A 49,376-nucleotide genomic window follows, 5' to 3' on the forward strand; every position below is an offset into this window, starting at 1 on the left:
GCCGCTCGGGTCGCCGGCACGGCCGCGGCCCGGCGCGGTCCGCCGCAGGCCGGGGGTGAGCACGACGGTGGCGGTCAGGGACACGGCGGCGAGCAACGCGACGGCGCGCGCCGGCGTGACCAGGTCGGCGAGCGCCCCGGCGAGCGCGGCGCACGCCGCCTGCCCGGCCAGCATGCCGTTGTGGTGCAGGCCGAGCACCTGGCCCCGCGCCTCGGGCGGCGAGTGGGCGATGAGCCGCTCCTGCATCGGCAGGCTGGAGGCGTAGCCGACGGACGCGACGAGCGCGACGGCCATGACCAGCGGCAGCGGTGGTGACAGCAGGAGGAGCAGGTACGGCAGAGGGAGCAGCACCCGCAGCGGATGGATCCACCGTTCGCGGTGGGCCGGGGACAGGAACCGTCCGACCACGACGTCCCCGGCCAGCATGCCGAGTGCGGCGGCGGCGAGCAGGAAACCGGCGCGGTGGGCCGCGTACGGGACGAACAGCGCCTCGCAGCCGACGACGAGGCCGCCCGGTACCCAGAGGTTGAGCAGGAGCGACCGGCGGCCGGGGTCGGCCCAGAGCGTCCGGTTGACGCGCAGCGTGCGCGCGACCGTCACCCGTTCGGCGGCCCGGGCCGGGTGGTCGGCCAGCCCGAACCATCCCACCGCGGCCGACACCGCGCGCAGGGCCAGCGCCAGCAGGAACACCTGGTACGGGCTCAGCCACACCAGCAGGATGCCGGCCAGCCCGAACCCGGCGATCTGCATGACGCCGACACTCGTGTTCATGGTGGCCCGGGCCAGCACGAAGGCGTTCACCGGCACGATGTCGGTGAGCAGCGCCCACTTGGCGCCGGCAGCGACCGACCCCACGTACGCGGTGACGAAGATGATCGCGAAGCGGGCCCAGAGCGGCAGCCCGGGCACCGCCTGGAGCGCCGCTCCGGCGGCGGCCAACAGGGCGGCGAGCGTCATCGCCCGGCGCGGCGGAACGCTGTCGGCGGCGGACAGCAGCGTCAGGCTGCCGAGGACTCCGGCCAGCGGCGCACCGAACATGCTCAGCGCGGTGAGCAGGGCCGAGCCGGTCGACGCGTAGGTCAGGGCGCCCAGGGCCAGCGCCGACGTGGTGTGCGCCGCGATTCCGGCGCAATTGGCCAGGAACAGGTTGCGGAACTCCCGGACCGCGAACAGTTCTGCGTACGTTCTCACCCGGGCATGATCGGCAGGCCGTCGGCGTCTCTTCTAGAGTTACGTCTGGAGGCGAAACGTGGGCGTCTGGCAGGTGCCGTCCGATCTGGTCGCGCGGAGTCGCTTCACGGTGTCGCCGATGGCCGAGACCGTCGGCGCGCTGAAGGCGCTGCGTCATCCGCACGTCCCCTGGGAGCAGGCCTGGCGGCGACCGCACGTGGACGGGTTCCAGGGGTTGCTGGCCGCCCGGCCGGTGGTCCGGGCGCTGGTGGCGGCGTCGTTCAACCTCCGGTGGGTCGCGGACTTCCTCACCATCGCGCCCGCCTCGGCGGACCCGACGTTCGCCGCGGAGCTGGCGGCCGTCGAGGGGTTGTCCGACGAGCGGATCCGGGCCGACCTGCGTGCCACCCGGCCGGGCCTGCTCGCGGCCGAGCTGCTGGCGGACGGGCTCACCGGGCAGGTCGTGGAACTGCTCGACTGGATCTGGACGCACACCGTCGCGCCGGAGTGGCCGGAGCGGGAACGCCGGCTGCGGGCGGACATCGTGGCCCGCACCGCCGCCCTGAGCACGCGCGGCTGGGCCGGGGCGATCGCCGACATCAACCGCAACGTGCGGTGGCTGGGCGACGGCCGCCTCCAGGTCAACGACTACCCGGAGCCGCCGCTGTCGCTGCACGCGGCCGAGCAGTTGGTGTTCGTGCCGGCGCACTGCCGTCGCGGCTGGGTGGTCTGGGACGCGCCGGTCCGGTTCGGGATGGTCTATCCGGCGCGCGGGATCCTGGTCGACCCCACCTCACCGGCGCCGGACGGCCTGGCCCGGCTGGTCGGCGCGAACCGGGCCGACATCCTGGCCCGGTTGGACGCGCCGATGAGCACCTCGCAGCTCGTGGTGGTGACCGGGCTGTCCCTCGGCACGGTCAGCGACCACCTGCGGGTGCTGCGCGACGCGGGCGCGGTCGGCAAGCGGCGGTCCGGGCGTGAGGTGCTCTACTGGCGTACGCCGCTGGGCGAGGCGCTCGTCGATGGCGGGTGAGCGCCCCGGGTGTTAAGAAGGGGCCCTTCCTCTACCGCAGGCGTTAATAAGGGGCCCTTCCTTACACCTCAGCCGTCGCGCTTGGTGGTCCAGCGGAACGTGGTCAGGCACAGCACCAGGCCGATGACGCACCACGCGCCCAGCACCAGCGCGACGGTGCCCAGTTCGAACGAGCCGCCCGGCTCCCGGGCGCCGAAGCTGTCCGGCAGGAAGACCGACCGCAGCCCCTGGCACATCCACTTGAGCGGGAAGATCGCCGCGACCTGCTGCATCCAGGTGGGCAGGCTGGTGAAGACGAAGAAGACGCCGGAGATGAACTGGAGCACCAGCGCGACCGGGGTGACCACGGCCGAGCCGCTGCGCGCGGTGCGGGCCAGCGACGAGATGGCGATGCCGCACAGCGTGCAGGCGGTGACGCCGAGGACGGCGACCCAGGCGAACGTCAGCCACTTGCCGGTGGTCTGCGGCAGTTGCAGGTCGAACATCGCCACCGAGACGGCGAGCAGCAGCGCGGTCTCGGCGATGCCGATGACCACCACCATGATCACCTTGCCGGCGAACCAGACCCACTTCGGCATCGGCGTACCGCGGTAGCGCTTGAGCACGCCCCGGTCCCGCTCGATCGGGATCCAGATGCCGAGGTTCTGGAAGCTGACTGTCATCAGGCCGGTCGCGATCATGCCGGTGATGAAGTACTGGGTGTAGCTGACCCCGGGGGCGATCTCGTCGCTGAAGATCGCCGCGAAGATCAGGATCATGATGATCGGGAAGCCCATCGTGAACACGACGGACTCCCGGCTGCGCAGGAACTGGGTGATCTCCAGCCGCCCCTGACGCAGCGCCAGCGCGCCTGCTCCGGACCGCCGGGCGGAGGTGGCGGCGACCGGGGCCGCCGGCTTCGTCGTGGTGGTCATGAGTGTCCGATCATCCGCAGGTAGACGTCTTCCAGGGTCGGCCGGGTCACGGTGAGGCCCGGCACCTCGCCGCCGAAGCGCGCGGCCAGGTCGTACACCAGCGCCGTCGGCGTCGCGGTCTCCGCCGAGGCCGGCGTCCCGTCGGGGGTACGCCAGGAGACGGTCGCCAGCGACTCCTGCCGGTTGCCCAGCGCGTTCGGCGGCGCGACCTCGATCACCCGTCCGGCGGCGATCACGCCGACCCGGTCGGCGAGCGCCTCGGCCTCGTCCAGGTAGTGGGTGGTGAGCACGATCGTGGTGCCGGCGGCGGACAGGTCCCGGATCAGCTCCCAGAACTCGCGCCGGGCCTCCGGGTCGAAGCCGGTGGTCGGCTCGTCGAGGAAGAGCAGCTCGGGGCGGCCGATGATGCCCAGCGCCACGTCGAGGCGGCGCTTCTGCCCGCCGGAGAGCGTGTGCGTGCGCGCCTTGGCCTTGGCGCCCAGCCCGACCCGCTCGACCACCTTGTCCGGGTCGTCGGCGCCCGGGTAGAAGCCGGAGAAGTGGCGGACCACCTCGATGACGCTGAGCTCGTCGAACTCGCCGGTGCCCTGGAGCACGATGCCGACCCGGGAGCGCCAGGCGGCGTCGGGGTGGGCGGGGTCGGCGCCGAGGACGCGTACCTCGCCGGCGTCGCGCTGCCGGTAGCCCTCCAGGATCTCGACCGTGGTGGTCTTGCCGGCGCCGTTGGGGCCGAGCAGGGCGAACACCTCGCCCCGGCGGACGTCCAGGTCCACCGACGCGACCGCGACGTTGTCGCCGTACGCCTTGCGCAGCCCTCGCACGGAAATCGCGAGCTCGTTCTCCATGACGTCAAGTGTGCGTCGTGCGGTAGCCCGTTCCACTGCCGGGTCAGCAATATACGCGAGGTATACACTGAGTGTAGTCTCTGGTCATGACGGTTCCCCTGACCCTGCTCGGGCTGCTCGAACGCGAACCGAGCCACGGCTACGACCTCAAGCGCGACTACGACACCTTCTTCGGGCGCGGCAAGCCGCTGCCGTACGGGCAGGTCTACTCGACGCTGAGCCGGCTGGCCCGCGACGGCAAGGTGGTGGTCGGCGACGTCGCTCCCGGCGCCGGGCCGGACCGCAAGCGCTACGTCATCACCGACCGGGGCGCCACCGAGGTCGAGCACTGGCTGACCGAGCCGGTCGAGCCGGAACCGCACCTGCAGACCCTGTTGTTCACCAAGGTCGTGCTCGCGCTGATGCTCGACCGCCCAGCCGAGGAGTACCTGGACACCCAGCGCGCCGCCCACCTGCGCCGGATGCGCGAACTCACCGAGATCAAACGCGGCGGCGAACTCGTCGACGTGATGCTCGCCGACCACGGCCTCTACCACCTGGAGGCGGACCTGCGGTGGATCGAGACGACAGGCGCCCGGTTGGACGCCCTGAGAAAGGCGGTACGGCGATGAGCCCGATGATCGAGGCGCGCGACGTCACGTACGCGTTCGGCGAGACACCCGCCCTGCGCGGCGCGAGCCTCGCCGTGGCGGCCGGCGAGGTCGTCGCCGTGATGGGACCGAGCGGGTCCGGCAAGTCGACGCTGCTGCACTGCCTGGCCGGCATCCTGCGCCCCGACTCCGGCGAGGTCCGGTTCGACGGCACCCGGATCGACACCCTCGGCGAGGCCGACCGCAGCACGCTGCGCCGCGACAGCTTCGGCTTCGTCTTCCAGTTCGGGCAGCTCGTACCGGAACTCACCGCGGCCGAGAACGTGGCGTTGCCGCTGCTGCTGCGCGGTGTCCGCCGTACCCCGGCACTGCGTGCCGCCCAGGGCTGGTTCGAGCGGCTCGGCCTGGCCGGCCTGGAGCACCGCCGCTCCGGTGAACTGTCCGGCGGGCAGGCCCAGCGGGTCGCGCTCGCTCGCGGCCTGGTCGCCGAGCCCCGGGTGCTGTTCGCCGACGAGCCCACCGGCGCACTCGACTCGCTCACCGGCGAGGAGGTGATGACGCTGCTCGTGGACGCCGCCCGCGAGCGCGGCACGACAGTCGTCCTGGTGACGCACGAGGCGCGCATCGCCGCGTACGCCGACCGGGAGGTCATGGTGCGCGACGGCCGGGTCAACGCCCCCGCCGGGGTCGGCTCGTGATCGGGCTCGCGCTCCGGCTCGCCGTCGCGGGCGGCCGGGAGGCGCTGGTCCGGCTGGTCGCCATCGCCGCCGCCGTCGCTGTGGGCACCGGGCTGCTGCTCACCACGCTCGCCGGTGTACACGCCGCCGACGCCCAGCTCACCCGGTACGCGTCGATGTACCCGCAGGAGACGGCCGACGAGTCCGCCGACCCGCTGCTGTGGTCCACCCGGACCGACTACTTCCGCGGCGACCAGATCATCCGGGTCGACGTCGCCGCGACCGGCCCGGACGCGCCCACGCCGGTCGGCGTTCCCCGGGTGCCGGGGCCCGGCGAGTTCTACGCCTCCCCGGCGATGCGGAAGCTGCTGGCGACCACACCCGCCGACCAGCTCGCCGACCGCTACCCGGGCCGGGACCTCGGCGCCGTCGGGCCGGCGGCGCTCACCTCGCCGGACACCCTGCTCGTCCTCGTCGGCGGCACCCCGGAGCAGGTGGGCGGCCTGGACCAGGTCCGGAAGGTCACCCGGCTCGACGGCAACAGCGCGCCGCTGCCCGGGGCGGCTGTGGACCTCATCCTCGGCGTGGTGGCGGGCGGCCTGCTGTTCCCCGTACTCGTCTTCATCGGCACCGCGACCCGGCTCGGCGCCGCCCGCCGGGAGCAGCGGTTCGCCGCCATGCGGCTGGTCGGTGCGACGCCCCGGCAGATCTCGGCGATCGCGGCCGTCGAGGCCGCGCTGGCGGCGGCGGCCGGCGCGGCGGTGGGCTTCGCGCTGTTCTACGCGTTCCGTGGACAGCTCGCCGGTGTCCCGTTCACCGGCATGCCGTTCTTCCCGGAGGACATGGCCGTCGGGATGCCGGAGTCCCTCCTGGTGGTTCTCGGCGTCCCGGCGGGGGCGGCGGCCGCGGCCTGGCTCGCCCTGCGCCGGGTCCGGATCTCCCCGCTCGGCGTCACCCGCCGGGTCACGCCCCGGCCGCCCCGGGTGTACCGGCTGATCCCGCTCGCGCTCGGCCTGGCCGGGCTGGGCTTCGCCCTGGTGTACCGGCCGCCCACCTCGGACGGTCAGACCGCGCTGTTCCTGCCCGCGCTGCTGCTGGTCATGGTCGGGCTGATCGCGGGCGGGCCGTGGCTGACCATGGTCGGCGCCCGGGCGATGGCCGCCCGCGCCAGCCGGCCCGCCGCGCTGATCGCCGCGCGCCGGCTCGCCGACAACCCGGCCGCCGGATTCCGCGCGGTGAGCGGAGTGATGCTCGCGCTGTTCGTCACGACGGTGGCTGTGGGCGTGATGGGGACGATCACGTACGAGCGCGGTCCCGCTCCCCGTGGTTCCCTGGAGGCCGGCCGGTTGTCGATGGTGCTGGCGGACGACCCGCCGGTGCCCGGCACGCTGCTGACCGACCTCGCGGCGGTTCCCGGGGTCCGCAACCCGGTGCTCGTCCGGGAGAACCCGCTACGGGGGAACGGCCGCGACTCCGGGGTGATCGCCTGCGCGGACATCCCGCCCGCGTACGGGCGGTGCGCCCCCGGGGCGAGCGTCGCCGAGGTGGCACCGGAGCTGATCCCCTGGCGGGAGTCCGCCTCGGCCGACCGCGTCTGGCCGTCGTCCCCGGTGGACCCGGCCGCGCTGCCCGGGCTGCCCGCCGGCTCGGTGGCGGTCGAGGCGGCGGACCCGGCCGCTGTCGAGCGGGCCCGGACGATCCTGGAAGCCGCGTTCCCCGCCTTCTTCGTGGCGCCGAACGTGCCCGGCGACTTCGAGGCCGACTTCGCCGACACCATGCGGGGCTGGCAGCGGCTGGCCGACATCGTCGTGGTGGCCGGTCTGGTGCTCGCCGGGTGCAGCCTGGCGGTGGCGGTGGCGGCCGGTCTCAGCGAACGGAAGAGGCCGTTCAGCCTGCTCCGCCTCAGTGGCGCCCCGGTCCGGCTGCTGCGCCGGGTGGTGGCAGTGGAGAGCACGGTGCCGCTGCTGACCGTCGCCGTGGTGGCGGTCGGGATGGGACTGGCCGCCGCGCAGTTGTTCCTGCGCGCGCAGATGGACTACGACCTGCGCCTGCCGGGGATCGGGTTCGCCGCCGTGGTGGCCCTCGGCGTGCTGGGCTGCCTCGCGGTCGTCGCCGCCACCCTGCCGCTGCTGGAACGGATCACCGGCCCGGAGACCGCCCGCAGCGAGTGACCCGTAGGGTGGGCCGGCCGCACGCCGGCCCACCGGTACGGGCATCGGGTTGTGTGGTTTTCCACACTCTCTTTTACTGAACGGTAACTTAAACTCCGGCCATGGACGACGCGATGCCGGGACGGCTGCCCGAGCGGGACCGCCCGTGGGTGATGCGCACGTATGCCGGGCACTCCTCCGCCGCGGCCACCAACGCGCTCTTCCGCCGCAACCTGGCGAAGGGGCAGACCGGCCTGTCGGTCGCCTTCGACCTGCCCACCCAGACCGGGTACGACCCGGACCACGAGCTGGCCTCCGGTGAGGTGGGCCGGGTCGGCGTGCCGGTGGCGCACCTGGGCGACATGCGGGCGCTGTTCGAGGGCATCCCGCTGGCCGAGATGAACACCTCGATGACCATCAACGCCCCGGCGATGTGGCTGCTCGGCCTCTACGGCACCGTCGCCGCCGAACAGGGCGCGGAACTGAGCCGCTGCGCCGGCACCACGCAGAACGACATCATCAAGGAGTACCTGTCCCGGGGGACGTACATCTTCCCGCCGGCGGCGTCGCTGCGGCTGACCGCCGACGTGATCGCGTACACGCTGCGCGAGATGCCCCGGTGGAACCCGGTGAACATCTGCTCGTACCACCTCCAGGAGGCCGGCGCCACGCCGGTGCAGGAGGTCGGCTTCGCGCTGGCCACCGCCGTCGCCGTGCTGGACACCGTGCGCGACTCCGGTCAGGTGCCGCCCGAGCGGATGGGTGACGTGGTCCAGCGGATCTCGTTCTTCGTCAACGCCGGGGTGCGCTTCGTCGAGGAGATCGCCAAGATGCGCGCGTTCGGCGCGCTCTGGGACGAGATCACCCGCGACCGCTACGGCGTGGAGAACCCGAAGCAGCGCCGGTTCCGCTACGGCGTCCAGGTGAACTCGCTGGGCCTGACCGAGGCGCAGCCGGAGAACAACATCCAGCGGATCGTGCTGGAGATGCTCGGCGTCACGCTGTCCCGCGACGCCCGCGCCCGCGCCGTGCAGCTGCCCGCCTGGAACGAGGCGCTGGGCCTGCCCCGCCCGTGGGACCAGCAGTGGTCGCTGCGCATGCAGCAGGTGCTGGCGTACGAGTCGGACCTGCTGGAGTACCCGGACCTGTTCGCCGGTTCGCACGTGATGACCGCGCTCGTCGACGACATCGTCTCCGGCGCCCGGGTCGAGCTGGAGAAGGTGCTGGAGATGGGCGGCGTGGTCACCGCCGTCGAGACCGGCTACCTCAAGAGCGCGCTGGTGGCCTCGCTCGCCGACCGGCGCCGCCGGATGGAGACCGGCTCGGACGTGGTGGTCGGCGTCAACCGGTTCACCGAGACCGAGCCGTCGCCGCTCACCGCGGCCGGTGCCGAGGCGATCGAGCAGGTGGACCCGGCCGTCGAGGAGGCGGCCACCGACGGCGTACGCCGGTGGCGGGCCGACCGGGACGCGGCGGCCGTCGAGGCGGCGCTGGACCGGCTGCGCGCCGACGCCGCCACCACGGCGAACCTGATGCCCGCGACGCTCGACTGCGTGCGGGCCGGCGTGACCACCGGCGAGTGGGCGGGCGCGCTGCGCCAGGTGTACGGCGAGTACCGCGCGCCGACCGGCCTGGCCGGGGCGGTCGGGACAGCCGGTGACGCCACCCTCGCCGGGGTTCGGGAGCGGGTCGCCGCGACCGCCCGGGAGCTGGGCAGCGGCCGGCTGCGGCTGCTGGTCGGCAAGCCGGGGCTGGACGGGCACTCCAACGGCGCGGAGCAGATCGCGGTACGCGCCCGCGACGCCGGCTTCGAGGTGGTCTACCAGGGCATCCGGCTGACCGCCGGGCAGATCGTGGCGGCGGCGGTGGAGGAGGACGTCGACCTGGTCGGGCTCTCCGTGCTGTCCGGCTCGCACCTGGCCGCCGTGCCGGCGGTGCTGGACGGGCTGCGCGCGGCCGGGCGCGGCGACCTGCCGGTGGTGGTGGGCGGGATCATCCCGGCCGCCGACGCCGAGGCGCTGCGGTCCGCCGGGGTGGCGCGGGTGTTCACGCCGAAGGACTTCGCGCTCACCGGCATCATCGACGAGTTGGTGACGGTGATCCGCGAGGCCAACGCCCTGTCGTGAAAGGAAGGGCCCCTTATTAACGCCTCCGGTAGGGAAGGGGCCCCTTCTTAACACCTGCGCGACAACCGCGCGCGAAAGCGGCGCCTCCATGCGGACGGCGCCTCCGCGCGGGTGGGTCAGCGGCTCTCGTAGGTCATGCAGTCGGCCATGTCCATGTCGGGGCCGACGGTGATGGCCGGGGCGCGACACTCCAGGTCGGCGTTGTGCCGGCAGTCGTCGCGCGAGCACGCGCCGACCTGCGCGACCAACTGGTCGAGGCCGCCGCGCACCGGCATCTCCACGAACGTGTGGCAGTGCGCGTGATCGCTGCTGCCGATCGTGATGGCGAACGCGTGGCAGTCGTTCGTGTGGTTGTAGGCGCAGGACCGGACGGCGCACTCCTGGACCCGGGGCATCTCCAACGACGCGGTCATCTCCCGTACCTCCTTGGGTGTCTTGCCCCGATTTTAGAGGTTTCGGGAGTCGGTGCGGGTCAGACGCGGAAGCCGGCCGCGCGGGCCGCGGCGCGCTCGCGGCGCCGCTCCCGGCGGCGGCGGAACAACCACGGTACGAAGAACACCAGGGCGACCAGGAACACCAGCACCAGCACCGGCAGCAGCAGCGCCACCACCGACATGACCACGCTCGTCGCGTCCTCGGCGGTGCTGGCGACCGGCGCGCCCACCCCGGCCGTGGTCGCGTTGATGACCGGCCGGGCGGCGGCCTTGAGCAGGTGCACGCCGAGCGCGATCAGCACGCCGACCACGACCGGCACCCACTGGTGGGTGGAGAAGAACGTGTCCGGGTCGCTCACGGTGACCGTCTCCGAGCCGGCGCCCGCGCCGAACGCCAGCCCGCCCGCGGTCGGCCGGACCACCGTCTGCACCACGTCGTTGACGTGGTCGACCACAGGTACCTTGTCGGCCACCACCTCGACCGCGAGCAGGACGGCGAGGATCAGCACCACCCAGCCGTTGCCGAGCCACTGCCAGCCGCTCGGCAGCTCGACCAGATCGGTGTAGCGGGACAGCAGCCCCATCAGCAGCAGCGGGATGTAGGCGTTCAGGCCCGCCGAGGCGGCCAGGCCGGAACCGGTGAGGACTTCGAGCACGATCTCAATATGGCACCGGTACGCCAGTGGCGCTCGTCGGCGTCCGCCGGGGCCTCGGCTACCCTCGGCGGGTGCGGTTGGTGATTGCGAAGTGCTCGGTGGACTACGTCGGACGGCTCTCGGCCCACCTGCCCCCGGCGACCCGGTTGCTGATGGTGAAGGCGGACGGGTCGGTGTCGATCCACGCGGACGACCGGGCCTACAAGCCGTTGAACTGGATGAGCCCGCCCTGCCGGCTGGAGGAGGCACCAGGCGTCTGGCGGGTGGTGAACAAGGCCGGCGAGGAACTGCGCATCACCCTGGAGGAGATCTTCCAGGACACGTCGTACGAGCTGGGCGTGGACCCGGGCCTGCGCAAGGACGGCGTCGAGGCGCACCTGCAGGAGCTGCTCGCCGCGAACCCGGAGACGCTGGGGGAGGGCTTCACGCTGGTCCGGCGGGAGTACATGACCGCGATCGGGCCGGTCGACCTGCTCTGCCGGGACGCGGTCGGCGGCGCGGTGGCGGTCGAGGTGAAGCGGCGCGGCGAGATCGACGGCGTGGAGCAGCTCACCCGCTACCTGGAGCTGATGAACCGCGACCCGCTGCTCGCGCCGGTGGCCGGCGTGTTCGCCGCGCAGGAGATCAAGCCGCAGGCGCGGGTGCTCGCCACCGACCGGGGGATCCGGTGCGTGGTGGTCGACTACGACAAGCTGCGCGGCATCGAGCGCGACGAGCTGACGCTGTTCTGAGGCGCCGCCTCAGCGGCCCCGGCCGTACATCAGCTTGGCGATCTTGATGATCCGGGCGATGTCGGCCGGGGTGCGCTCGAACGTCATGGCCGGCAGCAGCGACCGGGCCCGGCGGCGGGTGACCGACTTGGGCCGGCCGAACTCGCGCAGCCCCTCCTCGCCGTGGATGCGGCCGATGCCGGACTCGCCGACGCCGCCGAACGGCAACGTCGACATGCCGGCGAAGGTCAGCGCCGAGTTGACCGAGGCCATGCCGGACCGCAGCCGCCGCGCCACCGCCACCGCCCGCGCCCGGCCGAAGACCGAACCCCCGAGCCCGTACGGCAGCGCGTTCGCCCGCTCGACCGCCTCGTCCACGTCCCGGACGCGGTTGACCACGAGCGTCGGGCCGAACGTCTCCTCCTGCACGGCGGCCGAGTCCTCCGGCACGTCGACCAGCACCGTCGGGTGCACGTACGGCGGCTGGACCGCCTCCGGGCCGCCCAGCACCGCCCGGCCGCCCCGGCTGAGCGCGTCGTCGATGTGCCGGCGGATGACGTCGATCTGCGACGGCATGGTGATCGGGCCGAGGTCGGAGCCGTCGGCGCCCACGGTGAGCCGCCCGGCCTTCGCCACCACCTTCTCCACGAAGGCGTCGAAGACCTGGTCGACCGCGTAGACCCGCTCGATGCCGATGCACGTCTGGCCGGCGTTCGTCATCCCGCCCCACACGCACGCGTCGGCGGCGGCGTCCAGGTCGGCGTCGCTGTCCACGATCATCGCGTCCTTGCCGCCGGCCTCCAGCAGCACCGGTGTGAGCGTCTCGGCGCAGGCGGCCATCACCCGCTTCGCGGTGGCGGTCGAGCCGGTGAACGCGACCTTGCCGACCCCGGAGCGGCACAGCGCCGCGCCGACCGCGCCGAAGCCGTGCACCACCTGGAACACCGGCTGCTCCGGCACCACCTCGGCGAACCTGTCGACCAGCCACTGGCCGACCGCCGGGGTGTACTCGCTGGGCTTGAACACCACCGCGTTGCCGGCCGCGAGCGCGTACGCGGCGGAGCCGATCGGGGTGAAGACCGGGTAGTTCCACGGGCCGATCACACCGATCACGCCGTACGGCTGGTATTCGAGGTGACCGCTGAACTCGGCGAGGACCAGGCGGGAGCGGACCCGGCGCGGCCCGAGCACCCGCTGCGCGTTGCGGGCCGCCCAGTCGATGTGCTCCAGCGCGGTGAGGATCTCCACCACCGCGTCACCGACCGGCTTGCCGCCCTCGGTGTGCATCAGGTCGGCGAGTTCCTCGATCCGCCGGGCGAGCACGCCGCGCCAGCGCTGGAGGCGGTCGCGCCGGCCGGCGAAGCCGAGCCCGGCCCACCAGTCGCCGGCGGCCCGGGCGCGGTCGACGGCGGCGCGCACGTCCGCCTCGGTGGCCAGCGGGAAACTGCCTGCCTCGGCGCCGGTGGCCGGGCTGGTCGACACCAGCCGACCGTCGGAGATGAGCGGGGCGCCCGGCACGTGCACAGCGGTCATGGCCGAAGTCTAGACCCGAGGATTACTCACCGGTAGGTGTCGAACGCGCCGTACGCTGCGCGGACGATCAGCCGTCGCATCGACGGAGATGCCGTCCGAAACGGCGAACGGGAGATGACCGGCCGGGGTCGCGGGGGTGACCGCGCGGTGGTGCAAGCCACTACGGTGAGGTGGCAGGCTGACGCCGCGGGGCGATGTGGGGTGGAGGTCGACTGTCCATGGAGGAGCATCCTGAGCTGATGCCGTTGCTGACGGTGTCGGGCGGGGCGATGCGGGGGCTCACGTTCCGGGTCGGCCAGGAGGCGCAGGTGATCGGCCGTGCGCCGACCGCCGACATCGTGCTCGCCGACCCGCACCTGAGCCGGCGGCACGCCACCGTCCGGGCCACCCCGGAGGGGGTGCTGCTCACCGACCTCGGCTCGACGAACGGCACCTGGCTCAACGACACCCGGGTCACCGGCAGCGTGGCGATCGCCGACGGCGACGTGGTCCGGCTGGGCCGCACCGACCTGCGCCTCTACGACCCGGGTGTGGCCCGCACCGACCCGGTCGGGATGAGCTTCGGCGCGATGCGCCGCGACCAGCGCCCCACTGTGCCGCTGCCCGTCCCCGGGCCACGCCAGCCGATCGAGGCGCGCGAGGCGCAGCCGGCCGACGTCAGCTAGCCCCCGGCATCCGCTGAGCCCGCGGGGCCGCTGATGCCCGGCGCGCCGCCTTCCCGGCGCCCCCTCCCCGGCCCGCCCGCGGTGATCAAGGAGTTTGGGCACGGAAACGGCTCCTGCGGTGACGCAAACTCCTTGATCACCGCCGCGACGGCGACTGGCGACGGGGCCGGCGGACGGGTGGGCGCTCACATGCTCGACGCGTTGATAGGGGGTGCGCGGTGCCGGGGAGCCGGGGGTGTGCGCCATCTCCGGGCGGTCCGGTGTGGTGGTGGGGCACATGGACCGGGGGCGAGGGCGCGTGCCAGCATGCGCGGATGCGCAGCGCACGGCTCACCGTCCAGGCCAACGGCATCACCCAGGCGGTCCGCGTGGCCGGTCCACCGGACGGCGTACCGGTCCTGCTGGTGCACGGCAACGTCTCCTCCTCCGCGTTCTGGGAACCGCTGCTGGCCCGGCTACCGGAGACGCTGCGGGTGGTCGCCCCCGACCTGCGCGGCTACGGCGAAACAGACACCGCGCCGGTCGACGCCACCCGCGGGCTGGACGACTTCGCCGACGACGTGGCCGCGCTCCTGGACGCCCCGGGGCTGTTCGCGCCCAGCGCCCGGCCGGTGGTGGCCGGGCACTCGCTGGGCGGCGGCGTGGCGATGCGGCTGCTCGTGAGCCACCCCGAGCGGGTGGCGGGGCTGCTGCTGGAGGCGCCGGTGTCCCCGTACGGCTTCGGCGGCACCCGGGACCTCGACGGCACCCCGACCACGCCCGACTTCGCCGGTACCGGCGCCGGCGGCGCGAACCCGGACTTCGTGGCCCGGCTCACCGCCGGTGACCGGAGCGCCGACGGCCCGACCAGCCCGCGGGCGGTGCTGCGCGCCGCGTACGTGGCCGACCCCGCCTCCCTCGGCGACGACGAGGACCTGCTCCTGGACAGCATGCTGACCACCGCCACCGGGGACGACAACTACCCGGGCACCGCCGTGGCCTCGGCCCACTGGCCGGGGACCGCCGCCGGGCCGCGCGGCGTCCTCAACGCGCTGGCCCCGGCCCACTTCCGGCTCGCCGACGAGCTGGTCGCCGTCCCGGTCAAGCCGCCGGTGACCTGGGTACGCGGCGACGCCGACGTGATCGTCTCGGACACCTCGCTGTTCGACCTGGCGTACCTCGGCCGGCTCGGTGTGGTGCCCGGCTGGCCCGGCGACGGGGAGTGCCCGCCGCAGCCGATGGTGGGGCAGACCCGCGCGGTGCTGGACCGGTACGCGGCGGCCGGCGGGACGTACCGGGAGGTGGTGCTGCCCGGCTGCGGGCACAGCCCGCACCTGGAACGGCCGGCGGAGTTCGTCGCCGAGCTGCTGGCGCTGGCCGGGGCGAACGCCACCGGGTGAGGCACGGTGCGTGAAATATCCCACGGCGTCTCGACAACACAGCGTCACGTGGCAGACTCCGGCGCATAACCTTAGCGGCCGTTCATGTCGCGGACGGCGGAGTCGAGCCAGGGGAGGCCGGTCGTGGCGCGGGAGTTCACCAGGGTGGGCGTGGTGGGTCTGGGCACCATGGGTGCCGGCATCGTGGAGGTGTTCGCCCGCAACGGCGTCGACGTCACAGCCGTCGAGATCTCCGACGCGGCGCTGGAGCGCGGCCGGGCCACGCTCACCGGCTCCACCGACCGGGCCGTGGCCAAGGGCAAGCTCGCCGAGGCCGAGCGGGACGCCCTGATGGCGCGCGTCGACTTCCGGGTCGGGCTGGACGCGCTGCACGACGTGGACCTGGTGATCGAGGCGGTGCCCGAGCACCTGGACCTCAAGCAGCGGATCTTCGCCGAGCTGGACCGGGTCTGCAAGCCCGAGGCGATCCTGGCCACCAACACGTCCTCGCTGAGCGTCACCGAGATCTCCGTCGCCACCACCCGGCCCAACCAGGTCATCGGCATCCACTTCTTCAACCCGGCCCCGGTGATGAAGCTGGTCGAGGTGGTCCGCACGGTGGTCACCTCCGCCGACGTGGTCGCCGACGTGGAGGCGCTCTGCGAGCGGCTCGGCAAGGTCGACGTGACGATCAGTGACCGGGCCGGCTTCATCGCCAACGCGCTGCTTTTCGGCTACCTGAACCACGCGGTCGGCATGTTCGAGGCCCGATACGCCACCCGCGAGGACATCGACGCGGCCATGAAGCTCGGCTGCGGCCTGCCGATGGGCCCGCTGGCGCTGATGGACCTGATCGGCCTGGACACCGCGTACGAGATCCTCGACACCATGTACCGGCGCGGTGGCCGGGACCGCCGGCACGCCCCGGCCCCGCTGCTCAAGCAGATGGTCACCGCCGGTCTGCTGGGCCGCAAGTCCGGTCGCGGCTTCTACACCTACGAGCGGCCGGGCTCGCCGAAGGTCGTACCCGACGAGTACACGCCGCTCGCCGCGGACGCCGCGCTCGCCGACGGTGCCCGCGCCATCGCGAAGGTCGGCGTGGTCGGCTCCGGAACCATGGCCACCGGCATCATCGAGGTGTTCGCCAAGGCCGGCTACGAGGTCATCTCGGTGACCCGGGGCGCGGAGAAGTCCGCGAAGGTCTGCGAGGCGGTGAAGACCTCGCTGAACAAGGGCGTGGTGCGCGGCAAGCTCAGCGAGACCGACCGGGACGACGCGCTCGGCCGGATCACGTGGTCCGCGACGCTGGAGCACCTGGCCGACGTCGACCTGGTGGTCGAGGCCGTGATCGAGGAGCTGAGCGTCAAGAAGGCGCTGTTCGCCAGCCTCGACGAGATCTGCAAGCCCGGCGTCGTGCTCGCCACCACCACCTCGTCGCTGCCGGTGATCGACGTGGCCATGGCGACCCAGCGCCCCGCCGACGTGGTCGGCCTGCACTTCTTCAACCCGGCGCCGATCATGCCGCTGGTGGAGATCGTGCAGACCATCCGCACCTCCGCCGAGACGTCGGCCACCGCCCGCGCGGTCTGCGCGAAGCTCGGCAAGACCGGCGTGGTCTGCGGCGACCGGTCCGGCTTCATCGTCAACGCGCTGCTGTTCCCGTACCTGAACGACGCGGTGAAGATGCTGGAGGCCAGCTACTCGACCGCCGACGACATCGACTACGCGATGAAGCTCGGCTGCGGCTACCCGATGGGCCCGTTCGAGCTGCTCGACGTGGTCGGCCTGGACGTCTCGCTGGCCATCCAGCGGGAGCTGTACCTGGAACTGCGCGAGCCCGGATTCGCCCCGGCGCCGCTGCTGGAGCACCTGGTCACGGCCGGCTACCTGGGCCGCAAGTCCGGCCGCGGGTTCCGCGACCACACCCGGCGCTGACCGCTGTCAACAGCCGGGCCCGGTGACGGCGTCTTCGGGGTGTGACCTTCGAGGAGTACGTCGGCAGCCGCGGCCCGGCTCTGTTGCGTCTGGCCCGGCTGCTGACCGGCGACGCGCACCGCGCCGAGGACCTGACCCAGGACGTGCTGGCGCGCGCGTACGTGCACTGGCGGAAGATCGCCCGGATCGACCGGCCCGACGTGTACGTGCGCCGGATGCTCGTCAACGCCAACACGTCCTGGTGGCGGCGGCGGTCCAGCCATGAGCTGGCGGTGGACACGTTCGCCGACCGGCCCGAACGCGGCGACCTCGGCGGCGAGGCGGCGGACCGGGACGAGATGTGGGGGCTGATCCGCGCCCTCCCGGACCGCCAGCGCGCCGTACTGGTGCTGCGCTACTACGAGGATCTGGACGACGCCACGATCGCCCAGATCCTCGACTGCTCCCCGGTCACCGTCCGCACCCACGCGATGCGGGCGCTCGCCCACCTCCGGGAGCGCTGCGGCGTCCCGATGACAAAGGGGAGCCGGCCGTGACCGACCTCGACCAGCGGATCACCTCGGTGCTGCGGGAGCAGGCCGAAGGGGAGATCGACACTTCACGCCTGTTGCACGGCTCGCGCGCGCTCGGCCGACGCCGGCAGGTACGCCGCCGAGCCACCACCGGCACCGCGCTCGCCCTGGTCGGCGTGCTCGGCTTCACCGGCGCGATACGCGCGGACGTGGGCGGGCTGGCCGGGAGGATGCCCTGGACGGCCGCAACCCCGGAGGCGGCGCCACCGCCGGTGCCGCCGCTCGCCGACGGGGTGCCCGGGGCGCGCGACCGCCCCGACCTGGTCGGCACCGATCCGCAGGTGCTGCACCTCGGCCTGGACAGCAGCCGGGCCCGCTATCTCGGCTGGTCCGTGCACGCGTCCAACCCGATCGAGTCGATCCGGTTCAGCGTCGGTGACGGGCACCCGGTCCTGCTCGAGGTGAGCCCGGTGGCGAAGACCCTCGACGACACCCCGATCGACGGCTTCCCGGTGCAGGCCGTCAGCGGTCGGCTGACCTTCGACGGTGCCGTGTTGCGGGTCGCCGGTACCGACGGTCTGGTCACGTCGTGGCAGCCCTTCCCCGGTCTCTACGCCCGGGCGGCCACGCTTCGCGGTGACGTGGCCGCCCTGAAACGGGTCTCCGGCCTGGTGCGCTGGGACGAGGCCCGGCGATGCACCGGGCCGGTCCGACCGACCACGTTGCCGGCGAACGCGGCGGTGACGGGATGCTCGGTGGACGCGGCCGCTTTCCCGAAGGGCCTCACGGTTCAGCTCACCGTCTTCCGGGCACCTTCGTCGAACATGTGGATCAAGCTGGTCTACGGCGCGGAGATGGGGGAGGACACGGGCCGCGCCAGCAACCGCGATCTGGGTGGCCGTCCGGGCTTCCGGTATCCGGACGGCACCCGCCTCGAACTGCTCGGCCTGCCCAAGGCGCGGTTGACAGTCGACTTCGCCTGGCCCTTCCCCGGCGACGGACCCCCGGGCCAGGTGAACTTCACCGAGGCCGACGCGGCGACGGTGCTCGTCGGGACAAAGGTGGCGAGAGATCTCACCCGTCCGCAGACCTGGCCCTGATCGGCCCCAACGAGCAGATCTTGGTACGGAACGGCCCCGGGAAGGGCGCATCCGTACCAAGATCGCCCGACCGGGTCCGGCCGGCGGACCGTACGCTTGGTGACCGTGAGCCCTCGTCGCAACCGCCCCCGCCGGGAGGAGAACCCCGGCCTGGATGCCGAGCGTGCCCGCCACGGCGTGCCGACCGTGCAGCAGTGGCGCGACGGCGACTGGCAGATACGCGCGATCAGCGGCGGAGCATCAGTCAAGACGTACCGTTGTCCCGGCTGTGACCAGGAGATCCGTCCCGGCGTGGCGCACCTGGTGGCCTGGCCGGCCGACGACCGGGGTGACCTGACCGACCGCCGGCACTGGCACTCCGGCTGCTGGCGGGCCCGGGACCGGCGCGGGCCGAACCTCCAGCGCGGCCGGGGCGCCCCGCGCTACGGCTGAGCGATCTGGATCACCCGGTTCCCGTCCCGCTGGGCGGCGGGGCCGCCGACGCGGGAGACTGGCAGGCGTGAGCACTCCGATTCGCGCGTCGTCGATCCTGCCCGGCCGCCGGGAGGACATCGAGCTGCACACCGCCGACGGGCTGACGCTCGTCGGCGAGCTGGCCCGGCCGCTGGACCGCGAACCGGCCGCCACACTCGTCTGCCTGCACCCGCTGCCCACGCACGGCGGGATGATGGACAGCCACGTGTTCCGCAAGGCGGCGTGGCGGCTGCCCGCGCTGGCCGGCCTGGCGGTGCTCCGGTTCAACACCCGGGGCACCAGCAGCGTCCGCGGCACCAGCGAGGGAGCGTTCGATGGCGCCGTCGGCGAGAAGTTCGACGTGGCCGCGGCGATCGAGTACGCCGAGTTCCACGAGCTGCCGAACATCTGGCTGGTCGGGTGGTCGTTCGGCACCGACCTGGCGCTGAAGTACGGCTGCGACCCGGCGGTGGCCGGCGCGATCCTGCTCTCCCCGCCGCTGCGCTACTCCGCCCCGGAGGACCTGGGCGTCTGGGCCGAGACGGGCAAGCCGCTCACCGCGCTGGTTCCCGAGTTCGACGACTACCTGCGACCGGAGGAGGCCCGGGAGCGGTTCGCCGCCGTGCCGCAGGCCGAGGTGGTGGGCGTGGACGGCGCCAAGCACCTCTGGGTCGGCGACGCGGAGAAGGTGCTGGACGAGATCGTCCGGCGGGTCGCCCCCGGCGTACCGCTGCCGCTGCCCACCACCTGGGACGGCCCGATGGAGACCGGCGACGTCAGCGCGTACGCCGACCGCACTGTCGCCGCGTTCGCCGACACCCCGGTGCCCGGCCCCGCCCAGCGGCGCGCCGAGTAACGGCTCAGCGGGCGTCCTGGCGGGGTAGCACCACCTCGCGCAGGATCAGCTGCAACGCGGCCACCGTCGGGATCGCGATGAGCGCGCCCACCACGCCCAGCAGCGCCACCCCGAGCAGCGCGGCGAGCAACGCGGCCACCTCGTTCACCGCCACCGCCCGGCGCATGATCTTCGGATAGATCAGGTAGTTCTCCACCTGCTGGTAGAGCACGAAGAACACCAGGCAGGCGATGCCCACCGGCAGGTCGGTGGCGAGCCCGACGAGCGTCACCACCACCGCGCCGAGCGTCGCGCCGATCTGCGGGATCAGGTCGGTCACCGCGACCACCACGGCCAGGGCGAACGGGTACGGCAGGCCGACCGCCAGCGCGAACACGAACGTGCTCACCCCGGCCAGCACCGCGATGGCGAGCGCACCGACCATGTACGCGCCGACCCGGGTGAGGATCTCGTCGCCGATCAGCCGGACCCGTTCCCGGCGTGAGCGCGGCGCCAGCGCGTACCCGAGTTCGCGCAGCTTGTCGAAGTACGCCAGGAAGTAGATCGTCAGCACCAGCACGGTGAGCAGGCGGAAGATCGTCCCGAAGATCAGTTGCGCGCCGCCGAGCACCCCGCCGAGCGCCCGCCCGACGTTGTCCGCGTTCGCCGCCGCCTGGACCCGCTCCATCACGTCGTACCGGATGACCAGGTCGTTGACTGTGGGATTGCGGCGCAGCTCCTCGACGTACCCGGGTAGCTGCTGGATGAACTGGCCGGACTGGGTCACCACCGGCGGCACCAGCGCCAGCAGCCCGGCCACGATCAGCAGCAGCAGGGTGAGCGTCACGACCGCCACCGCCAGCCCGCGCGGCACGCCCCACTTGCGCAACCGGACCACCGCGGGGTGCAGGCCGACCGCGAGGAACAGCGCGATCACCACGAGCACCAGGATGCCGGCGGCGTTGCGGATGCCCAGGAACAACGCGTACGCGAGCAGCACGCCGAGCGCGCCGGTGAACCCGACCAGGAAGGCGCTGCGCCGCAGCGGGCGGCCCGGTACGCCGAAGCGCCCGCTCGGCTCGAACTCACCCGGCTCGACGTCGGTCGGCCGCTCGCCGCTCGTGTCCGTGCCGGATCGCGGTTCGCCGGCGGCGGTCGTGGCGTCGCGCGCGGGTTCCGCCTCGCCGGTGGGGTGCACGGCCGCCGCCTCGTCACCCGGGACGGCGGAACCCTCCTGCGACACCCGTGCCTCCCGGCTCCCGCGCTGCCCGGCTCGCCCGCCGGTGCCGTCCACGCCCGACGCGCGGCCCTCTGCCCGCAGGGTAGTCCTCGCCGTCCGCCCCGACCATCCCACCACCACTTCCCGCCGGGCCGTCCCGGCGCGGGTCACCCGCCAGTTCGGGGAGGTGGTGGGGTCCGGGTGGGGCGGATGCCGCCCCTTCGCCGACGTGGCGCTGGGCCCGCCAGGTCGGGGAAGTGGTGTGGTCCGGGTGGGGCGGATGCCACCACCTCCGCGATCCGGCGCGGCGGGTGGATCAGTCCTTGTCGACCGTCACCGTGCTGGGCTTGGCGCTGCGCTCGTCGGTGGTCGGCTTGGTCGGGCGTTTGCCGTTCTCACCGGTGCTGGTGATCTTCGTGGGGGTGGCGCCCCGGCCGCCCTCACCCGGCACGGCGGCCACAGTGGGCTCGCCGTCGACGCCCGCGCCGACGGGGGAGTCCATCGTGGTCACCGGTTCGCCGACCGGCTTCGCCGTGCCCGCGTCGGGTGACTCGCCGTCACCCCTGGCCGGCCCGGCGCCGTTGGGGACCGCGGTGGCGGTGCCCTTCGCGGCCACCGGCGCGCCGCCGCCGGCCGGGGTGTCGCCGGCGCTCTCCGCGCCGCTGGTGACCGGCGTGCCCTCGCCCGCCGGCGTGCCGTCGCCCGTGGACCGACCGGTGGCGGCGGCGGCGAGGTCGTCCGGGTCGACCGGGGTGGCCGCGATCCCGGCCGAGTCGGCGTCGCGCCGCAGGTCGGTGAGGCGGCGCTGCAGGTCGTCGGACTCCTGCCGCGACTTCCAGGTCTCGGTACGCAGGTCGGCCAGCTCCTGCTGGGCCTTGGCGATCTCCAGCATCACCCCGGCGAGCTGCTGCCGGCCGGCGGCCACCTCCTGCTGGGTGGCGGCCAGGTGCTGCTGCGTGGTGGCGAGGTGCTGCTGGGTGGTGGCCGCGTACTCCTCGAACTGGCGTCGCGAGGCCGCGACGTGCTCGTCGGCCTTGCGGCGCTGCGCGCCGGCGTCCGCCTCGGCGCGGCGCAGCAGCTCGGCGGCCTCCAGCTCGGCCTGCTGCCGCATGCTCAGCGCGTCGGCCTCGGCGGCCTGCCGGACGTCGGCGGCGGTCCGCTCGATCTCGTCGCGCCGCGTCGTGTACGCCTGCTCCAGCTCCTCCTGCCGCTTGGCGTGCTGCTTGTCCAGCTCGTCGCGGCGCTTGGCGAACTCCTGCTCGGCGGCGGCCCGGCGCTGGGCCAGCTCCTTCTCCGCGCCGTCCCGCCGCTCGGCGACCTCCTTCTCCACCCCGGCCCGCCACGCGCCCAGCTCCTGCTGGGTCTGCGCGCGGGCCTGCTGCACGTACGCCTCGGTCTCGGTGCGCATGCGCTGCACGTACGCCTCGACCTCGGCGCGGTTGCGCTTGCCGGCCTCGGCGGCCTCGGTGGTGAGCCGGTTGGCCTCGCTGCGGGCCCGGCCGCGGGTGGCCTTGGCGGCCTCCTCCGCGTCGTCCACGATCTTCTTGGCCTCGGCCAGCGCCTTGGCGTGCGTGGCCCGGCCGGCCTCGGCGGCGGCGTCGGTGAGCCGCTTGGCCTCCTGCTGGCCCTTGGCGTGCACCTCCTTGGCCGCCTCGCGGAGCTGGTTCGCCTCCTGCTGGGCCTTGGCCAGCGCCTCCTTGGCCGACTCCCGCAGCCGCGCGGCCTCCTGCTGTGCCCGGGAGTGGATCTCCTTGGCGGTGTCGCGGAGCTGGGTGGCCTCCTGCTGGGCCTTCGCCAGCGCGTCCTGGGCGGTCCGGCGCAGCTTCTCGGCCTCGTCCTGGGCGGCCGTCCGCAGTCTCGTCGACTCGTCCTGCGCGTCCTTGCGCAGCTTCGCCGACTCGTCCTTGGCGGCCTTCAGCGTGGCCTCGGCCTCGGCCTTGCGGGCGGCGGTGTGCCGCTCCTCCTCGGTCCGGCGGGCGGCAAGCGCGATCTCGAAGTCCTTGAGCGCCTGGGCGGCCTGCTCCCGGGCCTCCTCGACGATGTGCTCGGCGGCGGCGCGGCGGGCCTCGATCTCCTCGTTGGCGGCGGCCAGGATGTCGTCGGCCTGCTCCTCGGCCATGGTGAGGATCTGCTCGACGCGCGGACCGAGGTGCCGGAACGACGCCCGGTCCACCACCGCCGCCTGCTTGCGCACCTGGGCCAGGTCGCGCTGGAGCACCTCGACCTGACCGGCCAGCTTGTGGATCTGGGTGTATGCCTGTTCCCGCTCGGTGGTCAACGCCGCGATCTCGTGCTCCGCGCGAGCGACGTAGCGGTCGACCTGCCGTTTCTCGTATCCCCGCAGGGCGGACTCGAAGCTGGGCTCCGTCGTCACGTCCCCGCCGAGCGCGAACAGTTCCTCGCCGTGCGACATGCCCCCATCCTCACACGCATCCGGCTCTGCTGGGGCGATACGGACGCCCCTTCTGGGAGCTACTTCACCCTCCTGACGAAACGGGCCGCACAAGCATGACGGCGCGGGGCGACACCGGTCACCCGGCGTCACCCCGCGCCGTGGCTCATGCCCCCGACAACGGGTGTCCGATCAGCCGGCCGACTCGGCCGTCACCTTCTGCCCGGCGGCGTCCGCCTTCGGCGCCTCGGCCTTGCCGCCGGCCGGCACGCCCGGCACGATGCCGGCCAGGCCGGACAGCATCTGCCCGAGCTGCGAGGTGACCGCGTCCTTCTGACGGGTCAGGTCCTCGACCTCGCGGCGGGCCGCCTGCGTGGTCAGCTCGGCCTCGGTACGGGCCTCGTTGAGCACCCGCTGCGCCTCGGCGCGCGCCTCGTTGAGCGTCTTGTCGGCCAGCGCCTTGGCCTTGTCGACGGTCTCGTTGGCGGTGCGCTCGGACTCGACCCGCCGGGCCTCGGCCCGCTGCTCGATCTCCTTGGCCCGCTCCTGCGCGGCGCGGGCGCGCTGCTCGGCCTCGTTCACCAGCTTCTGGGTCTGCGCGACCTGGGCGGCGTGCCGCTCCGACTCCTCGCGCTCGGCCTTCTCGCGCCGCTCGGCGAGCTGGAGCTCCAGGGCCTGCAGGTCCTTGTCGCGCTTGTCGCGCGCGTCGGTGAGCAGCTTGGTCGCCTCGGCCCGCTTCTCCTCGGCCTCCCGGGCGGCCTTGGCCCGCTGCTGGGTGATCTCCCGCTCGGCGGTGGCGCGCAGCGTGGCGACCTCGCGCTCGACAGTCGACTTCAGCTCGGCCACCTCGTGCGCGGTGACCGTACGCAGCTGCTTGGTCTCCCGGTCGGCGTCGGCGCGCAGCGTGTCGGCCTCGCGGCGGGCCTGCACGCGGACCTCGGCGGCCTCGCGCTCGGCGGCGGTACGGACGCTGCCGGCCTCGCGCTCGGCGGTCGCCTTCATGGCGGCGGCCTCGGCGCGGGCCTTGTCGGTGATCTCACGCGCCTCGAGGCGGGCGGCGGAGAGGATGCCCTCCGACTCGCGCTTGGCCTCGTTGCGGTGGTCGTTGGCCTGCTCCTCGGCCAGCCGCAGGATCTGCTCGACGCGAGTGCCCAGGCCGGAGAGCGTCGGCCGGCTGTTCTCCTCGAGCTGCTTGTTGGTCTCGGTGAGCTTCTGCTCCAGCGCGCTCTGGCGCTGCTCGGCCTGCCGCAGCCGGCGCTGAGCGTCGTTCATCCGCTGCTCGGCCTCGGCGCGGGCCTGCTCGGACTGGCTCAGGGCGGCGCTGAGGCGGCCGATGAAGTCGTCGACCTGGTTGGTGTTGTAACCACGCAGGCCAACGGTGAAATCGGGCTGTGAGTTCGCGTTATCGAAGAACGCAAGAGGGGAGGACTGCTGCTGGGGCATTGGGACATACTGGCAGACGCCCCAGGGTGGTTCGCAAGAGCGGTGGGCACCTTTCGCGTCCTGTTTACATGGTCAACTCGGTCGGCCGGTGAGACCGGACCAATTGGCGATCTTGGCAGCTCCCGGGCGGGTGGGGCGGGTCGGGCTTCTGCGGGGAAGGCGGCGCGAAAAGGGCCGCGGGTCGGTACCCGCGGCCCTTTGTACGTACGCCGGTCGAATGGTGCCCGGCTCCGCCGGAAAGGCAATCCGGTGCGACCGTACGGTCAGTGACCGCGGAACCGGTTGATGGCGCTTTCGTGGCGCGAGCGCATCTCGGTGTCCCGGACGCCGAGCCCGTCGGCGGGGGCGAGGCACCGCACGCCGACCTTGCCCTGGTGCGCGTTGCGGTGCACCTCGTACGCGGCCTGGCCGGTCTGCTCCAGGGCGTACGTCTTCGACACGGTCGGGTGCACCTTGCCCAGCGCGACCAGCCGGTTGGCCTGCCACGCCTCGTGGTAGTTGGCGAAGTGGCTGCCGACGATGCGCTTGAGGTGCATCCACAGGTAGCGGTTGTCGTACTGGTGGTTGAAGCCGCTGGTGGAGGCGCAGGTGACGATCGTGCCGCCCTTCTTGGCGACGTAGACGCTGGCGCCGAAGGTCTCCCGGCCCGGGTGCTCGAAGACGATGTCCGGGTCCTCGCCGCCGGTCAGCTCGCGGATGCGCTCACCGAAACGCCGCCACTCGTCCTGGTCCTGGGTCTGCTCGTCGGACCAGAACTTGAACCCCTCGGCGGTGCGGTCGATGACCAGCTCGGCGCCCATCTTGCGGCACAGCTCGGCCTTCTCCGGCGAGGAGACCACGCAGACCGGGATCGCGCCGCCGTTGAGCGCCATCTGGGTGGCGTAGCCGCCGAGGCCGCCGGAGGCACCCCAGATCAGCACCACGTCGCCCTGCTTCATGTTCGCGCCGTGGTGCGAGACGAGCTGCCGGTACGCGGTGGAGTTGACCAGTCCCGGGCTGGCCGCCTCCTCCCAGCTCAGGTGGCGCGGCTTCGGCATCAGCTGGTTGGCCTTGACGATCGCCAGCTCGGCCAGGCCGCCGAAGTTGGTCTCGAAGCCCCAGATCCGCTGCTGCGGGTCGAGCATCGTGTCGTCGTGGCCGGCGGAGTCCTCCAGCTCGACCGACAGGCAGTGCGCGACCACCTCGTCGCCGGCCTTCCACTTGGTCACACCGGGGCCGGTTCGCAGCACCACGCCCGCGGCGTCCGAGCCGACCACGTGGTACGGCAGGTCGTGGCGGCGGGTCAGCTCGGAGAGCCGGCCGTAGCGCTGGAGGAACTTGAAGGTGGGCAGCGGCTCGAAGATGCTCGTCCACACCGTGTTGTAGTTGATCGCGCTGGCCATCACCGCGACGAGCGCCTCACCCGGGCCCAGCTCGGGGGTGGGCACCTCCTGCACGTGCAGCGCCTTGCGCGGATCCTTGTCGCGGGTGGCCATGCCCTCGAACATGCGGGTGTCCTCGGCGCGCACCACCACGCCCCGGTAGCTCTCCGGCACGGGCAGGCCGGCGAGGCCGGCGAGCTCCCGCTCCGGCTGCGACGAACCCTCCGCCGCCATGATCGCTTCGAGGATGTCCTGCACGGTGACCTCCCGTTTGTCCACACCCGCACGACGCGGGCAGGGGTGCTGCCATCGTCGGCGCCGGTGCGACGGGACCGCCATGTCGGCAATCGACACATTCGGCAACCGGTCGCCGCTGCTGTTCGGGCGGACGTTACTGAACGGTAGCTAAAGCGGGAACCCCTCTGTGAAAAACTGCATCCACCGATGCGTGGAGGTGTCCGTGGGAACGTGCAAGTGCGCACTGCCGCGCGTGTTCCCACGTGTTAGGAAGGGCCCCTTCTTAACAGACGTCTGTTAAGAAGGGGCCCTTCCTTGCATCTCAGGCGGGCTGGACCAGCTCGATCAGCACGCCGCCGGCGTCCTTGGGGTGCACGAAGTTGACCCGGGAGTCCGACGTGCCGCGCCGGGGAGCGTCGTAGAGCAGCCGGACGCCGCGCTCACGCAGCGCCGCGCAGGCCACGTCGATGTCCGCCACCGTGTACGCCACCTGCTGGATGCCGGGACCGCGCTTGTCCAGGAACTTGCCGATCGTGGTGTCCGGCGAGAGCGGCGCGAGCAGCTGCACCATGCCGCCGGAGGCGTCCGGCCCGACCGCGAGCATCGCCTCGCGTACGCCCTGCTCGGTGTTCGTCTCGGTGTGCACGCAGCGCATCCCGAACGTGCGCTGGTAGAAGTCGATCGCGGCGTCCAGGTCGGCCACGGCGATCCCGACGTGGTCGATGCGGCGCAGGCCGATGTCTGTGACAAACTCGGCAGCGGGCTCGACGGGGGAGTTCTCAGCCATGACGCTAGTCTGACCGAACAATCGTTAAGGCGTACAGGTCGGCACCCCCTCGGAGGCAGGCAATGGCTTCGGTGATCGTCAGCGGCGCGCGGACCCCCATGGGGCGCCTGCTGGGCAACCTCAAGGACCTCCCCGCGACCAAGCTCGGTGGCATCGCGATCAAGGCGGCCCTGGAGCGCGCCGGCGTCGCGCCCGAGCAGGTCCAGTACGTGATCATGGGCCAGGTGCTCCAGGCCGGCGCCGGGCAGATCCCGGCCCGGCAGGCGGCCGTCGAGGCCGGCATCCCGATGTCCACCCCGGCGCTGACCATCAACAAGGTCTGCCTCTCCGGGCTGGACGCGATCGCGCTCGCCGACCAGCTCATCCGGGCCGGTGAGTTCGACGTCGTGGTGGCCGGCGGCATGGAGTCCATGACCAACGCCCCGCACCTGCTGCTCGGGCAGCGCTCCGGCTACAAGTACGGCGACGTGACGGTCAAGGACCACATGGCCCTCGACGGCCTCACCGACGCCTGGGACTGCTGCTCGATGGGCGAGTCCACCGAGCGGCACGGCGCGAAGCACGGCATCACCCGCGAGGAGCAGGACGCGTTCTCCGCGGCCAGCCACCAGCGCGCCGCCTCCGCGCAGAAGAACGGCCACTTCGGCGACGAGATCACCCCGGTGGTCATCCCGCAGCGCAAGGGCGACCCGCTGGTGATCAGCGAGGACGAGGGCATCCGCCCGGACACCACCGCCGAGTCGCTCGGCAAGCTGCGTCCCGCCTTCACCAAGGACGGCACCATCACCGCCGGCAGCTCCTCGCCGATCTCCGACGGCGCGGCCGCCGTGGTCGTGATGAGCAAGGCCAAGGCCAAGGAGCTGGGCCTGACCTGGCTGGCCGAGATCGGCGCCCACGGCAACGTGGCCGGCCCGGACAACTCCCTGCACTCGCAGCCCTCGAACGCGATCAACCACGCCCTGAAGAAGGGCGGCCTGAGCATCGAGGACCTCGACCTCATCGAGATCAACGAGGCGTTCGCGGCGGTGGGCATCCAGTCCACCCGTGACCTCGGCATCAGCCCCGACAAGGTCAACGTCAACGGCGGCGCGATCGCGCTCGGCCACCCGATCGGCATGTCCGGCGCCCGCCTCGTACTCACGCTCGCGATGGAGCTGAAGCGGCGCGGCGGCGGCACCGGCGCGGCGGCGCTCTGCGGCGGTGGCGGGCAGGGCGACGCGCTGATCATCCACGTGCCGAACGGCGCCGAGAGCTGATTGCTGATACCTGTGAACGATGCACAGAACGCCCCGGCGGCGGCCACCGGGCCGGTGCGCCGCAGCCGGGACGTACCCATGCTGGTGGAGCGGGCCCGCGCGGGTGACCCCCGCGCGGTGGCCCGCCTGATCACCCTGGTCGAGTCCGGCGACGAGGTGCTGCCGCAGGTGGCGGCGGCGCTCGCGCCGTACGCCGGGCACGCCCAGGTGGTCGGCCTGACCGGCTCGCCCGGCGTGGGCAAGTCGACCACCACGAACGAGCTGGTCCGGGCACTGCGGGCGCGCGGGCACCGGGTCGGCGTGCTGGCGATCGACCCGTCCAGCCCGTTCACCGGCGGCGCGATCCTCGGTGACCGGGTCCGGATGCAGGACCACGCGACCGACCCGGGCGTCTACATCCGCTCGATGTCCAGCCGGGGCCACCTGGGCGGGCTCTCGGCGGCGACGCCGCAGGCGGTGCGGGTGCTGGAGGGTGCCGGCTGCGACGTGGTGCTGGTCGAGACCGTCGGCGTCGGGCAGGCCGAGGTGGAGGTGGCCTCGCTGGCCGACACCACGCTCGTGCTGCTCGCGCCGGGCATGGGCGACGCGATCCAGGCGGTCAAGGCCGGCATCCTGGAGATCGCCGACGTCTTCGTGGTCAACAAGGCCGACCGGGACGGCGCGGACGCCACAGTCCGCGACATCCAGGGCATGATCGCGCTGGGCGAGCGCGGGCCGGGGGAGTGGCGCCCGCAGGTGGTGCGCTCGATCGCCGCCCGTGCCGAGGGCATCGACGACATCGCCGCCGCGATCGACAAGCACCGCGACTGGCTGGAGCGCCACGGCGAGCTGCGCCGCCGCCGGGAGGCGCGGGCCGCCGCCGAGATCGAGGCCATCGCGCTGGGTGTGCTGCGCGCCCGGATCGGCTCACTGCGCGACGGTACGCAGCTCCCGACGCTCGCCGCGAAGGTGGCCGAGGGCGCGATCGATCCGTACGCCGCGGCGGACGAGCTGCTCTCCCAGCTAGGCTCCTGACCCGCCCCCGCCCCCGCCCCCGCCCCCGCCGAGATCTTGGTAGGAAACGGCCCCCATAGGGGCCCTTTCGTACCAAGATCTTCACCGCTCCCACCTGACGGAACGCCGATCTCGCGTGACGGAAGGCGCTCCCACAAACCCCGCGATCTTGCGGTTACGGCCCCGGTTGCGCCTGCTTCGCGGCTTCTGCCGGGGCCGTAACTCCATGATCGACGGTCGATGTACGCTCCCTCGGACGAAGGAGGGTGGGCGCGTGGAGCACGACGCTACTCAGGAGCTGCCGGCGATGCCTGAGACCGTGGCGGGCGGGAGCACTTCGGTCTCGGACGAGGTGGTCGAGAAGATCGCGGTGGCCGCCGCGAAGTCGGTGCCCGGGGTGGCCGAGCTGGGCGGCGACATCGCCCGCTTCTTCAACGCCGTGCTGGACCGGGTCGGGCTGGAGCAGGTCGGGGACGCGCGGCGCGGCTGCTCGGCGCACGTCACCGACGGGTCGGCAGTGGTCAACCTCGTCCTCGTGATCGACGCCGGGTACCCGGTGCCGCAGGTGACGGGTGAGGTCCGGGCCGCGGTGGCGTCCGCGATCGAGGCGTACGGGCTGCGGGCCGCCGAGATCAACATCAAGGTCGACGACGTGGCGATGGGTACGCCCACCGCCTGACGCGCGCCGCCCGGCTCAGTCGTGTACCGGGCGGGTCAGCTCCACCTCGTCGCCAGGCAGCAACTCCACGTCGCCCTCCGGGCCGTGGATCTCGAGCACCGGTACGCCCTCGTCCAGCAGCATGTTCCGGCGCTCGGCGCCGGTAGGCATCCGCGCGACGACTCTCGCGCCCGCGGCCAGCTCCACCTGCCTGCGCTGCGGCGTCTCCCGGACCCGCGTGCCGAGCGGACGGCTGGTGGTGACGAGCCCTTCCGATCGCAGCAGCGAAATCGCCATCCGGACCGCGTCCCGGCCGATCTGGTGCTCCTGGCTGAGCCGTGACTCGCTGCCGACGCTCGCCCCGGGCGGCAGCGCGCCCGATTCGATCTGCTCTCGGATCAGGTCGGCGAGCTGGACGTAGACCGGCGTGTGCGAGCGCGGATCGATGGTCATGACGTAAGCCTTGTGCCCCGGTAGATCTGATCCATCAAGGCTTTATGGCGATGATGGATTGTAGCCATGTTGGATTCTTGCTATGGTCGGAGCGTGTTCGTGCGGTAACCGGCGGACATGACTCCTTCGAGTGCTCAATCTCGACTGCCCCGGTGCCGTACCGCGAATCGACGCTGCGGTGGCGGGGCGGGCGGGTCCGCCCGCGCGCGGCGGGCGGGTGGTCCCGCCCTTCCAGTCCCTTCGACCACGAGAGGCAGGCGTTCGTGCGGTGGAACCTCCGGTGGCCCGGTCGGCGCGCGCGAGCCGGGTCGCGGTACCACTCAGCCGGGCTGCTACCGGGCGGCCAACTACACGCCGTTGCGCCCCTGGCAGGTGCGGGGAACGGCGGTTCCGGACGACGCGGCTGGGCCGGCGCGGGCTCGACCCGGCCGAGGTGCACGAGTTCCTCGACCGGGTGGCGCTCGACCTGGCCGACGTCTACCGGGCGCTCGGCGTCAGCCGGGAGGAGACCGCGCGGGTCCGGGACGCGCTGCGACGCTGGCAGTCCGAGCAGGCGCAGAGGCGGATGAACGTGGGAGCGTACCGTCGATGAGTTCCCGCGAGCGGTTCGTCATCCACCTGCCGGTCGTCGCCGGTGATCTGGCCGGCGCCGTACGCCTGGCCCGGGTCGTCGCCCGCTGGTCGGGCGTGCTCGCCCAGGCCGACCCGGGCGAGACCACCGTCTCGGCCGAGGACGAGCAGGGCGTACGCCATCGGGTCTTCTGCGATCTGCGGATGGGCGACGGCCGGCGCTGCCTGCTGCGGGCCGACCACGACGGCCCGTGCGCCCGCCGCCTCCTTCGGTGACCCGCCGCGCGGCCTGCGCACTCGTCGTGGCGGGCGGGGGTTGACCACCGCGCGGGTCGATGCACCGTACCGTTGGTCCCAGCGGCGCGAGGCCGCCGTGCGTCGGGAGGTTCGCCATGCCGAAGGGTGTCTCGTTCGCTCCAGTGCGCACCGTGAGGGCGTACGAGGGGATCGTCCGGCAGGTCGAGGAACGGATCGCCGCGGGGGATCTGCGGCCGGGGGACCGGCTGCCGAGCGAGCGCGAGCTGACCACGCAGTTCGACGTCAGCAGGTCCACGGTGCGTGAGGCGCTGCGCGTGCTGGAGAGCAGCGGCCTGGTCCGCTCGCGCCCCGGTGACCCGCTCGGGCCGCAGGTGATCGCCTCGACCGCCTCGGCGATGCGCAAGCTGTTCGCCCGGGTCGTGGACAGCCGGCGGCTCGGCGTGGCGGAGCTGCTCCAGTTCCGCATGATCATCGAGTCGGCGGCGGGGTCGGTCGCCGCCCGGCTGGCGTCACCGTCCGAGTTGGACGAGCTGGAGCAGGCGCTGACGGGCATGCGCGACGCGGTCGCCGAGGGATACGAGGCGTTCAGCGCGGCGGACCTCCGCTTCCACGAGCACGTCGCCCGGCTGTCCGGGAACGAACTTCTGGTGCTCTGCCTCGACGCGGTCCGGAGCATGGTGCTGGACCTGATCTCGACCAAGCTCGCCCAGGCTCCGGACCCGGAAGCCCTGATGGAGCGCACGCTCGCGCATCACCGGCGCGTCATCGACGCGATGCGGGCGGGCGAGGCCGACGAGGTGGCCCGGCTGACCCGTCAGGAGCTGCACCACTACTACGCCGAGTACGTGCCGGAGGCGCGCCGCTCGATGGTGGACGTATTGCTCTGAATCCGCCTGATGTGGCCTGACCTCGGATTATCCGAGTCGGCCATCAGCTGAGCTGGCTCTTCCCTTCAACTGGTCTGACCAGTAGCCTCCCCCACATCTCGTCGTGTACCACGGGGGACCACCAGTTGCCCAATGCATCGACCGCCCCGGATCGGGGCGGAGGTCGCACCGCTTCACATGGGAGAAGCTGCATGAAGTCGTCCAGATTCGCCGCGTTCGCCGCGGCAGCCCTGGTCTGTCCGGGACTCGTGCTCGTCGGGTCGCCCGCGTCGGCCAACCCCGCCGCCGGTGCCCCGGGCGCCCACAACGCCATCACCGACGTCCCCGGCATCCAGGTCGGCCAGGTCCAGTCCGACACCGCTCCGTACCTGACCGGCACCTCGGTCGTCTACATGCCGCAGATGTCCGTGGCGAGTGTGGACCAGCGTGGTGGCGCCCCCGCCACCAAGGAGACCGACCTGCTCAGCCCGCTCAACTCCAACCCGGGCGTCAACGCGATCCAGCTCGGCGGCAGCAGCATGTACGGGCTGTCGGCGACCAACGGCATCATTCGCTGGCTGGAGGACCGCGGCGAGGGCGTACGCGTCGGCGCCGGCGGTGTCGCCCCGATCGTGCCGGCCGCGGACATCTTCGACCTCGGCCGGGGCGGTGACCCGAAGGCCCGCACCTCCGCCGAGTGGGGTTACCTCGCGGCACAGGCCACCTCGGACGGTCCCGTTCGCCAGGGCGGCGTCGGCGGTGGCACCGGTGCCCGTGGCGGCGGCATGCGCGGCGGCGTCGGCACCGCGAGCGTCCACCTCGGCGACGGCATCTACGTCGGCGCGATGGTGATCGTCAACCCGGCCGGCTCCCCGGTCGACCCGGCCGACTGCACCCTGTACGGCGTCAAGTACGGCATCGGCAACGAGTTCGCCGGGTACAAGGCTCCCAAGAAGAAGGAGTGCAACCCGCCGACCCCGCCGGCCGCCGCCGCCGAGCAGCCGGCGAACACCACGATCGCCGTGGTCGCCACCAACGCCCCGCTGGAGAAGGCCGCCGCGCAGCGCATGTCCGGCAACGCGCACGACGGCATGGCCCGGGCGATCAGCCCGATCCACACGCTCGGCGACGGTGACACCGTGTTCGCGGTGTCCACCGGCAAGGGCGAGGCGCTCCAGATCAACGACCCGGCCGACAGCCGCCAGCTCAACGCCATCTTCAACGCCGGCGCCAGCACGCTCGCCCGTGCCATCGCCAAGGCGGTCCTGTCGTCCGAGAGCATCGGCAACACCACCAGCTACTGTGACCGCTACCCCTCGGCCTGCAAGGGCATGAAGCAGCTCAAGCAGTGGCGTACGCAGGGCAACGCCCCGGACGTGACCCCGCAGACCTTCGCCCAGGCGACCCAGGCGCTGGCCCAGACCCCGGTCCCCGCGCCGGCCGGTGCCGACAACGGCAAGGACAAGCCCAAGCCCAAGGCCGCTCCGGCGGGCAACACCACGAACGACGCCGCTCAGGAGTCGCAGAACGGCATGGTTCTCGCCTCCGGTAACACCGGTGGCCCCACGCTCTCCACGGGTGTGACCACGGGCCTGCTGGCCGCCGCCATCCTCGGCGTCGGCCTGCTGGGGATGCACCTGCGGGGACGCCGCCGGACGCCCTCCACCCGGCTCAGCTGACACGCACGCTGTCTCACCTCGCGCCGGCACCGTAGGCGCGTGACGATCGAGGCGGGTTCCGTCCACCCGGACGGAGCCCGCCTCACGTCGTTCCCGCCCGCCGGCCGGTGGCGCGTCCGCGCTCGGTCTAGCCCGCCGATCTTGGAGTTGTGGCACCTCGCACAGCTCGCATACGGGGCATCCCAGGCGCCACAAGTCCAAGATCGACGGGGCGCGGGGCGTTCTACGCCGACCCATTTCGCAGCACGTCAGCTCCTGGCGTGTGGAGTGCGAGCGGGATTGCGCCGTCCCTCGGCAGCCCGGTGCATCGCGCTCCAACGCAGAGGCCGCACCGTAGGGCTAGACGTGCTCGTCGGCCGGGCGGAACACGTCCAGCGCGGCATAGTCCTCGCTCGGCAGTGCGTTGTGTCGACGCCCCGCGGTCCCGGACGCGCCGGGCTACACGCGGGCAGCACCTCGACCGCGTCAGTCCACTGCGCACCGACCGCGGCTCCTCGGGCGTCCTCGGCCCCCCGCCCCCCGCGATCTTGCACTTGGTGCCCCGTCGAACGGGGTCAAATCCCCCGCGCCAGGGGCCGCAAGTGCAAGATCGCGGGGAGGGGGACGGGGAGCAGGAGCGGGGGGATGGCAGAAGGACCTGGTGGGCGGAGCCCACCAGGTCCTTCTGCGCGTGGAACCGAGTTACTTCTTGGAGACCTTGGTGACGTCGAAGGACTGGGTCACCGCGTCCTTCGGGTAGCCCTCGACGCCGTCGCGGATCACCGCGAGGTTCGGCAGCAGGAACAGCCAGTCGCTGGCGGCCTCCTGCGAGATGACCTTCGCGGCCTCGGCGAACTTCTTGTCCCGGGTCGCCGCGTCCAGAGCCGTGTCGGCCTCGTTCATGAGCTGCGTGACAGCCGGGTTCTTGTAGCGGTAGTAGTAGTCCGGCTGGCCGTAGCGGACCAGGTCACGCGGCTCGACGTGGGCGATGATCGACAGGTCGTAGTTGGCCTTGCCGAGCACCTTGTCGAGCCACTGCGGCATCTCGACGTTGTTCTGGGTCACCTTGATGCCGACCTCGGCGAGCTGCGAGGCGACGAACTGTGCGGAGGCGCGGGCGTAGCCGGGCGGCGGGACGTCCATGGTCAGGGTGAGCCCACCCGCGTGACCGGCCTCGGCGAGCAACTGCTTGGCCTTGGCGGGGTCGTGCGGGAAGTCGCCGGTGCGGTCCTCGTACCACGGGTCGCTCGGCGGCACCATGCTGCCGATCTTCGTGCCGTAGCCGGACCAGACGGTCTTGATGAGCGCGTCGTGGTCGATCGCGTGGCGGATGGCCTGGCGCACCCGGGCGTCGGCCAGCGGGCCCTTGGCGTTGTTCATCGCCAGGACGACCTCACCGGTCGTCTTGCCCTCGACCACCTCGAACTGCTTGTTGCCCTTGAACACCTCGAGGAGCTGCGGCGCCTGGATGTTCGCCACGATGTCGAGCTGCCCGGAGAGCGTCGCGTTGTTCAGCGCGTTGGCGTCGGTGATGTACCGGAAGACGGCGGTGCCGACCTTGGCCTTCTCACCCCAGTAGCCGTCGTTGCGCACCAGCGTGATGCTGTCGCCGCGGTTCCACTTGTCGAACTTGAACGGGCCGGTGCCGTTCGGCTTCGTGCCCAGGTCGGTGGCGTTCTCCTTGAGCACCACGCCGACCCGGCCGGCGATGTCGAACAGCCAGCTCTGGCTGGGCCGGGACAGCGTCACGTCCACGGTGGAGGCGTCCGGCGCCTCGACGGTCTTCACGACTGTCATCTGCGACTTGAACGGGTTCGTCGAGCCCTCGGCGGTGACCCGCTTGAAGCTCCACACCACGTCCTGCGCGGTGAGCTTCTGGCCGTCGTGGAAGGTCACGCCGTCGCGCAGCTTGAACGAGTACTTGGTGCCGTCGTCGGACACCTTCCACTCGCTGGCCAGCAGCGGCTCCACCTCGCCGGTGCCGGCGTTCTGGCGCACCAGGCCCTCGTACACGTTGTAGAGCAGGACCTGCGGGATCGCCGCGCCGGCCTCGGCGGTCAGGTCGAGGCTCACCGGCTCGAGGTAGGCGCCGAGGGTGACCGTACCGTTGCCGGAACCACCGCCGGTGGTGGTCTCCGAGTCACCATCGCTACTGCACGCGGTCAGAGCCAGCGCCGTGGCGAGCAGCACGGCGGGCAGCGTTATCTTCAGCCGATTCATTCGTGTGTCCCATCGCGAAGAACGCCAAGGGCGCTCGTAGCCTGTGAGGCGGGACACTATGAGCGTGGTACCCGATGCAAAAGGGCCAGTTCAGCGGGGTCGGCAGGTACCAATCAGCGTCCGGCTACCGGGCCACCCGGAAACCGGTGTTGCCGGTCGAGGAGTCGACGGTGGTCCGGCTCCGTGCTGCCACGCGGTATCGGTTGCAGTAGGAGTCGTGGCACAGGTACGAACCACCCCTGATGACGCTCTCACCTGGTGAGATGCGGCCGCGGTGGTCGCGCCAGGGTTCGGCCGTGAGTTCCCAAACGTTGCCCGCGACGTCGTACAGGCCGTAGCCGTTCGGCGGAAACGCGGTCACCGGAGAGGTGCCCGCGAACCCGTCCTCAGCGGTGTTGACAGCGGGGAAGACGCCCTGCCAGATGTTGCAGCGGTGCCGCCCGTCCGGGGTCAGCTCGTCGCCCCAGGCGTAGCGGGCCTGGGACAGGCCGCCGCGCGCCGCGTACTCCCACTCGGCCTCGGTCGCCAGCCGGGTGCCGGACCAGCGGCAGTACGCCTCGGCGTCCCGGTGCGAGACGTGCACGACCGGGTGCTGCTCGCGCCCGCGTACGTCCGACCCGGGCCCGTCCGGGGCGGCCCAGGACGCCCCCTCGACGGCCAGCCACCACGGCGCCTGCGGCACCGACGCGTCGAGCACGTACGGGTGCGCGGACGGCACCAGGAGCAGGTGGAAGACGAACGACCAGCCGTACCGTTCCGCATCGGTGCGGTAGCCGGTGGCGTCGGCGAAGCGGGCGAACTGCTGGTTCGTCACCGGCGTCGCGCCGATCGCGAACGGGCCCACCGTCACCGGGCGGACCGGCCCCTCCAGGTCGTCCGGGAAGCCCTCCGGGTCGTCGGTGCCCATGAGGAAGGTGCCGCCGGGCAGCGCGATCAGGTCGTCCGTACCCCCGAATGGGGCGCGGACGGCGCTCGCGCCCGCCGCGGCGCCGGAGCCGGCGGCGGGCGGGCGTCTCGGCGCGCAACACGGCGACGGCGGGGGAGTGCCCCCGCCGTCGCCCGGATCGACCGGTTCGGTGCTCACATCCGTGTCACGCCGGCAGGGCGTCCGCCTGGTACGCGCCCTCGCCGATGACGGCGGCGACCGCGTCGCCGAAGTCCTCGGTCGACATGCCCATCTCCGGCCCGCGCATGGCGCCCAGGCGCGGCAGCACCGCCTTCACGCCGTCCTCCAGGCTGCGGGCCGCCTCCGGGTGGCCCAGGTGCTCCAGCATCAGCGCGGCGCTGAGGATCGAGCCGGCGGGGTTGGCCCAGCCGCGGCCGGCGATGTCCGGCGCGGAACCGTGCACCGGCTCGAACATGCTCGGCGCCGACCCGGTCGGGTTGAGGTTGCCGCTGGCGGCCAGGCCGAGACCGCCCTGCACGGCGGCGCCCAGGTCGGTGATGATGTCGCCGAACAGGTTGTCGGTGACCACCACGTCGAACCGCTCCGGCTGCGTCACCAGGTAGAGGCACATCGCGTCGACGTGGACGTAGTCAACAGCGATGTCCGGGTACTCCGCCGAGACCTCCTCGAAGGTCCGCTGCCACAGGTCGCCGGCGTAGGTGAGGATGTTCGCCTTGTGCACCAGCGTCACGTGCTTGCGGCGGCCCAGGGCCAGCCGGAAACCGTGCCGGATGAGGCGCTCGACGCCCTTGCGGGTGTTCACCGACTCCTGGGTGGCGATCTCGTCCGGCCCGCCGCGGTGGATGAAGCCGCCCGCGCCGACGTACGCGCCCTCGGTGTTCTCCCGCAGGATCACCAGGTCGCACTGCTCCGGGCGCAGCCCGCCGATGGGCGTGGGCACACCTGGCAGCAGCTTGACCGGCCGCAGGTTCACGTACTGGTCGAACGCGGTCCGCAGGTGGATGACCAGGCCGCGTTCCAGCACGCCGGGCGGCACCGACGGGTCGCCGACGGCGCCGAAGAGAATGGCGTCCGCCTTCGCCAGTTCCTGTTCCACGTCCGGCGGCACGACCTGGCCGGTGATCCGCCAGTAGTCCGCGCCGAGTTCGTAGTCCTCCCAGACCAGGTCGATCCCGAACCGTCGGGCGGCGGCGTCGCACGCCTTGACCGCCTGCGCGGTGACCTCCGGTCCGATGCCGTCGCCGGGCACCAGCGCGATTCGCTGGGCGCTCATGAGTCCACCCCTGTCCGCGTGCAGGAGACCGTCACCTGCCATCGCCCGGCCAAGCGTGGCGGGAACGGGCCCTCCGCAACAGGTCCAGGTCTCCGGCTAGGCTAGTACCAGCGGGACGCATAGGGCGTGTGCAGGGCGTACGACGACGGGACGAGGCGAGACCCCCGCGGGAGTGGGAGGTCGAGGTGGCGGATTTCCTGCTGCCGGTCAACCCGCAGAGCACGGTTCCGCTCTACGAGCAGATCATCACCGGGCTCGAGGACGCCATCCTCGCCGGGCAGTACGACGACGGCCCGCTGCCCAGCACGCGCCGCCTGGCCGAGGCGCTCGGCGTCTCCCGGAACACGGTGCTGACCGCGTACGACAGGCTCATGGAGCAGGGTCTGATCGTGACCGTCCCGCGGCGCGGTCTCTACGTCTCCTCCGACGCGGTGGTGCGGATGCGGGCCGCGCGGCGGACCGCCCGCTCGCCGATGCAGCCGATCGACTGGGCGGCGCGGCTGCCGGAACCGCCGCCCACTCCGGTGCACCGGGATCCGGCCTGGGCGCGGGCGCCGTTCCCGTTCGTGGTCGGCCAGCCCGACCCGACCATGTTCCCGATCGGCGCGTGGGAACGGGCGCAGCGTGAGGCGCTGCGGCAGGACGGGCTGTCCCGGGTCATCGGGGACGCCGGCCAGGCCGACGATCCGGAGCTGGTGCGTCAGCTCTGCGAGCACGTGCTGCCCGCGCGCGGCATCTCCGCCCACCCGGACCAGGTGATGATCACGCTGGGTTCGACGCACGCGCTGCACCTGCTGGCGAGCGTCCTCGTCCGGCCGGGCAGCGTGGTGCTCGTCGAGGACCCCGGCTACCCCGACGCCCGGACGATCATGCAGATGGCCGGCGCCGACGTGGTGCCCGGCGCGGTCGATGAGGACGGCCTCGTCGTGGAGGACCTGCCGGCCGACCTGCACGGCGCCCAGCTCGTGTACGTCACGCCGAGCCACCAGTACCCGACCGGCGCGACCATGTCGGCGTCCCGCCGCGAGGAGCTGCTCCGGCGGGCCGGGGCGGCGGACGCGGTCGTGATCGAGGACGACTACGACCCGGAGATGACGTTCCGGGGGATGCCCGCGGTGGCGGTGCGGGCGCTCGACGACGAGGACCGCGTCGTCTACCTCGGCAGCTTCAGCAAGCTGCTGGCACCGGGCCTGCGGCTCGGTTACGTGGTGGCGTCCCCGGCGCTCGTGGACGCCATGCGGGCCCGCTCCCGCTACGTGCTGCGTCACCCGCCCGGCCCGATGCAGCGTGCCCTCGCCCAGATGATCGCCAGCCGCGACCTGGCCCGTCACGTGCGCCGCGTCCGCGCCCACTACCTGGGGCTGTACGAGGAGATGGTGCGGGCGGTCGAGCGGCACGTGCGCTGGGGGCCGCAGCCGGTGCCGCGCGGCGGGCTGGCCCGGTGGATCACCGGCCCGCCGGGGCTGGACGCCGGCGAACTCGCCCGCGAGCTGCGCCGGCAGGGTGTCCTGCTGGACCCGGGCGCGCCGTACTGGGCCACCCGGCCGGCGCCGCGTCACCACCTGCGCCTGGGGTACCAGGTGATGCCGCTGGACCGCATCGACGAGGGCGTGCGGCGGGTCGTCGAGGCGGTAGAAGTCCAGGTCCGGCCAGGGCTGGTACCCCCACCGACCCGGAAACTGGACGTTCCCCTCCGGGGGCGGAGTTCGTAACCTCCGACGCCATGACGTCGGACACCCACGCCTCCCTCCGCGCCGGCCATCTCGTGGACGCGCAAGCCGTCGTGACGCTGACCCAGGACCTGGTCCGCATCCCCTCGACCTGGGACGCGGGGCGCGGGCGCAGCGAGCAGCCCGTGGCGGACCTCGTCGCGGAGGTCATGCGGGGTTTCGGGTGGCGACCGGAGGTCACCGATGTCGTCCCCGGGCGTCCCAACGTCGTCGCCGTGGTGGACGGCGGCCTGCCCGGCCCGACGCTGATGTTCGAGGGGCACACCGACGTCGTCACCGAGGGTGCTCCCGAGGAGTGGACGGTCGACCCGTTCGGCGGCGACATCGTCGACGGGCGGCTGTACGGTCGCGGCTCCGCCGACATGAAGGCCGGTGTCGCCGCGATGATCCACGCGACCCGGGCCGTCGAGCTGGCCGGGCCGTTCCCGGGCCGGATCGTGGTGGCGGCCCTGGTGGACGAGGAGGGCCAGATGCTCGGGGCGAAGCACTTCACCACCACCGCGCTGGCCCGCGAGGTGGACGCCGCGATCATCTGTGAGCCGGAGGCGGAGGAGATCTGCGCGGTCGCCAAGGGCGCCGTCCGGCTGCTGGTCACCTGCACCGGCAAGATGGCGCACGGCGCGATGCCGCAGCACGGCCGCAATCCCGTACCGGCGGTGGCCGAGCTGGTCGCCGCGCTCGGCCGTTACCAGAAGGAGCTGCAGGCCGCCCCGGGTGAGCACGAGCACCTCGGCCTGACGTACCTGACCCCCACGGTCCTGGACGCCGGCTCCGCCGACCAGCTCAACGTCATCCCCGGCCGTGCCGTCCTCGGCGTGGACTGCCGGACCGTACCCGGTGTCGACCACGCCGCGCTCGCCGCGCGCGTGCGCGCCGACGCCGAGGCCATCGGCGCCCGGCACGGCGTCACCTTCGCCGTCGAGGTCGTCGACGACCGGCCGTGCGCGGTCACCCCGGAGGACCACCCGATCTCGCTCGCCGTGGCCGACGCGCACCGCGCCGTCACCGGCGCCGAGCCCGTCTTCGGCGGCGTGCCCGGCGCGACCGACGGCACCATCCTGTGGCGCGACAGCGGCATCCCGAACGTGGTGTACGGCCCGGGCCCGAAGTGGATCGCCCACCAGCCCGACGAGTACGTCGAGGTCGACGACATCGTCCGCAAGACGAAGGTCTACGCCGAGGCGGCGCTTGCCTTCCTCACCGGTGCCACCGGCGCCCGGACGGGTGCGGCGTCGTGACCGCGCAGGAGCTGCTGACCGCGCTGCCCGCCGGCCTGCCGATCGGCGCGGGCTGGACCGGCACCGCGCAGACCGCGCCGGTCCGCTTCCCGTACGACGGCAGCACCGTCACCCAGGCGCCGTGGGGCGACCCCGGTGACGCGGAGGCCGCGGTCGAGGCAGCGCAGGGGGTCGCCGCGGAGATGGCCGGGCTGCCCGGCCACCGGCGGCGCGCGATCCTGACGACAGTCGCCGCCGAGGTGCGCGCCCGCGCGGACTCGCTGGCCGAGCTGCTGGTCCTGGAGACCGGCAAGCCGCTGGTGGACTGCCGGGTCGAGGTCGCCCGCACGCTCGTCACGCTGGAGACGGCCGCCGAGGAGGTCGGGCACCTGACCGGCGAGACGGTGGCACTGGACATGCAGCCGGCCGGCGAGGGCATGCTCGGTTTCTGGGTGCGCCGCCCGGTCGGTGTCGTCGTCGGCATCACCGGGTTCAACTACCCGCTGCTCCTGGCCGCGCACAAGGTCGCGCCGTCGGTCGCGGCCGGCTGCCCGGTGATCGTCAAGCCGGCGCCGAACACGCCGCTTGCCACGCTGGTGCTGGTCGACCTGTTCCGCGCGGCGGGCTGCCCGGCCGCCGGGGTTCAGCTCGTCACCGGCGGCGTCGAGGTCGGCAAGCTCCTGACCACGCATCCCGGTGTCGCGGCCGTGTCGTTCACCGGGTCGGCGCACGTCGGCCACCAGATCGCCCGCGCCGCGGCCCCGCGCAAGGTGCTGCTCGAACTCGGGTCCAACGCGGCGCTCGTCGTCGGCCGCGACGCCGACCTCGACCGGGCCGCCGAAGCGGTGGTACGCGGCGGGTTCTACGCCTCCGGCCAGGCGTGCATCAGCGTGCAGCGGGTGATCGTCGAGGAGCCGGTCCGCGAGGCGCTGCTGGACCGCCTCCGGCCGCTGCTGGCCTCGGTCACCACCGGCGACCCCCGGTCCGCCGGCACCCGCGTGTCCGCCCTGGTGGACGAGGCGTCCACCGAGCGGGTCCACTCGTGGGTGGACCGCGCGGTCGCTGCCGGGGCGCGTTGCCTGGCCGGCGGTACGGCGCAGGGCCGGGTGCTGCAGCCGACGGTGCTCGTCGACGTCCCCGAGGACGCCGAGTGCTGGTCGGAGGAGATCTTCGGGCCGGTGGTCTGCGTCCGGTCGGTGCCGGACATGGACGCGGCGGTCGAGCTCGTCAACAGGTCGCGGTACGGGCTCCAGGCCGCCGTCTTCACCCGTGATCTGGCGGTGGCCCTCGATGTCGTACGCCGTCTCGACGTCGGCGGCGTGCTCGTCAACGAGGTGCCCGGCTTCCGCGCCGACAACATGCCGTACGGCGGCGTCAAGGACTCCGGCATCGGCCGGGAGGGACCGCGCTTCGCCATGGAGGAGCTGACCGTGACCAAGATGGTGATGATCAGGCCATGACTCGGAGTGGGAGCACACACGCATGGTGATCTACTTCGTCCGGCGGCTGGCCATCCTCGCGGTATCGCTGTTCGCCGCGTCCATCCTCGTCTTCACGATGCTGGCGCTGCTGCCGGGCGACCAGGCGCAGGCGATGCTCGGCGTGAACGCGACCCCGGAGGCGCTGGAGGCGCTGCGGGAGCAGTTCGGGACGAACCGGCCGTTCACCGAGCGGTACCTCGAATGGGCCGGCGGCCTGATCCGCGGTGACTTCGGCATCTCGCCGCTCAGCGGGGTGTCGGTCGGCTCGGAGATCGCCGACAAGCTCGGCGTGACGGTGCCACTGATCCTGGCCGGGATGACGCTGGCGCTGCTCATCGCCGTACCGCTGGGCATCCTCGCCGCGGTGAAGAGCCGCACCGCGATCGGGACGGCGCTGTCGGCGCTGAGCCAGGTCGGCATCGCCGTTCCGTCGTTCTGGCTGGGCATCCTGCTCATCACCGTGTTCGCGGTGAAGTTGCAGTGGCTGCCCGCCGGTGGGTTCACCGGATGGGACGACATCGGCAGCGCCGTGCAGGCCCTGCTGATGCCGGCGCTCGTCCTCGGCGTGGCCCAGGGCGCGATCCTGATGCGCTACGTCCGGTCCGCGGTGGTCGAGGTCATGCAGGAGGACTTCATCCAGACCGCGCGGGCCAAGGGCCTGAGCCGCTCGCAGGCGCTGACCCGGCACGCGCTGCGCAACGCGGCCATCCCGGTCATCACCGTCCTCGGCCTGCAACTCGCGACGCTGCTCATCGGCACCGTCGTGATCGAGAACGTCTTCGGCCTGCCCGGCCTCGGCCGGATGCTGCTGCAGGACGTGGGCAACCGCGACCTGCTGAAGGTGCAGGGCACCGTGATGGTGCTGACCGCCGCGGTGCTTCTGATCAACTTCGTCGTCGACGTGGTGTACCACGCGGTCGACCCCAGGCTGAGGAGCAAGGCATGACATCGGTCGCCGACGCCCCACCGGACGCCACCGCCGACGTCGTCGCGGCCGGCCCGGTCAAGCCGCGCCGCCGCTGGAACCTCACGCTGGTGATCGGCGCCGGCCTGGTGGGCCTCGTCGTCCTCACCGCGCTCGTGTCGTTCCTCTGGACGCCGTACGACCCCACCCGGGTCGACCCGTCGCAGACGCTGCTGTCCCCGGGCGGGGACCACTGGCTCGGCACCGACCACTTCGGCCGGGACATCGTCAGCCAGCTCCTCGTCGGCGCGCGGACCACACTGTTCGTCGGTGTGGTCGCCGTCGCGATCGCCGCCGCCGTCGGCGTACCCCTGGGTCTGCTCGCCGCCACCGGGCACCGCTGGCTCAGCGAGCCGGTGATGCGGGCGCTGGACATCGTGTTCGCCTTCCCGGCCATCCTGCTGGCGATCATCCTGGCCGCCGGCTTCGGCGCCTCCACGCTCACCGGCATGATCGCGATCGGCGTCGCCAACGTCCCGGTGTTCGGCCGCCTCACCCGGGCCGGCGCGATGCAGGTGCTGCAGAGCGACTTCGTGCTGGCCGCGCGCAGCTACGGCCGCCGGGGCGTGGTGCTCATGGTCCGGTACGTGCTGCCGAACATCGCGGCCCTGCTCATCGTGCAGGCGTCGGTGTCGTTCGCGCACGCGGTGCTCGCCGAGGCGGCGCTGTCCTACCTCGGGTACGGCACCCCGCCACCGACCCCCACCTGGGGCCGGATGCTCCAGGAGGCCCAGAACTACTTCGTCGTGCAGCCGATGCTCGCCGTCTGGCCCGGTCTGGCCATCGCCCTGTCGGTGCTCGGCTTCAACCTCATGGGCGACGGGCTGCGCGACGCCCTCGACCCGCGGCTGAGAGGACGGTGAGCGGCGTGAGCGGGCTCGTGGTGGAGGACCTCGTCGTCAAGGTCCACGACATCCAGGCCGTCAAGGGCGTCTCGTTCGAGATCGGGCGGGGCCGCCGGATGGGGCTCATCGGCGAGTCCGGCTGCGGCAAGTCCCTGACCGCGCTCGCGCTGATGGGCCTGCTGCCCCACGGCGTGACCGCGTCCGGCCGGGTGCTGCTGAACGGCCGGAACCTGCTCGACCTCTCCGACAAGGAGATGTGCGCGGTCCGCGGCAACGACATCGCCATGGTGTTCCAGGAGCCGATGACAGCGCTCAACCCGCTGATGCGGGTCGGCAACCAGGTCGCCGAGTCGCTGCGGCTGCACAAGGGGATGAGCCGCGCGGCGGCCTCGGCCCGGGCCGTCGAACTGCTCGAACGGGTCCAGCTGCCCGAGCCCGACCGGACCGCGCGCAAGTACCCGCACCAGCTCTCCGGCGGTCAGCGGCAGCGCGTCGTGCTCGCCATCGCGCTGGCGTGCGACCCGGCCGTGCTGGTCGCGGACGAGCCCACCACCGCACTGGACGTCACGGTGCAGGCGGAGATGCTGCGGCTGATGGACACGCTGGTGCGCGAGGAGGGCGCGTCGCTGCTGCTCATCACGCACGACCTGCCCGTCGTCGCCAGCATCTGCGAGGAACTGCTCGTCATGTACGGCGGCTCGATCGTCGAGCACGGCGACGTGGCGACGGTGTTCGACTCGCCCCGGCACCCGTACACGGCGGGCCTGCGGGCGTCGACGGTGCTGGAGAGCACCGACGGGAGCGGCCGGCTGTCCACCATTCCGGGCCGCGTCCCGTCGCTCGGGTCGTTCCCCACCGGCTGCGTGTACCGCAACCGCTGCCCGCGCGCCGACGACGTCTGCGGCACGGTGCCGCTGCTGACGGCGCCGCCCGGCAGCACCCAGCGGGCGGCCTGCCACCACCCGATCGAGAGCGACCAGCCCCTAGGAAGCGGGAAGGCCAGCGCATGACCACCACCCCGTTGCTGGAAGCCGTCGACGTGGTGCGCGAGTACCGCGCCCCGCGGCGGTCGCTGCGTACGCCGGGCCGGCCGATCCGCGCGCTCGACGGCGTGAGCGTGCAGGTCCACGAGGGCGAGGCGTTCGGCATCGTGGGGGAGAGCGGCTCCGGCAAGTCCACGCTGTCGCGCATCCTCATGGCCCTCGACCAGCCGACCTCCGGCACCGCGTTCTACAACGGCCAGCGGATCAGCGGCGTGCCGGAGCGGCGGCTCGGATTCCTGCGCCGCGACGTGCAGATGGTGCTCCAGGACCCGATGTCGTCGCTGAACCCGCGCATGCGTGTCGCGGACATCATCGCGGAGCCGATGCGCGCGCTGCGCCTGCCCGGCGACCACCGGGCCCGCGTCGCCGAGCTGATGCACTCGGTGGGTCTGCCCGAGGAGGCGGTGACCCGCTACCCGCACCAGTTCTCCGGCGGCCAGCGGCAACGCATCGCCATCGCCCGCGCCCTCGCCGCCGGGCCGAAGGTCATCGTCGGCGACGAGCCGGTCAGCGCGCTCGACGTCTCGGTGCGCGCGCAGATCCTCAACCTGCTCACCGACCTGGCCGAGCAGTTCAAGCTGACCCTGATCCTGGTCTCCCACGACCTGTCCGTGGTCCGGTACCTCTGCGACCGGATCGCGGTGATGAACCAGGGCCGGATCGTCGAGACGGGTGACACCGAATCGATCTACTCCGACCCTCAGCACCCCTACACCCAGAGGCTGCTGTCCGCGGTGCCCACCCTGAGCGGCGACCTCCTGGACCGATTCAACAGGAGCAGCACATGAGGTTGGTTGACCGCGTCGCCGTCGTCACCGGAGGCGCCAGCGGCATCGGACTGGCCACCGTCGGCCGGCTCGTCGAGGAGGGCGCGCGAGTGGTCATCGCCGACCTCGACGGCGACCGCGCCGCCGAGGCCGCCGCCGGCTTCGGGTCCGCCGTCGTCGGCGTGGCCTGCGACGTCACCCGGGCCGCTGACTGCCGCGCCGCCGTCGAGACCGCCGTCGAGCGGTTCGGCCGGCTCGACCTCATGCACGCAAACGCCGGTACACCGTTCACCGGCCCGCTGGACGAGGTGGACGAGGCGACGCTGGACCGCGTGGTCGACGTGAACCTCAAGGGTGCGTTCTGGACCGCGCAGGCCGCCGCGCCCGCGCTGATCGAGGCCGGTGGCGGCGCGATCGTGTTCACCGCGTCGCTCCAGGCCGTCATCGCCCGCCCCCGGTACGCGCCGTACACCGCCGCCAAGCACGGCGTCATCGGCCTGATGAAGGCGCTGGCGCTGGAACTCGCGCCGCACGGCGTACGGGTCAACGCGATCGCCCCGGCGGCGACCGAGACGCCGATGCTCTCGGCGTTCCTCGGCGGGATGGGCGACGTGCCGGACAGCGCGCGGGAGAACTTCCGGGCGTCGATCCCGCTGGGCCGCATGGCGACGCCGCGCGACTCCGCCGACGCGGTGGTGTTCCTCGCCGGCGACGAGGCGCGCATGATCACGGGCCACACGCTCGTCCTCGACGGCGGCACGACGGCCGGCTGAGGCGTACCGTGACCGGACCTCTGGCGGACCCTCCCTACGAGGGGACCATCGGACGCACCTACGACGAGTCGACGGAGCACTGGAGCGCGCCGCCGTCGGCCGCCGCGGGTACGCCGAACGTGGTGTACGTGCTGCTGGACGACGTCGGGTTCGCCGACTTCGGCTGCTTCGGCGCCGAGATCGACACCCCGACGATCGACCGGCTGGCCGCCTCCGGGCTGCGGTACACCAACTTCCACACCTCGCCGCTGTGCTCGCCGACCCGGGCCAGCGTGCTCACCGGCCGCAACCACCACAGCGTCGGCATGCGTATGCTGTCCAACTTCGACAGCGGCTTCCCGAGCGGGCGGGGGCGGATCACCCACGCCGCCGCCACCGTCGCGGAGATGCTCGCCGACGCCGGGTTCAACACGATGGCGGTCGGCAAGTGGCACGTCGCGCCGCTGGACCAGACCACGCCGTCCGGCCCGTACGACCAGTGGCCGCTGGGACGCGGCTTCGAGCGGTACTACGGCTTCCTGGAGGCCGAGACCGACAACTTCTATCCGGAGCTGGTGTACGACAACCACCAGGTGGACCCCCCGGCCACCCCGGAGGAGGGCTACCACCTCACCGAGGACCTGACGGACCGGGCCATCGGGTTCGTCCGGGACCAGACCTCGTTCACCCCGGAGAAGCCGTTCTTCCTCTACCTGGCGTACGCCGCCGCGCACGCGCCGCACCAGGCCCCGCCGGAGTACCTGGCGAAGTACCGGGGCCGCTACGACGCCGGCTGGGACGTCGTCCGCGCGGACCGGCACCGGCGGCAGATCGGGCTGGGCATCATCCCGCCGGACGCGCCGCTGCCACCGCACAACCCCGGCGTCGTCCCGTGGAACGACGTGCCGCCGGAGCAGCGGCGCCTGTTCGCCCGCATGCAGGAGGCGTACGCGGCGATGGTCGACCACACCGACGCCCAGCTCGGGCGCCTGGTCGACTTCCTGGAACGGATCGGCCGGTTGGACGACACCATCTTCGTGGTCATGTCGGACAACGGCGCGAGCCCCGAGGGCACGCCGCTCGGCACGCTCAACCCCACCGCGTTCCAGAACCGGGTGCCGGAGAACCTCCAGGACAGCCTGGACCGGATCGACGAGATCGGCGGCCCGCGGGCGCAGAGCAACTATCCGCTGGGCTGGGCGCAGGTCAGCAACACCCCGTTCCGCCGCTACAAGCAGCACACCCACGAGGGCGGGGTCCGGGTGCCGTTCGTGCTGAGCTGGCCGGCCGGTGACGTACCCGGCGGGGAGGTGCGGACGCAGTTCCAGCACAGCATCGACGTCACCGCGACGGTGCTCGACCTGGTCGGGGTGCGGCCGCCCGCGGTGCGGCGGGGCATCCCGCAGATGCCGCTGCACGGCCGCAGCTTCCGCGACGGGCTGCGCGACCCGGCGGCGCCGCCGTCGCGGGACCGCCAGTACTTCGAGATGTTCGGCCACCGCGGCATCTACCACCAGGGCTGGAAGGCAGTCGCGTTCCACGAGCGGGGCACCTCCTGGGACGAGGACCGCTGGGAGCTGTACCGGATCGACGAGGATCCGACCGAGAGCCGCGACCTCGCCGCCGAACACCCGGAGGTGCTGCGGCGTCTCATCGAGGAGTTCTGGATCGAGGCGGCCCGCTACGACGTGCTGCCGCTTGACGACAGGGGATTCGCGATCCGGGCCCGGGTGCCGCGCCCCGGCTCGGTACGGGACCGGCTGGACTTCACCTACCTGGCCGGTGTGCCGACGATCTCCGGCGCGGCGGTGCCGCCGACGATGAACCGTTCGCACGCCATCACCGCGCGGGTGCACCGCACCGCCGCCACCCAGGGCGGCGTGATCGTGGTGCTCGGCAACGTCAGCGGCGGCTACGTGCTGCACATCAAGGACAACCACCTGGTGTACGAGTACAACCACCTCGGTACCCGTTACGTGCTTGGGTCCGAGGGCGAGTTGCCGCTGGGCCCGGTGGAGCTGACCTTCGAACTGACGAAGACCGCCGACTGCCAGGGCGTAGGTCGGCTGTACGTGGACGGCGAGGCGGCGGGCGAGGCGCTGTTCCCGCGCCTGCTGCCGTTCTTCCACGGGTTCGCCGGCATGGACGTCGGGCGCAGCATCCACTCGCCGGTGTCGCCGAGCTACCCGGCCCGGCACGAGTTCTCCGGCGAGCTGGAGTACGTGCGGTTCCGCCTCGCCGCGTCCGAGGAGGTCGGCGAGCCCATCGCACCGGCGGGCGGTGTGGCGCCGCGTCCGTCCGTCGGCGTGGGGTTCGAGGTGGTGGACTGA

General features: G+C 72.6%; 43 protein-coding genes and 1 pseudogene. 29 read left to right on the forward strand and 15 right to left on the reverse strand.

The window, feature by feature from the left end:
* A partial coding sequence (locus ACPCK6_RS18400) for an MFS transporter (protein ID WP_423481706.1) occupies nt 1-1,191 on the reverse strand: 1,191 nt, incomplete at its 3' end.
* Between the two features lie 118 nt (nt 1,192-1,309).
* Between ACPCK6_RS18400 and ACPCK6_RS18405 the strand changes: the two genes are divergently transcribed.
* Nucleotides 1,310-2,203, forward strand: coding sequence for an ArsR/SmtB family transcription factor (locus ACPCK6_RS18405; RefSeq protein ID WP_423481707.1), 894 nt, complete (start codon nt 1,310-1,312; stop codon nt 2,201-2,203).
* A gap of 68 nt (nt 2,204-2,271) precedes the next feature.
* On the opposite strand, the gene ACPCK6_RS18410 is transcribed toward ACPCK6_RS18405, so the two are convergent.
* Nucleotides 2,272-3,117, reverse strand: coding sequence for an ABC transporter permease (locus ACPCK6_RS18410; protein ID WP_013288243.1), 846 nt, complete (start codon nt 3,115-3,117; stop codon nt 2,272-2,274).
* Complete coding sequence (locus ACPCK6_RS18415) at nt 3,114-3,962, reverse strand: ABC transporter ATP-binding protein (protein WP_396881233.1); 849 nt, start codon at nt 3,960-3,962, stop codon at nt 3,114-3,116. Before ACPCK6_RS18415 ends, ACPCK6_RS18410 begins: the two co-directional genes overlap by 4 nt.
* An 86-nt stretch (nt 3,963-4,048) precedes the next feature.
* On the opposite strand from ACPCK6_RS18415, the gene ACPCK6_RS18420 reads away from it, so the two are divergent.
* From ACPCK6_RS18420 to ACPCK6_RS18435, 4 genes are all read left to right on the forward strand, one after another.
* Nucleotides 4,049-4,573 (forward strand): PadR family transcriptional regulator, encoded by a 525-nt coding sequence (locus tag ACPCK6_RS18420; RefSeq protein ID WP_423481708.1) that lies wholly within the window; start codon nt 4,049-4,051, stop codon nt 4,571-4,573.
* Nucleotides 4,570-5,250 (forward strand): ABC transporter ATP-binding protein, encoded by a 681-nt coding sequence (locus ACPCK6_RS18425; RefSeq protein ID WP_423481709.1) that lies wholly within the window; start codon nt 4,570-4,572, stop codon nt 5,248-5,250. Before ACPCK6_RS18420 ends, ACPCK6_RS18425 begins: the two co-directional genes overlap by 4 nt.
* Nucleotides 5,247-7,400, forward strand: a complete 2,154-nt coding sequence (locus tag ACPCK6_RS18430; RefSeq protein WP_423481710.1) for an FtsX-like permease family protein — start codon at nt 5,247-5,249, stop codon at nt 7,398-7,400. The genes ACPCK6_RS18425 and ACPCK6_RS18430 overlap by 4 nt, the downstream gene beginning before the upstream one ends.
* A 101-nt stretch (nt 7,401-7,501) precedes the next feature.
* The gene (locus ACPCK6_RS18435) at nt 7,502-9,505 is read left to right on the forward strand and encodes a methylmalonyl-CoA mutase family protein (RefSeq protein ID WP_423481711.1); all 2,004 of its coding nucleotides are present in this window, start codon (nt 7,502-7,504) and stop codon (nt 9,503-9,505) included.
* 116 nt (nt 9,506-9,621) lie between these two features.
* Here the strand turns inward: ACPCK6_RS18435 and ACPCK6_RS18440 are convergent, their stop codons facing one another.
* Together ACPCK6_RS18440 and ACPCK6_RS18445 are read right to left on the reverse strand one after the other, a co-directional pair.
* A complete protein-coding gene (locus ACPCK6_RS18440; RefSeq protein ID WP_423481712.1) occupies nt 9,622-9,918 on the reverse strand; it encodes a DUF1540 domain-containing protein in 297 nt (98 codons plus the stop codon).
* Nucleotides 9,919-9,977: 59 nt separating this feature from the next.
* Nucleotides 9,978-10,595, reverse strand: coding sequence for a DUF4126 domain-containing protein (locus ACPCK6_RS18445; protein WP_013288236.1), 618 nt, complete (start codon nt 10,593-10,595; stop codon nt 9,978-9,980).
* Between the two features lie 71 nt (nt 10,596-10,666).
* Between ACPCK6_RS18445 and nucS the strand changes: the two genes are divergently transcribed.
* Complete coding sequence (gene nucS, locus ACPCK6_RS18450; protein ID WP_030503891.1) at nt 10,667-11,326, forward strand: endonuclease NucS; 660 nt, start codon at nt 10,667-10,669, stop codon at nt 11,324-11,326.
* A gap of 9 nt (nt 11,327-11,335) precedes the next feature.
* Here the strand turns inward: nucS and ACPCK6_RS18455 are convergent, their stop codons facing one another.
* On the reverse strand, nt 11,336-12,838 hold the full coding sequence (locus ACPCK6_RS18455) for an aldehyde dehydrogenase family protein (RefSeq protein WP_423481713.1): 1,503 nt from the start codon (nt 12,836-12,838) through the stop codon (nt 11,336-11,338).
* 218 nt (nt 12,839-13,056) lie between these two features.
* On the opposite strand from ACPCK6_RS18455, the gene ACPCK6_RS18460 reads away from it, so the two are divergent.
* The 7 genes from ACPCK6_RS18460 to ACPCK6_RS18490 all read left to right on the forward strand — a co-directional run bounded on the left by ACPCK6_RS18460 (nt 13,057) and on the right by ACPCK6_RS18490 (nt 19,717).
* Complete coding sequence (locus ACPCK6_RS18460; RefSeq protein ID WP_135241787.1) at nt 13,057-13,503, forward strand: FHA domain-containing protein; 447 nt, start codon at nt 13,057-13,059, stop codon at nt 13,501-13,503.
* A gap of 314 nt (nt 13,504-13,817) precedes the next feature.
* A complete protein-coding gene (locus tag ACPCK6_RS18465) occupies nt 13,818-14,882 on the forward strand; it encodes an alpha/beta fold hydrolase (protein ID WP_423481714.1) in 1,065 nt (354 codons plus the stop codon).
* A gap of 123 nt (nt 14,883-15,005) precedes the next feature.
* A complete protein-coding gene (locus tag ACPCK6_RS18470) occupies nt 15,006-16,796 on the forward strand; it encodes a 3-hydroxyacyl-CoA dehydrogenase family protein (RefSeq protein WP_423481715.1) in 1,791 nt (596 codons plus the stop codon).
* 41 nt (nt 16,797-16,837) lie between these two features.
* Nucleotides 16,838-17,332, forward strand: coding sequence for a SigE family RNA polymerase sigma factor (locus ACPCK6_RS18475; protein ID WP_396881241.1), 495 nt, complete (start codon nt 16,838-16,840; stop codon nt 17,330-17,332).
* Nucleotides 17,329-18,408, forward strand: coding sequence for a hypothetical protein (locus ACPCK6_RS18480; protein WP_423481716.1), 1,080 nt, complete (start codon nt 17,329-17,331; stop codon nt 18,406-18,408). The genes ACPCK6_RS18475 and ACPCK6_RS18480 overlap by 4 nt, the downstream gene beginning before the upstream one ends.
* Before the next feature lie 105 nt (nt 18,409-18,513).
* Nucleotides 18,514-18,840, forward strand: coding sequence for an Rv1322 family protein (locus ACPCK6_RS18485; RefSeq protein ID WP_494337918.1), 327 nt, complete (start codon nt 18,514-18,516; stop codon nt 18,838-18,840).
* Nucleotides 18,841-18,907: 67 nt separating this feature from the next.
* Nucleotides 18,908-19,717 (forward strand): alpha/beta hydrolase, encoded by an 810-nt coding sequence (locus tag ACPCK6_RS18490; RefSeq protein ID WP_423481717.1) that lies wholly within the window; start codon nt 18,908-18,910, stop codon nt 19,715-19,717.
* Between the two features lie 4 nt (nt 19,718-19,721).
* Here ACPCK6_RS18490 and ACPCK6_RS18495 read toward each other — a convergent pair whose 3' ends face one another.
* From ACPCK6_RS18495 to mce, 5 genes are all read right to left on the reverse strand, one after another.
* A complete protein-coding gene (locus ACPCK6_RS18495) occupies nt 19,722-20,939 on the reverse strand; it encodes an AI-2E family transporter (RefSeq protein WP_396881244.1) in 1,218 nt (405 codons plus the stop codon).
* A gap of 292 nt (nt 20,940-21,231) precedes the next feature.
* The gene (locus ACPCK6_RS18500) at nt 21,232-23,328 is read right to left on the reverse strand and encodes a hypothetical protein (RefSeq protein WP_423481718.1); all 2,097 of its coding nucleotides are present in this window, start codon (nt 23,326-23,328) and stop codon (nt 21,232-21,234) included.
* Between the two features lie 171 nt (nt 23,329-23,499).
* On the reverse strand, nt 23,500-24,750 hold the full coding sequence (locus ACPCK6_RS18505) for a DivIVA domain-containing protein (RefSeq protein ID WP_318335461.1): 1,251 nt from the start codon (nt 24,748-24,750) through the stop codon (nt 23,500-23,502).
* 263 nt (nt 24,751-25,013) lie between these two features.
* Nucleotides 25,014-26,369 (reverse strand): crotonyl-CoA carboxylase/reductase, encoded by a 1,356-nt coding sequence (ccrA, locus tag ACPCK6_RS18510; RefSeq protein ID WP_194800729.1) that lies wholly within the window; start codon nt 26,367-26,369, stop codon nt 25,014-25,016.
* 301 nt (nt 26,370-26,670) lie between these two features.
* Nucleotides 26,671-27,135, reverse strand: coding sequence for a methylmalonyl-CoA epimerase (mce, locus tag ACPCK6_RS18515; protein WP_423481719.1), 465 nt, complete (start codon nt 27,133-27,135; stop codon nt 26,671-26,673).
* 62 nt (nt 27,136-27,197) lie between these two features.
* Between mce and ACPCK6_RS18520 the strand changes: the two genes are divergently transcribed.
* From ACPCK6_RS18520 to ACPCK6_RS18530, 3 genes are all read left to right on the forward strand, one after another.
* The gene (locus ACPCK6_RS18520; protein ID WP_423481720.1) at nt 27,198-28,391 is read left to right on the forward strand and encodes an acetyl-CoA C-acetyltransferase; all 1,194 of its coding nucleotides are present in this window, start codon (nt 27,198-27,200) and stop codon (nt 28,389-28,391) included.
* Nucleotides 28,392-28,403: 12 nt separating this feature from the next.
* Nucleotides 28,404-29,405 carry a methylmalonyl Co-A mutase-associated GTPase MeaB gene (meaB, locus tag ACPCK6_RS18525; RefSeq protein WP_194800616.1) on the forward strand — a complete coding sequence of 334 codons (1,002 nt, stop codon included), beginning with the start codon at nt 28,404-28,406 and terminating at the stop codon, nt 29,403-29,405.
* A gap of 253 nt (nt 29,406-29,658) precedes the next feature.
* The gene (locus tag ACPCK6_RS18530; RefSeq protein WP_194800617.1) at nt 29,659-30,063 is read left to right on the forward strand and encodes an Asp23/Gls24 family envelope stress response protein; all 405 of its coding nucleotides are present in this window, start codon (nt 29,659-29,661) and stop codon (nt 30,061-30,063) included.
* Nucleotides 30,064-30,078: 15 nt separating this feature from the next.
* Here ACPCK6_RS18530 and ACPCK6_RS18535 read toward each other — a convergent pair whose 3' ends face one another.
* Nucleotides 30,079-30,495: a GntR family transcriptional regulator gene (locus ACPCK6_RS18535; RefSeq protein ID WP_423481721.1), complete on the reverse strand. Its 417-nt coding sequence runs from the start codon at nt 30,493-30,495 to the stop codon at nt 30,079-30,081.
* Nucleotides 30,496-30,819: 324 nt separating this feature from the next.
* Between ACPCK6_RS18535 and ACPCK6_RS18540 the strand changes: the two are divergent.
* The 4 genes and pseudogenes from ACPCK6_RS18540 to ACPCK6_RS18555 form a co-directional block, all read left to right on the forward strand.
* A pseudogene (locus ACPCK6_RS18540) lies at nt 30,820-31,087 on the forward strand (DivIVA domain-containing protein); the annotation flags it as partial.
* Nucleotides 31,084-31,341, forward strand: coding sequence for a hypothetical protein (locus ACPCK6_RS18545; RefSeq protein ID WP_194800618.1), 258 nt, complete (start codon nt 31,084-31,086; stop codon nt 31,339-31,341). The pseudogene ACPCK6_RS18540 and the gene ACPCK6_RS18545, both read left to right, overlap by 4 nt.
* 152 nt (nt 31,342-31,493) lie before the next feature.
* Nucleotides 31,494-32,210: a FadR/GntR family transcriptional regulator gene (locus tag ACPCK6_RS18550; protein WP_423481722.1), complete on the forward strand. Its 717-nt coding sequence runs from the start codon at nt 31,494-31,496 to the stop codon at nt 32,208-32,210.
* A gap of 191 nt (nt 32,211-32,401) precedes the next feature.
* Nucleotides 32,402-33,868, forward strand: a complete 1,467-nt coding sequence (locus ACPCK6_RS18555) for a P1 family peptidase (RefSeq protein ID WP_423481723.1) — start codon at nt 32,402-32,404, stop codon at nt 33,866-33,868.
* Nucleotides 33,869-34,549: 681 nt separating this feature from the next.
* Here the strand turns inward: ACPCK6_RS18555 and ACPCK6_RS18560 are convergent.
* From ACPCK6_RS18560 to ACPCK6_RS18570, 3 genes are all read right to left on the reverse strand, one after another.
* Nucleotides 34,550-36,067, reverse strand: coding sequence for an ABC transporter substrate-binding protein (locus tag ACPCK6_RS18560; RefSeq protein ID WP_423481724.1), 1,518 nt, complete (start codon nt 36,065-36,067; stop codon nt 34,550-34,552).
* Nucleotides 36,068-36,191: 124 nt separating this feature from the next.
* Nucleotides 36,192-37,151: a formylglycine-generating enzyme family protein gene (locus tag ACPCK6_RS18565; protein WP_396881254.1), complete on the reverse strand. Its 960-nt coding sequence runs from the start codon at nt 37,149-37,151 to the stop codon at nt 36,192-36,194.
* A 7-nt stretch (nt 37,152-37,158) separates the two neighbouring features.
* Nucleotides 37,159-38,247 carry a 3-isopropylmalate dehydrogenase gene (locus tag ACPCK6_RS18570; RefSeq protein WP_013475383.1) on the reverse strand — a complete coding sequence of 363 codons (1,089 nt, stop codon included), beginning with the start codon at nt 38,245-38,247 and terminating at the stop codon, nt 37,159-37,161.
* Between the two features lie 185 nt (nt 38,248-38,432).
* Here ACPCK6_RS18570 and pdxR point away from each other — a divergent pair, with 185 nt between their 5' ends.
* From pdxR to ACPCK6_RS18615, 9 genes are read left to right on the forward strand one after another with little or no spacing between them, the layout of a single operon-like run.
* Nucleotides 38,433-39,959, forward strand: a complete 1,527-nt coding sequence (gene pdxR, locus ACPCK6_RS18575; protein WP_396881256.1) for a MocR-like pyridoxine biosynthesis transcription factor PdxR — start codon at nt 38,433-38,435, stop codon at nt 39,957-39,959.
* Between the two features lie 11 nt (nt 39,960-39,970).
* The gene (locus tag ACPCK6_RS18580) at nt 39,971-41,215 is read left to right on the forward strand and encodes a M20 family metallopeptidase (RefSeq protein ID WP_396881257.1); all 1,245 of its coding nucleotides are present in this window, start codon (nt 39,971-39,973) and stop codon (nt 41,213-41,215) included.
* Nucleotides 41,212-42,654: an aldehyde dehydrogenase family protein gene (locus ACPCK6_RS18585; protein ID WP_423481725.1), complete on the forward strand. Its 1,443-nt coding sequence runs from the start codon at nt 41,212-41,214 to the stop codon at nt 42,652-42,654. Before ACPCK6_RS18580 ends, ACPCK6_RS18585 begins: the two co-directional genes overlap by 4 nt.
* Nucleotides 42,655-42,676: 22 nt before the next feature.
* Nucleotides 42,677-43,621 carry an ABC transporter permease gene (locus tag ACPCK6_RS18590; protein WP_423481726.1) on the forward strand — a complete coding sequence of 315 codons (945 nt, stop codon included), beginning with the start codon at nt 42,677-42,679 and terminating at the stop codon, nt 43,619-43,621.
* Complete coding sequence (locus tag ACPCK6_RS18595; RefSeq protein WP_013288207.1) at nt 43,618-44,502, forward strand: ABC transporter permease; 885 nt, start codon at nt 43,618-43,620, stop codon at nt 44,500-44,502. The genes ACPCK6_RS18590 and ACPCK6_RS18595 overlap by 4 nt, the downstream gene beginning before the upstream one ends.
* Nucleotides 44,503-44,507: 5 nt before the next feature.
* On the forward strand, nt 44,508-45,494 hold the full coding sequence (locus tag ACPCK6_RS18600; RefSeq protein WP_252450490.1) for an ABC transporter ATP-binding protein: 987 nt from the start codon (nt 44,508-44,510) through the stop codon (nt 45,492-45,494).
* Nucleotides 45,491-46,315, forward strand: coding sequence for an ATP-binding cassette domain-containing protein (locus ACPCK6_RS18605; protein WP_396881260.1), 825 nt, complete (start codon nt 45,491-45,493; stop codon nt 46,313-46,315). The genes ACPCK6_RS18600 and ACPCK6_RS18605 overlap by 4 nt, the downstream gene beginning before the upstream one ends.
* Nucleotides 46,312-47,067 carry an SDR family NAD(P)-dependent oxidoreductase gene (locus ACPCK6_RS18610; RefSeq protein WP_318333015.1) on the forward strand — a complete coding sequence of 252 codons (756 nt, stop codon included), beginning with the start codon at nt 46,312-46,314 and terminating at the stop codon, nt 47,065-47,067. The genes ACPCK6_RS18605 and ACPCK6_RS18610 overlap by 4 nt, the downstream gene beginning before the upstream one ends.
* Before the next feature lie 8 nt (nt 47,068-47,075).
* Nucleotides 47,076-49,376: an arylsulfatase gene (locus tag ACPCK6_RS18615; protein ID WP_423481727.1), complete on the forward strand. Its 2,301-nt coding sequence runs from the start codon at nt 47,076-47,078 to the stop codon at nt 49,374-49,376.

This window comes from Micromonospora sp. AB353, from assembly GCF_049538395.1.
GTDB lineage: Bacteria > Actinomycetota > Actinomycetes > Mycobacteriales > Micromonosporaceae > Micromonospora > Micromonospora aurantiaca.

Coding starts and splice junctions, on each gene's coding strand:
- ACPCK6_RS18405 (WP_423481707.1), top strand. CDS start 1,310: ATGGCCGAGACCGTCGGCGCGCTGAAGGCGCTGCGTCATCCGCACGTC.
- ACPCK6_RS18410 (WP_013288243.1), bottom strand. CDS start 3,117: ATGACCACCACGACGAAGCCGGCGGCCCCGGTCGCCGCCACCTCCGCC.
- ACPCK6_RS18415 (WP_396881233.1), bottom strand. CDS start 3,962: ATGGAGAACGAGCTCGCGATTTCCGTGCGAGGGCTGCGCAAGGCGTAC.
- ACPCK6_RS18420 (WP_423481708.1), top strand. CDS start 4,049: ATGACGGTTCCCCTGACCCTGCTCGGGCTGCTCGAACGCGAACCGAGC.
- ACPCK6_RS18425 (WP_423481709.1), top strand. CDS start 4,570: ATGAGCCCGATGATCGAGGCGCGCGACGTCACGTACGCGTTCGGCGAG.
- ACPCK6_RS18435 (WP_423481711.1), top strand. CDS start 7,502: ATGGACGACGCGATGCCGGGACGGCTGCCCGAGCGGGACCGCCCGTGG.
- ACPCK6_RS18440 (WP_423481712.1), bottom strand. CDS start 9,918: ATGACCGCGTCGTTGGAGATGCCCCGGGTCCAGGAGTGCGCCGTCCGG.
- ACPCK6_RS18455 (WP_423481713.1), bottom strand. CDS start 12,838: ATGACCGCTGTGCACGTGCCGGGCGCCCCGCTCATCTCCGACGGTCGG.
- ACPCK6_RS18460 (WP_135241787.1), top strand. CDS start 13,057: ATGGAGGAGCATCCTGAGCTGATGCCGTTGCTGACGGTGTCGGGCGGG.
- ACPCK6_RS18465 (WP_423481714.1), top strand. CDS start 13,818: ATGCGCAGCGCACGGCTCACCGTCCAGGCCAACGGCATCACCCAGGCG.
- ACPCK6_RS18500 (WP_423481718.1), bottom strand. CDS start 23,328: ATGTCGCACGGCGAGGAACTGTTCGCGCTCGGCGGGGACGTGACGACG.
- ACPCK6_RS18505 (WP_318335461.1), bottom strand. CDS start 24,750: ATGCCCCAGCAGCAGTCCTCCCCTCTTGCGTTCTTCGATAACGCGAAC.
- mce (WP_423481719.1), bottom strand. CDS start 27,135: ATGGCTGAGAACTCCCCCGTCGAGCCCGCTGCCGAGTTTGTCACAGAC.
- ACPCK6_RS18520 (WP_423481720.1), top strand. CDS start 27,198: ATGGCTTCGGTGATCGTCAGCGGCGCGCGGACCCCCATGGGGCGCCTG.
- ACPCK6_RS18535 (WP_423481721.1), bottom strand. CDS start 30,495: ATGACCATCGATCCGCGCTCGCACACGCCGGTCTACGTCCAGCTCGCC.
- ACPCK6_RS18545 (WP_194800618.1), top strand. CDS start 31,084: ATGAGTTCCCGCGAGCGGTTCGTCATCCACCTGCCGGTCGTCGCCGGT.
- ACPCK6_RS18555 (WP_423481723.1), top strand. CDS start 32,402: ATGAAGTCGTCCAGATTCGCCGCGTTCGCCGCGGCAGCCCTGGTCTGT.
- ACPCK6_RS18560 (WP_423481724.1), bottom strand. CDS start 36,067: ATGAATCGGCTGAAGATAACGCTGCCCGCCGTGCTGCTCGCCACGGCG.
- ACPCK6_RS18570 (WP_013475383.1), bottom strand. CDS start 38,247: ATGAGCGCCCAGCGAATCGCGCTGGTGCCCGGCGACGGCATCGGACCG.
- ACPCK6_RS18580 (WP_396881257.1), top strand. CDS start 39,971: ATGACGTCGGACACCCACGCCTCCCTCCGCGCCGGCCATCTCGTGGAC.
- ACPCK6_RS18590 (WP_423481726.1), top strand. CDS start 42,677: ATGGTGATCTACTTCGTCCGGCGGCTGGCCATCCTCGCGGTATCGCTG.
- ACPCK6_RS18595 (WP_013288207.1), top strand. CDS start 43,618: ATGACATCGGTCGCCGACGCCCCACCGGACGCCACCGCCGACGTCGTC.
- ACPCK6_RS18605 (WP_396881260.1), top strand. CDS start 45,491: ATGACCACCACCCCGTTGCTGGAAGCCGTCGACGTGGTGCGCGAGTAC.
- ACPCK6_RS18610 (WP_318333015.1), top strand. CDS start 46,312: ATGAGGTTGGTTGACCGCGTCGCCGTCGTCACCGGAGGCGCCAGCGGC.